The sequence below is a fragment of the Arcticibacter sp. genome, from assembly GCF_045629565.1.
Lineage (GTDB): Bacteria > Bacteroidota > Bacteroidia > Sphingobacteriales > Sphingobacteriaceae > Arcticibacter.
In genome coordinates this window covers 1-50453 of sequence record NZ_JAZQRL010000046.1, presented here as the reverse complement: position 1 = coordinate 50453, position 50453 = coordinate 1, and the positions used below count along the sequence as shown (strand labels likewise).

General features: G+C 44.4%; 47 protein-coding genes, 2 tRNA genes and 1 riboswitch. Of the genes, 15 read left to right on the top strand and 34 right to left on the bottom strand.

Going from position 1 to position 50453, the window contains the following annotated elements; translation table 11 throughout:
* On the bottom strand, positions 1 to 824 hold an 824-nt coding region (locus tag ACKI5J_RS06325; RefSeq protein WP_407427649.1), incomplete at its 3' end, for an LD-carboxypeptidase.
* Positions 825 to 933: 109 nt separating this feature from the next.
* Here ACKI5J_RS06325 and metG point away from each other — a divergent pair.
* The 4 genes from metG to ACKI5J_RS06305 all read left to right on the top strand — a co-directional run bounded on the left by metG (position 934) and on the right by ACKI5J_RS06305 (position 5758).
* Positions 934 to 3009 (top strand): methionine--tRNA ligase, encoded by a 2076-nt coding sequence (metG, locus tag ACKI5J_RS06320; RefSeq protein ID WP_407427647.1) that lies wholly within the window; start codon positions 934 to 936, stop codon positions 3007 to 3009.
* A gap of 61 nt (positions 3010 to 3070) precedes the next feature.
* Positions 3071 to 3142 (top strand) — tRNA-Arg (locus ACKI5J_RS06315).
* Between the two features lie 313 nt (positions 3143 to 3455).
* A complete protein-coding gene (locus ACKI5J_RS06310; protein ID WP_407427645.1) occupies positions 3456 to 4163 on the top strand; it encodes an SAM-dependent methyltransferase in 708 nt (235 codons plus the stop codon).
* The gene (locus tag ACKI5J_RS06305; RefSeq protein WP_407427643.1) at positions 4160 to 5758 is read left to right on the top strand and encodes an FAD-dependent monooxygenase; all 1599 of its coding nucleotides are present in this window, start codon (positions 4160 to 4162) and stop codon (positions 5756 to 5758) included. The genes ACKI5J_RS06310 and ACKI5J_RS06305 overlap by 4 nt, the downstream gene beginning before the upstream one ends.
* Here ACKI5J_RS06305 and nadD read toward each other — a convergent pair.
* The 3 genes from nadD to ACKI5J_RS06290 are packed head-to-tail and all read right to left on the bottom strand — an operon-like array spanning position 5755 to position 7789.
* Complete coding sequence (nadD, locus tag ACKI5J_RS06300; RefSeq protein ID WP_407427641.1) at positions 5755 to 6327, bottom strand: nicotinate (nicotinamide) nucleotide adenylyltransferase; 573 nt, start codon at positions 6325 to 6327, stop codon at positions 5755 to 5757. The genes ACKI5J_RS06305 and nadD overlap by 4 nt on opposite strands.
* Positions 6328 to 6330: 3 nt before the next feature.
* A complete protein-coding gene (gene gmk, locus ACKI5J_RS06295; RefSeq protein WP_407427639.1) occupies positions 6331 to 6900 on the bottom strand; it encodes a guanylate kinase in 570 nt (189 codons plus the stop codon).
* A gap of 25 nt (positions 6901 to 6925) precedes the next feature.
* A complete protein-coding gene (locus tag ACKI5J_RS06290; RefSeq protein ID WP_407427651.1) occupies positions 6926 to 7789 on the bottom strand; it encodes a YicC/YloC family endoribonuclease in 864 nt (287 codons plus the stop codon).
* A gap of 116 nt (positions 7790 to 7905) precedes the next feature.
* On the opposite strand from ACKI5J_RS06290, the gene ACKI5J_RS06285 reads away from it, so the two are divergent.
* On the top strand, positions 7906 to 8640 hold the full coding sequence (locus tag ACKI5J_RS06285) for a hypothetical protein (protein ID WP_407427637.1): 735 nt from the start codon (positions 7906 to 7908) through the stop codon (positions 8638 to 8640).
* Here the strand turns inward: ACKI5J_RS06285 and ACKI5J_RS06280 are convergent, their stop codons facing one another.
* Both ACKI5J_RS06280 and ACKI5J_RS06275 read right to left on the bottom strand, forming a co-directional pair.
* Positions 8641 to 8835 carry a DUF6358 family protein gene (locus tag ACKI5J_RS06280; protein WP_407427635.1) on the bottom strand — a complete coding sequence of 65 codons (195 nt, stop codon included), beginning with the start codon at positions 8833 to 8835 and terminating at the stop codon, positions 8641 to 8643.
* 59 nt (positions 8836 to 8894) lie between these two features.
* Positions 8895 to 9212, bottom strand: a complete 318-nt coding sequence (locus tag ACKI5J_RS06275) for a rhodanese-like domain-containing protein (protein WP_407427633.1) — start codon at positions 9210 to 9212, stop codon at positions 8895 to 8897.
* Positions 9213 to 9355: 143 nt separating this feature from the next.
* On the opposite strand from ACKI5J_RS06275, the gene ACKI5J_RS06270 reads away from it, so the two are divergent.
* Entirely contained in the window at positions 9356 to 10465 is a 1110-nt protein-coding gene (locus ACKI5J_RS06270) for a DUF4407 domain-containing protein (protein WP_407427631.1), read from the top strand.
* On the opposite strand, the gene ACKI5J_RS06265 is transcribed toward ACKI5J_RS06270, so the two are convergent.
* The 5 genes from ACKI5J_RS06265 to ACKI5J_RS06245 all read right to left on the bottom strand — a co-directional run bounded on the left by ACKI5J_RS06265 (position 10440) and on the right by ACKI5J_RS06245 (position 16369).
* Positions 10440 to 10934: a GNAT family N-acetyltransferase gene (locus tag ACKI5J_RS06265; protein ID WP_407427629.1), complete on the bottom strand. Its 495-nt coding sequence runs from the start codon at positions 10932 to 10934 to the stop codon at positions 10440 to 10442. The genes ACKI5J_RS06270 and ACKI5J_RS06265 overlap by 26 nt on opposite strands.
* A 5-nt stretch (positions 10935 to 10939) precedes the next feature.
* Positions 10940 to 11506 (bottom strand): thiamine pyrophosphokinase, encoded by a 567-nt coding sequence (locus ACKI5J_RS06260; protein ID WP_407427627.1) that lies wholly within the window; start codon positions 11504 to 11506, stop codon positions 10940 to 10942.
* Position 11507: 1 nt separating this feature from the next.
* A complete protein-coding gene (locus ACKI5J_RS06255; RefSeq protein WP_407427625.1) occupies positions 11508 to 12143 on the bottom strand; it encodes a thiamine phosphate synthase in 636 nt (211 codons plus the stop codon).
* A 5-nt stretch (positions 12144 to 12148) separates the two neighbouring features.
* Positions 12149 to 13804: an alkaline phosphatase PafA gene (gene pafA, locus ACKI5J_RS06250; RefSeq protein WP_407427623.1), complete on the bottom strand. Its 1656-nt coding sequence runs from the start codon at positions 13802 to 13804 to the stop codon at positions 12149 to 12151.
* Positions 13805 to 13918: 114 nt separating this feature from the next.
* Positions 13919 to 16369, bottom strand: a complete 2451-nt coding sequence (locus tag ACKI5J_RS06245) for a TonB-dependent receptor (RefSeq protein WP_407427621.1) — start codon at positions 16367 to 16369, stop codon at positions 13919 to 13921.
* A gap of 39 nt (positions 16370 to 16408) precedes the next feature.
* Positions 16409 to 16540: riboswitch (TPP riboswitch) on the bottom strand.
* Between the two features lie 90 nt (positions 16541 to 16630).
* On the opposite strand from ACKI5J_RS06245, the gene ACKI5J_RS06240 reads away from it, so the two are divergent.
* Positions 16631 to 19528 (top strand): DEAD/DEAH box helicase, encoded by a 2898-nt coding sequence (locus ACKI5J_RS06240; RefSeq protein WP_407427619.1) that lies wholly within the window; start codon positions 16631 to 16633, stop codon positions 19526 to 19528.
* Here the strand turns inward: ACKI5J_RS06240 and aat are convergent.
* The 9 genes from aat to ACKI5J_RS06195 all read right to left on the bottom strand — a co-directional run bounded on the left by aat (position 19525) and on the right by ACKI5J_RS06195 (position 26562).
* The gene (aat, locus tag ACKI5J_RS06235; protein WP_407427617.1) at positions 19525 to 20157 is read right to left on the bottom strand and encodes a leucyl/phenylalanyl-tRNA--protein transferase; all 633 of its coding nucleotides are present in this window, start codon (positions 20155 to 20157) and stop codon (positions 19525 to 19527) included. The two genes, ACKI5J_RS06240 and aat, sit on opposite strands and share 4 nt — an antisense overlap.
* A gap of 124 nt (positions 20158 to 20281) precedes the next feature.
* On the bottom strand, positions 20282 to 20959 hold the full coding sequence (locus tag ACKI5J_RS06230) for an energy transducer TonB (RefSeq protein ID WP_407427615.1): 678 nt from the start codon (positions 20957 to 20959) through the stop codon (positions 20282 to 20284).
* A 40-nt stretch (positions 20960 to 20999) separates the two neighbouring features.
* On the bottom strand, positions 21000 to 21374 hold the full coding sequence (rbfA, locus tag ACKI5J_RS06225; protein WP_407427613.1) for a 30S ribosome-binding factor RbfA: 375 nt from the start codon (positions 21372 to 21374) through the stop codon (positions 21000 to 21002).
* A 96-nt stretch (positions 21375 to 21470) separates the two neighbouring features.
* Positions 21471 to 22649: a GTPase HflX gene (gene hflX / locus ACKI5J_RS06220; RefSeq protein ID WP_407427611.1), complete on the bottom strand. Its 1179-nt coding sequence runs from the start codon at positions 22647 to 22649 to the stop codon at positions 21471 to 21473.
* 3 nt (positions 22650 to 22652) lie between these two features.
* A complete protein-coding gene (gene trpC, locus ACKI5J_RS06215) occupies positions 22653 to 23486 on the bottom strand; it encodes an indole-3-glycerol phosphate synthase TrpC (RefSeq protein ID WP_407427609.1) in 834 nt (277 codons plus the stop codon).
* Positions 23487 to 23495: 9 nt separating this feature from the next.
* Positions 23496 to 24059 carry an anthranilate synthase component II gene (locus ACKI5J_RS06210; protein ID WP_407427607.1) on the bottom strand — a complete coding sequence of 188 codons (564 nt, stop codon included), beginning with the start codon at positions 24057 to 24059 and terminating at the stop codon, positions 23496 to 23498.
* A gap of 104 nt (positions 24060 to 24163) precedes the next feature.
* Entirely contained in the window at positions 24164 to 25585 is a 1422-nt protein-coding gene (locus tag ACKI5J_RS06205; protein ID WP_407427605.1) for an anthranilate synthase component I family protein, read from the bottom strand.
* Between the two features lie 215 nt (positions 25586 to 25800).
* The gene (locus tag ACKI5J_RS06200; RefSeq protein ID WP_407427603.1) at positions 25801 to 26247 is read right to left on the bottom strand and encodes a cytochrome B; all 447 of its coding nucleotides are present in this window, start codon (positions 26245 to 26247) and stop codon (positions 25801 to 25803) included.
* A gap of 207 nt (positions 26248 to 26454) precedes the next feature.
* Positions 26455 to 26562 (bottom strand) — tRNA-Asp (locus ACKI5J_RS06195).
* Between the two features lie 138 nt (positions 26563 to 26700).
* Here ACKI5J_RS06195 and ACKI5J_RS06190 point away from each other — a divergent pair.
* Positions 26701 to 27177: an Lrp/AsnC ligand binding domain-containing protein gene (locus ACKI5J_RS06190; RefSeq protein ID WP_106292375.1), complete on the top strand. Its 477-nt coding sequence runs from the start codon at positions 26701 to 26703 to the stop codon at positions 27175 to 27177.
* A gap of 87 nt (positions 27178 to 27264) precedes the next feature.
* Here ACKI5J_RS06190 and ACKI5J_RS06185 read toward each other — a convergent pair whose 3' ends face one another.
* On the bottom strand, positions 27265 to 28251 hold the full coding sequence (locus ACKI5J_RS06185) for a pyruvate dehydrogenase complex E1 component subunit beta (RefSeq protein ID WP_407427601.1): 987 nt from the start codon (positions 28249 to 28251) through the stop codon (positions 27265 to 27267).
* A gap of 241 nt (positions 28252 to 28492) precedes the next feature.
* Positions 28493 to 28987 (bottom strand): hypothetical protein, encoded by a 495-nt coding sequence (locus tag ACKI5J_RS06180; protein ID WP_407427599.1) that lies wholly within the window; start codon positions 28985 to 28987, stop codon positions 28493 to 28495.
* Positions 28988 to 29112: 125 nt separating this feature from the next.
* Between ACKI5J_RS06180 and ACKI5J_RS06175 the strand changes: the two genes are divergently transcribed.
* Genes ACKI5J_RS06175 through ACKI5J_RS06165 form a run of 3 tightly spaced genes read left to right on the top strand, consistent with a single transcriptional unit; the run spans position 29113 to position 33166 of the window.
* Positions 29113 to 29604, top strand: a complete 492-nt coding sequence (locus ACKI5J_RS06175) for a thioredoxin family protein (protein WP_407427597.1) — start codon at positions 29113 to 29115, stop codon at positions 29602 to 29604.
* 41 nt (positions 29605 to 29645) lie between these two features.
* Positions 29646 to 32168, top strand: a complete 2523-nt coding sequence (locus tag ACKI5J_RS06170; protein WP_407427595.1) for a M1 family aminopeptidase — start codon at positions 29646 to 29648, stop codon at positions 32166 to 32168.
* 14 nt (positions 32169 to 32182) lie between these two features.
* The gene (locus ACKI5J_RS06165; protein WP_407427593.1) at positions 32183 to 33166 is read left to right on the top strand and encodes a hypothetical protein; all 984 of its coding nucleotides are present in this window, start codon (positions 32183 to 32185) and stop codon (positions 33164 to 33166) included.
* Here ACKI5J_RS06165 and ACKI5J_RS06160 read toward each other — a convergent pair.
* On the bottom strand, positions 33146 to 33766 hold the full coding sequence (locus tag ACKI5J_RS06160) for a rhomboid family intramembrane serine protease (protein ID WP_407427591.1): 621 nt from the start codon (positions 33764 to 33766) through the stop codon (positions 33146 to 33148). The two genes, ACKI5J_RS06165 and ACKI5J_RS06160, sit on opposite strands and share 21 nt — an antisense overlap.
* Positions 33767 to 33816: 50 nt before the next feature.
* Here ACKI5J_RS06160 and pepT point away from each other — a divergent pair, with 50 nt between their 5' ends.
* Both pepT and ACKI5J_RS06150 read left to right on the top strand, forming a co-directional pair.
* Complete coding sequence (pepT, locus tag ACKI5J_RS06155; RefSeq protein WP_407427589.1) at positions 33817 to 35070, top strand: peptidase T; 1254 nt, start codon at positions 33817 to 33819, stop codon at positions 35068 to 35070.
* 73 nt (positions 35071 to 35143) lie between these two features.
* Positions 35144 to 37951 carry an outer membrane beta-barrel protein gene (locus ACKI5J_RS06150; RefSeq protein WP_407427587.1) on the top strand — a complete coding sequence of 936 codons (2808 nt, stop codon included), beginning with the start codon at positions 35144 to 35146 and terminating at the stop codon, positions 37949 to 37951.
* 50 nt (positions 37952 to 38001) lie between these two features.
* Here ACKI5J_RS06150 and ACKI5J_RS06145 read toward each other — a convergent pair whose 3' ends face one another.
* A complete protein-coding gene (locus ACKI5J_RS06145; RefSeq protein ID WP_407427585.1) occupies positions 38002 to 39756 on the bottom strand; it encodes a glycoside hydrolase family 3 protein in 1755 nt (584 codons plus the stop codon).
* Between the two features lie 108 nt (positions 39757 to 39864).
* On the bottom strand, positions 39865 to 40110 hold the full coding sequence (locus ACKI5J_RS06140; protein ID WP_407427583.1) for a hypothetical protein: 246 nt from the start codon (positions 40108 to 40110) through the stop codon (positions 39865 to 39867).
* Between the two features lie 289 nt (positions 40111 to 40399).
* Between ACKI5J_RS06140 and ACKI5J_RS06135 the strand changes: the two genes are divergently transcribed.
* Both ACKI5J_RS06135 and murF read left to right on the top strand, forming a co-directional pair.
* Entirely contained in the window at positions 40400 to 40894 is a 495-nt protein-coding gene (locus ACKI5J_RS06135; protein ID WP_407427581.1) for a hypothetical protein, read from the top strand.
* 118 nt (positions 40895 to 41012) lie between these two features.
* Positions 41013 to 42311, top strand: coding sequence for a UDP-N-acetylmuramoyl-tripeptide--D-alanyl-D-alanine ligase (murF, locus tag ACKI5J_RS06130; RefSeq protein WP_407427579.1), 1299 nt, complete (start codon positions 41013 to 41015; stop codon positions 42309 to 42311).
* Positions 42312 to 42362: 51 nt separating this feature from the next.
* Here murF and ffh read toward each other — a convergent pair whose 3' ends face one another.
* The 9 genes from ffh to ACKI5J_RS06085 all read right to left on the bottom strand — a co-directional run.
* Positions 42363 to 43703, bottom strand: coding sequence for a signal recognition particle protein (gene ffh / locus ACKI5J_RS06125; RefSeq protein ID WP_407427577.1), 1341 nt, complete (start codon positions 43701 to 43703; stop codon positions 42363 to 42365).
* A gap of 66 nt (positions 43704 to 43769) precedes the next feature.
* Positions 43770 to 44771 (bottom strand): DUF3078 domain-containing protein, encoded by a 1002-nt coding sequence (locus ACKI5J_RS06120; protein WP_407427575.1) that lies wholly within the window; start codon positions 44769 to 44771, stop codon positions 43770 to 43772.
* A gap of 56 nt (positions 44772 to 44827) precedes the next feature.
* Positions 44828 to 45157, bottom strand: coding sequence for a hypothetical protein (locus ACKI5J_RS06115; protein ID WP_407427573.1), 330 nt, complete (start codon positions 45155 to 45157; stop codon positions 44828 to 44830).
* Positions 45154 to 45906 (bottom strand): hypothetical protein, encoded by a 753-nt coding sequence (locus ACKI5J_RS06110; protein WP_407427571.1) that lies wholly within the window; start codon positions 45904 to 45906, stop codon positions 45154 to 45156. Before ACKI5J_RS06110 ends, ACKI5J_RS06115 begins: the two co-directional genes overlap by 4 nt.
* Positions 45907 to 45962: 56 nt before the next feature.
* Positions 45963 to 46826: a glucosaminidase domain-containing protein gene (locus tag ACKI5J_RS06105; protein WP_407427569.1), complete on the bottom strand. Its 864-nt coding sequence runs from the start codon at positions 46824 to 46826 to the stop codon at positions 45963 to 45965.
* Between the two features lie 94 nt (positions 46827 to 46920).
* Positions 46921 to 47592, bottom strand: a complete 672-nt coding sequence (locus ACKI5J_RS06100) for a glucosaminidase domain-containing protein (protein WP_407427567.1) — start codon at positions 47590 to 47592, stop codon at positions 46921 to 46923.
* Positions 47593 to 47595: 3 nt separating this feature from the next.
* Positions 47596 to 48231: an O-methyltransferase gene (locus tag ACKI5J_RS06095; RefSeq protein WP_407427565.1), complete on the bottom strand. Its 636-nt coding sequence runs from the start codon at positions 48229 to 48231 to the stop codon at positions 47596 to 47598.
* Between the two features lie 93 nt (positions 48232 to 48324).
* The gene (gene recQ, locus ACKI5J_RS06090) at positions 48325 to 50139 is read right to left on the bottom strand and encodes a DNA helicase RecQ (protein ID WP_407427563.1); all 1815 of its coding nucleotides are present in this window, start codon (positions 50137 to 50139) and stop codon (positions 48325 to 48327) included.
* Positions 50140 to 50217: 78 nt separating this feature from the next.
* On the bottom strand, positions 50218 to 50453 hold a 236-nt coding region (locus tag ACKI5J_RS06085), incomplete at its 5' end, for a hypothetical protein (RefSeq protein ID WP_407427561.1).

Sequence of the window (50453 nt, the reverse complement as noted above, 5' to 3'; positions counted from 1 at the left end):
TTATCGGGAATGTGACCTGCCGGGAAATCAAATGCTACTGGGTAGTCGTATTCCTTTACATGGTTCATAACCATCTCTTGTACGCTTTCTCCAAAAGGAACGGCATTGTCTTTCATATCGGTAAAGCCACCGATGATAAGGCCTTTTAATTCAGACAGCTTGCCGGCTCGCTTCAGCTGCCACAGCATGCGGTCTATGGAATAGAGATATTCCCCTACATCTTCGATGAACAGAATTTTATCACGGAAGCTCATTTCTGATATAGAACCGCTCATCATCACCAGCAGCGTAAGATTACCACCAATGAGTTTGCCGGTTGCTGAGCCGTTGCGGCCTGGTGTTGATGGTTTGTATTGGTAATGGAGTGGTTCGCCAAACAAGGCTCGCCTTAGAGACTCTAAAGAAGGCTTAGTTCCATCCGGGACATTAAGAGGCATCTGGCCGTGGATGGTTTGTACATTGCACGTCGCGTGGATATGGCTGTGCAACACGGTAATGTCGCTAAAGCCGACAATCCATTTAGGTTCGTGTAGGAAGCTGGTGAAATCTAGCCTATCAATAATTCGTATCGTTCCATACCCCCCCCGTGCAGCTATGATGGCTTTCACTGACCGGTCGTCCAGGAAGCGCTGAAAGTCTTTAGTTCTAAGCTCGTCATTCCCGGCAAACTGATGGTGGCTTGCGGTGACGGTATCGCCAAGAATAACTTCCAGTCCCCAGGACTCCAGTAATCTGACAGCGCTTGTTATCTCGCCAGGCAAGCTTTTAGCCGGACAGGTGATTGCGATTTTATCGCCCTTTTTCAGGTATGGAGGAGTGATCATGTAAGTAGAAAAGCCTAATTTACGGGATATATCGGAAATGGTCCTGATATTCTGTAATCTTCAGAAATTTCAACATCTATGAGTATCTTTGCAAAATACACGATAATTAATGTCTGAATTAGATTCCTTTAAGCGATATACGATCACATCTGCTTTGCCCTATGCAAACGGACCTTTACATATAGGACACCTGGCGGGTGCATACATTCCCGCTGATATATTTGTGAGGCACCTACGTCTGAAGAAAAAGGATGTAGTTTATATATGCGGATCGGACGAGCATGGTGCTGCCATTACCATTCGTGCTAAGAAGGAAGGCATTTCTCCTCAGGAGATTATTGATAAATACCACGCTCAAATTAAGGGCAGCTTTGAAGAGTTCGGGATTTCGTTTGATATCTATCACCGTACCTCTTCGCCTGTTCATCATGACCTGTCTCAGGAGTTCTTTTTGAACCTTTACGAAAAGGGTGAATTCATTGAAAAGGAGTCGGAACAATATTATGACGCTGATTTTGATCAGTTTCTCGCAGATAGATACATCACCGGAACATGTCCGAACTGTGGTAGCGATGGTGCTTACGGCGACCAATGCGAGAAGTGCGGAACTTCGTTGAATCCTACTGATTTGGTTAATCCTAAGTCGACCCTTAGCGGTAAGGCTCCTGTTCTACGTACTACCAAGCATTGGTACCTTCCCCTGGATAAGTATCAGCCCTGGTTGGAAGAGTGGTTGCTGGAAGGCAAGAAGAATAAGTGGAAGACGAATGTTTACGGGCAGTGCAGCTCATGGTTGAAGGCTGGCTTGCAGCCGCGTTCCATGACGAGAGACCTGGACTGGGGAATTGATGTTCCTCTGGCGGAAGCGAAGGGTAAGAAGCTGTATGTATGGCTGGACGCCCCTATAGGTTATATCTCGGCTACGAAAGCCTGGGCTGAAAAGGCCGGGAAGGATTGGCAGAAATACTGGAAGAACCAGGAGAATAAGGAGGATAACTCCTGTTTGATCCACTTCATCGGTAAGGATAATATTGTATTCCACTGTATCACCTTCCCTTCTATCCTGCATGCGCATGGTGACTATATTTTGCCTCAGAATGTTCCTGCTAACGAATTCCTGAACCTGGAAGGCGATAAGCTTTCTACTTCAAGGAATCATGCTGTTTGGCTTCACGAGTACCTTGATGAGTTCCCTGGTAAGCAGGATGAGTTGAGATATGTGCTGACGTCTATCTTACCTGAGACGTCTGATAGTGAGTTTACCTGGAAGGATTACCAGGCTCGTATCAATAATGAGCTGGTGGCGATTGCGGGGAACTTTGTGAACAGGGTAATGATCCTGATGCATAAGTACTATGAGGGCAAGGTTAGCGGTATTTCGACTTTTAATGATCCTGAATTGCATGACCTGATCGGCAAGCAGTATGATGAGGTTGAAGAGCATATTGAGACATATAAATTCAGACAGGCGCTGGCTTCTTTGATGGAAGTGGCTCGTCTGGGGAACAGATACCTCACTGAAAAGGAGCCTTGGAAGACCTTTAAGACTGATCCGGAAGCTACAAGGGTTGTTCTCGAAGACTGTTTGTTGATCATTGCGCATTTCGGTGTATTGGCTCAGCCGTTCCTCCCTGCGGCATCTGGTAAGATCTTCACGATGCTAGGTCTTCGTCAGGATTTATTTTCTTATGATGAAAAGATCGGCTTCGAGGCCGGACATCAGTTGGGTAAGCCTGAATTGCTTTTTGAGAAAGTGGAGGATGATGTGATTGAAGCGCAGCTGCAGAAGCTGGCGGACAAGGCACAATCTGTGGCTGACGCGACGGCTGTTGAAGTGGCGACTGTTTCTCCTGCTAAGGAGAATGTTACTTATGAGCAGTTTTCTGCAATGGATATCCGGGTAGGAACGATTCTGACTGCGGAGAAAGTGGCTAAAACTAAGAAGTTGCTGAAACTGACTATAGATACAGGGATAGATACGCGCACGGTTGTTTCCGGAATTGCTGAGTATTTTCAGCCGGAAGCTATAATAGGTAAGCAGGTTAGTATTCTTGTGAACCTGGAGCCAAGGGAGATTAAGGGAATCATGTCTCAGGGAATGATTTTAATGTCTGAAAATTCAGATGGAAAGCTTAATTTTGTCGCTCCATTTGAAAGTACCGCTAATGGCAGTACGATCAGATAAATTTTGAGGTTCGGGTTAGGGATATTCAAATTGAAAACCCTATTTTCGGACTTCAATTTATGGCCCTGTAGTTCAACGGATAGAATAGGCGTTTCCTAAACTCTAGATGTGGGTTCGATTCCCGCCGGGGCTACTAAAATTGCAAAAGAGGCAAATCCAGTCAAAAGGTCTGGTATGCCTCTTTTTTTATTGGTTATAGAATAAACCATTTGCAACCTCATTGGAGTTGCCGAGAATAGAAAGACGATAAACAGCACAAGGTTCTCGTTAAGCAGATGTAGAGTTCATCAAAAGATATTCCTGAACGCGAAGAAGCGATACTCCAAATTGCAAAGGAGTTGAAAATCGTGTGTCATCGCCGCCCTGCTATGGTGGAGGAGATGACTATGTTGATGGAAAGCTTCGGATAGGTAGCTGGTTACAATTAATTTGCTCAAATTTGCAGCATGTCTAAAGGAACGCTCTATTTACTTCCGGTACCTCTGTCTGAAAATTCTGTTGCGCAGACGATTCCTGCCACGCAATCTACTTTAATTAACGCGCTGAAAACCTACATCGTGGAAAATGAGAAAACCGCCAGGCGGTGGTTGAAAGAAATGGGGCTTAAAACACCGCAGAGTGAGTTGAAGCTCTATCCTTATGGCAAACATGCAGAGAAGCACGACTTCAGCATATTTTTCAAAGAGCTTGAAAAGGGGGAAGATGTAGGTTTGATGAGTGAGGCAGGGTGCCCGGCTGTTGCTGATCCAGGCTCTGACATTGTTGCAGAAGCGCACAGGAGGGGTATTCGGGTTGTGCCTTTTGTGGGGCCTAGTTCGATTCTGCTGGCGTTGATGGCTTCCGGCTTTAGCGGTCAGAATTTTAGCTTTCATGGTTATCTACCGATAGATAAGTCTCAGCGGACTAAAAGAATTAAGGAGTTGGAGAATAATTCTGAGAAGTACCGTCAGACTCAGATTTTTATAGAAACGCCTTTTCGTAATAATCAGATCATTGAGGAGATTGTGAGAACGTGTTCTGATAAGACACGCTTATGTGTAGCGGTAAACCTTACGGGACAGGATGAGCGGATTATTTCACTTCCGATAGAACAATGGCGTAAGCAGAAGGTTGACTTCCATAAAATACCAGCCATATTCTTATTGATGAAATGATAAACTTACCGGATCATGCCAGTGTAGTAATTGTTGGGGCCGGACCTTCGGGGCTGATGATGGCTGCTCTATTGTTACGGCAGGGCATCCAACCGGTTATTATTGATTCGAAGAAGGAGCTGACGAAGCAATCCAGGGCTTTGGCGGTGCATGCCAGGTCGTTGGAGATATTGCGGCAGCTTGGTCTGTCTGATCAGTTTCTTAAAGAGGGTACGCGGGTTTCAGGATTTGATTTTTACTTTTTAAATGATGAGCAGCCTGCCAGACTGATCATTGATGGTTCTGATAAAACCCCGTTTCCATTTGTTCTGACGCTCGAGCAGAGTAAGACAGAAAAAAACTTACTGGAATACCTGACGGCACATGCTTGTCCGGTGTATTGGGACAGTAGCCTGGTTCGTGTGGAGCAGTCTGATGAGGGGGTAGTGCTGGAGGTGAGGCAAGGTAAGCTGAGTAAGAGGGTGGGTTGTGACTGGCTGATCGGCGCAGATGGAGCTTCCAGCGCAGTTAGAAAGGCACTTAAAATTAACTTTTCGGGTGGATCTTACATTCATCGGTTCTACCTGGCTGATCTGAACCTCACGATGCCTTATCCTGACACGCAGATCCGGATTATTTCGAAGAACGAAGGATTCAACGCGCTCTTTCCGATAAGCAATAACCTCGTACGCTGTATAGGAATCGTTCCGGCAGCCTTAAAATATCGAACTGATCTCCGCTTTGATGACCTGAAGCCTTACATCACTTTTACTTTAGGCGTTCCTCTGCAAGTGGAGTCATGCAACTGGTTTTCCGTTTACAGCTTGCACCACCGGATGGCGGATCGGTTTAGGTCGAGAAGAGTCTTTTTAATAGGCGATGCTGCCCATGTCCATTCTCCTGTGGGAGGGCAGGGTATGAATACTGGATTCCAAGACGCTTACAACCTTGCCTGGAAGCTTGCCGGTGTAGTTAATAACGAATATGACAAAGGGATCCTCGATTCGTATTCGCTGGAACGAATGCCTGTAGCCCGTGGTCTGCTAAAGACAACTGACCGGCTGTTTTCTGTGATTGTTACCGACAATTTTCTGATTAAGCGGATCAGAAAATGGGTGGTGCCAATTCTGCTGCAGCGTATGGCAGGCATGAGGGATTTCAAAGGCGAGCTGTTTAAACGAATTTCCCAAATAGGCATCAGTTACCGGAAAAGTTCATTATCTGTTCATCATTCTGCTTCCATCGCTATAAAAGCAGGCGATCGTTTACCTTTTATGCGAGTGTATGATGAAAAGCTGAAAGTAGACACTGATCTTCATCAATGGTGTTCAAAGGGAGGTTTTACCTTGCTTGTTCTTGGGGAGCTGAGCCCTATGACGGTTTCCGGGCTGGCTAAATGGATCAAATCTACTTATCCTTTTGCGCTGAACTTCTTCTATATGCCGCCCTCAGACAGGAACAAGGCCATCTTTGAAGCTTTTGAGCTCAACAGCGACAAAGCAAAGAGAGCGGTTGTGATTAGGCCGGATCTTCATATTGGATACATTAACGACATTGTGGACGCGGAGTTGATCGATGGGTATCTGAAGCAGGTAATTGGATGGCGTAAAGCTTAGCCGTAGAGGTTCTTTGATTCTATAAAACGTATTACAGGCTCGGGTACCATGTATCTGACGCTCTTGCCGGCCTTTATTGCACGTCTGATAAAGGTTGAAGAGAGTTCCATCATGGGGGTGTTGGTGATCGTCACCGAGGGATGATGCATCAGTTCCGCGTCATTGTGACCGGAGCGAGGGTAGACTACGATTTTATAGTCTCTTAACAGGATTTCGTAATTCTTCCATTTCTTCAGCGAGGTAAGATTGTCTGCGCCCATGATCAGGGAGAAGTTATGTTCGGGGTACCTCTCCTTTAGATGTGTTAGCGTGTCTATTGTGTATGATGGCTGAGGTAGCTTGAACTCAGCATCGCTGACGGTGATGTTTAATGAATCTTCGACTGCCAGACGGGTCATTTCCAGTCGGTCATACATGTTGATGAGCGTATTTTTATCCTTTAATGGATTGTGCGGAGAAACCATTAGCCATACCTTATCCAGATCGGTGTAGTTGGCCATGTGGTTAGCAATAATGAGATGACCGACGTGTACAGGGTTGAAGGAACCGAAGAACAGACCGATGTTCATAGTTTACTTTGCTAAGAAGTCACTGATTAATTTTTCTGCGTCTGCACAGGCTGTCTCAAGATCGTAATTGGGAAGGATTACGTCAAAGCGTGATGCGTAGGTTAACTCCTTACCTGCCTTGGCAAAACGCTCTTTAAGCTTGTCGTCGCTGTCTGTGCCTCTGCCGGTAAGTCGTTCAATAAGTACTTCCAATGATGGCGGCTGCACAAATATGGCTAGTGCTTTATCGCCGAATTTCTTTTTAAGCCTGAGGCCACCTTCAACATCAATGTCAAACACCACACACTTCCCCTGGTTCCAGATGCGTTCAATCTCTGAATTAAGCGTTCCGTAGAAAGTTCCTGAATATACTTCTTCAAATTCGGCAAATTCATGTTTTGCGACCCTGTGCAGGAATTCTTCCTTACTGATGAAGTAGTAATCTTTTTCGTGCGTTTCTTTTCCTCTGGATTCGCGTGTAGTTGCGGAGATGGAGAACTCCAGCTGCGGAAAGCGCTTTAGGAGATGGTGTACTATAGTTGTTTTTCCAGCACCTGAGGGAGCTGAGAAGATGACAAGTTTGCCTTCGGACATTGTTTATTGATGTTATATATTAAAATTAAAGAACATTCAAGAGTTGTTCTTTAGCCTTTTCGAGCTCTTCTTTCATTCCAACGACGATCTGCTGGATTTGTGCATCATTTGCTTTAGATCCCATTGTGTTGATTTCACGCCCTATCTCCTGCGAAATAAATCCAAGCTTCTTACCGTTGGCATCGTTTGATTTCAATGCTTCAATAAAGTAGTCGCAATGGCTTCTTAGACGTATCTTTTCTTCGGTGATGTCCAGTTTATCTATGTAAAAGATCAGCTCCTGTTCAAACCTGTTGGAATCGGTATTTTCCTTTCCTACAAATTCTTCCAGCAGTTGTGAGATCCTTTCTCTGATGGCCGGGATGCGCTTAGGGTCTTGCTCTTCTACCAGCTTCAGGGCATTGAGAATGTTTTTTATCCTTAGCTCCAGGTCCTGCAGCAGCACGCGACCTTCGTCTTTTCTGAATGTCTGGAAGTTGTTCATGGCCTCGGCAAATGTTTGCTGAAGTTGTATCCATTCTTGCTCCGAAATCAGATCTTCTTCATACTTAATTACCTCGGGAAAGGTAAGGGCAAGTTGCAGAAGGTTGTTTGCGTTATCATTCAGCGTATTCGCGGCCTGCTTAAGCTGGTTATAATAAAGAGTGAGTAGTTCCTGATCGATAGTAGCCGCCTTCTTCTCGTTGGAAGCGTATTCTACAGTCACCGTAATGTTTACTTTTCCGCGTTCGATCTGCTTGGAGCAGTCATTACGAAGGATGAGTTCCTTATCTGAAAATGCTTTGGGAAGCTTCAGTGCTAACTCAAGAAATTTACTGTTAAGTGATTTGATCTCGACAGTATATTTGGTATTAGCAAAATCATTAGAGGCTATACCATAGCCGGTCATTGACTTAATCATCAACAAAGATACTAATCTCATAGAACTATTCTAAGTATCGCGCCGTTATATGAGGGGATTTAAGGACGTGGGACCGGAATATTAACCTATTTTTGTAATACTTTATGGGAAACTATCGCATTTTAGCTGTTGTTATGGCATTGGCCACACTATTTTTGGGTGGACAGGCTTTTACGCAGACTATCAAGACCCAGCAGGGTGCTGTGCTGAAGCGTGGTACTAATCTCCGCATCAGCGGCGCATATATTAAAAATAAAAGGAGTCAGTTTTCTGTAGCTACAAATGAAATGGGGATTTTCAGCATCCTTGCTTCACGGGGAGATACATTGGAAGTGTCTGCCATGGGCTATATGTCATATCCGCTAATTGTATCAGACTTTAAGGATGAGATTGTGTACTTGCAGGAGATAACCAGATTGGAAGAGGTGGTGGTGACAGGCAAGTCTTTGGAATCTGATTTGAATGAAATCAGGGACGCCTACAAAAGTAAGGGATCTTACTTCGGAGGAAAACCGCCGGTACTTGCTTATATATTCAGTCCGCTTTCGGCACTTGGAGATCGGTTTGGTAAAACCGGCAAAAGGGCCAGGAGATTCAATGAGTTTGCGAATCAGGAGTTGGAGTATCAGGAGGTAGCCAGGAGATTTAACGATTTGTCGATAAAGAATGCAGTTCCTGAAATAAAGCAGGAGGAGCTTCAGGACTTCAAAGCAGCGTATCTCCCTGGCGTAGAACAGCTACGCTCGTGGAATGAATACGATCTTGTGGTTTATATAAGGAAATCGTACAAGGAGTTTAAGGCAAAAGAAAGGGTGCCAGCGCAAAAGCTGAAACCCTAGTTATTTCTTTTTCTCTTTAAAGAGCGCTTTAACTTCTTTCCTTAGCTGAATTTTTAAGAAAATGACAAAAGCGATTATGACTGTAGACCCAAGAGTTACAGCGTATTGCTCATGCTTTATGCTCCAGAATAGACAGAGGACCATAACCATAAGCGCAATATTATAAAGGATATTCAGGAGGATTTTTTTTCCCATGAGGACTTGAAGCGATTAACGCACAGGTGCATCTGTGGCACATGTGTGATGTATGGTGATTAATAAACTTGAATTGACGGATCTATCTTCTCTTTCCAGGCAAGGATGCCACCTTCCAGATTGTAGAGGTTCTCATAGCCAAGCTGTTGCTCAAGCTGCATGATGGCAGCGGCACTACGCTTTCCGCTTCTGCACTGTACGATGACAGGCTTGTCTGTAGCAATCTTATCTGATTCAATGATGATACCTGACAAAGGGATGTTTTCGCCATTTAAATGAGATACTTCGTATTCAAAAGGTTCGCGAACGTCGATCAGCTGAAAGTCTTCAGCGTTATCTATCATTTTTTTTAGTTCTTCAACTGTTATTTCTTTCATGACAAAACGTTTATTGAATCAAAGATAGGAATTAAGATTGAAGCTTCCGGGTAATGCGGGTATCAAAGCTTTTGGAAGGATTTTTTTACATTTTTCTGTAACAACTACGGGGTGCCGATGTTCTAAAAGGGTAAAAATAAGGGATGGATAGTGTCAGTAGATTTTTTTGGTTCTGCTCTGGGGTTCATGCAGATACGCTGAAGAACTTTCCTACGGAGCACAACAAATACGTTGGTATTGGTGCAACGATTTTTTTTACCGCTCTTTTCGCTACTCTCTCCGGTGGGTATGCGATGTATTTTGTCTTTTCCGGTGATGATTTTGCTATTTTCTTTGCTATTCTGTTTGGGCTGATCTGGGGTCTCGCAATCTTTAATATGGATAGGTATATCGTTTCGAGCATCAGTAAGAATGCATCTGTCAATAAACAGATTCTTCAGGCGACTCCGCGGATTCTGCTTGCCATAATGATCGGTATTGTGATTTCCAGGCCTCTGGAACTCAAGATATTTAATAAGGAGATTCGTGAGAAGCTTAAACTCTCCTATCTGAACGGCCAACGTTCAAAGATTGACACGTTGAACAGCACCTTTCAAAATAAATACGGGACGGAGCTGGGTAAATTGAAGGACCTTACTGCTGAACGGGATTCTCTTCAGGCGGATATCACCCGATCACGTTATCAATTGAATCAGGAGATATTTGGTGATAAAACGAATCAGACATCGGGAAAAGTTGGATACGGTACTTATGCCAAGCAAAAAGAGGAGGTTCTGAACCAAAAGGTTGCTCGCTTAGACGCAGTCAGAGGTGAGATTTCTGCGATGGAGGGGTTCGTGCGCGAGAGAAGGGATCAGGACGGGCTAACGAGTCAACGGCTTTTTAGCAACAAACAGCTTGATAGTCTTGCTAATGTTGCGGGTTTTGCGGACAGGAACTGGGCTTTGGGTCAGTTAAGCTTTAAAGCCGATGGAAGCAGAGACCTGGGGACCTATCTGGCAGTTGCATTCATCGGCTTATTATTCATATTATTTGAGTGTCTTCCGGTTTTTGTGAAGCTAATGAGCGATAAAGGCCCCTACGATATTGCTCTTCAAAACACGGAAGAAGCGGCTATTCATGGGTCTTTTAAAAACAGAGATTTCGAAATGACCGTTACGGATGCTGTTCAGGATACACGGATTGATGCGGAGACGGAAAAGCGGAAGCGAATGATACTGCGTGAGGCTAACTCAGATGTTTTTGAAGAATAAAATCATTCATCCAGTATTGATAATAAGGTATATCTTCTTTTTTGAAAATATCGAATCCTACTTTCTTATAGAAGTGTAACGCTTTGTTGTATCGGTTAACATTCAACTCTAAGACACGTGTTCCAAGATTCCTCGCTATTTGTTCGATGTGATGAATAATAAATTTGCCTGTGCCCTTGCCTTGTTCTGAAGGATGTACATACAATTTGTGAATACTTAGCTTATCAGTTTCTTCTTTGCAGGAGTAGCCCGCAAAGGCAACTTTTTTAGTATCCCTTTCAACGAGGAGAAATTCGGTGCCGATAGCCTGCTGCTCTTTTAGTGCCTCTATTGAGTACATGTTGTCGAGCATGAATCTTATCTGTTCGCTTTTAAGTATACCGCTGTAGGTAGGCCACCAAATTTCTTCGGCCAATTGATGTACTGCCGGTAGGTCTTCTGGTAATGCCGGCCTTATTGTCAAGCTCATAATCGTCAGAGATTTTCGGCTACAAAGATAAAAGGCTCTTGAAAACGAAGCGAATAAAAGCCATCTGATTGCGTGGTAAATGCATGCGATGAGCTTTGATTCAAACCTGTATGAATGAGGTTTGTTGCATCAGAAAGGATCTCGATATCTTCGGCTGCAGCTTTCCACTTACTGAATCCGGAGCGAACCATGAAGATTCTCTGTTTGACGGTGAGGATAACGATATTGACATGCTCGCAATAGGGAAGATAGTCGCTGATAACGGGCTTACTGGTTATTATGTTGACAGCCGGGTATTTTTCCTGGATCAGATAATCAAGGGCATTCTTGATTGCATGTTCTTCTGACGGGATAACACGGGTTCTCGGCTGGAGTGAATGGTCGTTGGGTGTACCAACGATGAAATCCACCTTTATTCCAAGCGAGTCAGCAATGTCGTAAGCGTTTTCCTCAACAATAACGGTAGGACTCCATTCCAACAGCTGTCCGAGGTTTTCAGGATGGAAGCCTTCTAAGTCAACAATCAATAATGCCGGCTCCTGCTTTTCTCTTACAATATGATGAGACGACATATCAATAGAGTTTTCTGTATATCTCCTTGAATGCGGATGTCGGGGCTTCTGACTTATTGATAGCGGCAGAAACGGCCACTCCGTAAACGCCGGTATCGATCAGTGCTTCGATATCGGCTGCCGTAATGCCACCTACTGCAAGAACTGGTATTTTGATTTGCAGGTTGTCCATTTCTGCCTTTATCGTTTTATATCCTTCCACCCCGAGGGTTGGGTAGTCGTTTGGCTTCGTGAGTGTGACAGCAAAGGGTCCGCAGCCGATGTAATCCACCACTCCGCTTGCTGCTATGCGTTTAATATCATCAAGGGTGTTTGCTGAAGCTCCTAATGTCTTATCAGGACCGATTTCGTTCCTAATGGAGGTATAATCTGCAGACATGTCTTCGATATGTACTCCCTGGATATCGGCTTTGGAAAGTAACGAGGTGTGATCTGTGATGATCAGGGTAGTGCCCCAATCATCACATACTTCAGCGATGCGATTTATTTCATCCAGGTGCTGCTCCTCAGTCTTTGAAAAACAACGATACTGGATCCAATTGGCACCCGACTCACAGGCCGTGATTGCCTGTTCCAGATGGGACCTATGTGGAAGATCTTGAGTAAGGTAGTGAAACCTGGAAATATACTTTTGCATAGATTCTAGTGTACTTCGTTGAGCAGCGCTTCTGTGACAGGCTTTCCTATGTTCCCATTGGGTGCCTGAATTCGTAAAAGTGCTGATATAGTTGGTGCAATGTCGGTCATCCCGGTTGGTCTGCTTGTGCTGCCATGTTTAACTCCCCAGCCCATCAATACGAATGGGATATGCGTATCGTAAGGGTTCCATGTTCCATGTGTCGTTCCTGTGCTGCTGCCACTGTAGTATCCGGGCTTTAATATGATCTGGACGGCTCCACTTCTTTCTCTATTGTATCCGTTTATGATTTTTTCTTTCAACCCCTGAGGAATGCTCGCCTGGCTGGCAGCTTCCATGTCGACGACATAGGCAATATCCGCCCTCTTTTGAAGGTGCTTGATGCAGGCTTTTCTGATCGCTTCTTCATCAAGTTTATTCTTTTCAATGAGGGAATTATTAAGGCTTACCTGATAATTCATAAGGCTTAAAACCAATTTCTCCTGTTTAAATTCCTGAGCCAGGTAAGCGTTTAATTCCTTCGTAACTGTGCTCGTAGGAAAGAGGCCCGAGGGAATGTTATGCGATGTCAGGAAATTAGGGTTATGCGCTGCTCCGTGATCCGCAGAGATGAAAACGGTATATGCTCCTTTGCCTACCTTGCTGTCCAGATAGCTGAAAAAAGCAGATAGATCACGGTCCAGGCGGAGGTATGTATCTTCTGCCTCTATAGAATTCGGTCCGAACCTATGCCCGATGTAGTCTGTTGATGAAAGGCTCACCGCAAGGAAGTCGGTTATATCTCTTTGACCCATTTTTTCATTCTCGATTGCTGCCCTGGCCATATCCAGAGTGATGGTATTGCCTTGAGGTGTTGTTCTCAGGATGCTAAAGTCTTTGCCATACATACCGGATGTTTCATGTGGAAAGACAGGTGCTGTTGTTCCACTGAACTTAGCTTCGAAACGGCTGTCGTCTTTTTCACTCTGCAAGTAAGTGTCGAGCGGGAACAAGGTTTTCCAGTTTTGGTCTAGATATTTCTTTGGCAACTTCAGGTTATTGAAGGTATTGACCCACTGAGGTAACTCATTCATGTAGTAGGTACTGGTAATCCAGTTTCCGGTTTCATCGTCAAACCAATAGGCTGCATCCGCACTATGTCCGGCTGGCAAAATTCCCCCACGGTCCTTGATTGCAATCCCTATTACTTTGGAACGGAAGTTAGTAGCCAGTTTCAGTTCATCAGTGATGGTGCTGCTCAGCAGGTTCCTTGGCGACATCTCCCCGGCAGTAGAAGGGCTCCCAACGGTCTTTGAAGCGGTATCTTCTGTGCAGTACATTGACTTTCCGGTCGACTGGATGATGAAGTCATTTCCGGCGATACCATGGATAGATGGGACAGATCCGGTATAAATTGTTGAATGCCCTATGGCGGTTACAGTAGGTACATAATCGATATTGGTGTTTTCAGCAGTAAAGCCCTCGTTCAGCAGGCGCTTAAAACCACCCTCTGTATAGCGGTCCTGATAGCGGTAGAGATAGTCCCATCGCATTTGATCTATCACTATGCCCACCACAAGTTTCGGTCTGGGTGTTGATTGTGAAGATGTGGATTTTTTTTGTGCGGATGCATTAAGGGCAAGCAGTAGAAGTGCTGCCTGTAGTACGTATCGTAGATTCATTTTTTTAAAATGTATGTACTCAAATATCGCAATTGAAAATCAAAATGCGATTGATTATAATAAAACAAGCTCCGGCACCAGATGACACCAGAGCTTGCCAAAAAGAATACGCCCTTAGAATTTCAAACTAGCCGATAGCAGGAAGTTTCTCGTTGCTTGTGGGAAATAGGCATTGCTGGTGGAAAGTTCATTTCCAACGATGTAGCTGTACGTAAATCCGTTGGATTCATAGAGTTCACTGAATACGTTGTTTACCAGAAGTGAAATTCCCAGGTTTTTGATTCTTCCTGCGGATGTATTATAGCGTAATCGAATGTCGTTAACAAAAAACGCGTCTAATGAACGGTTGTCGTTAGATGTGTTATCCATATACTGTTTGCTTACATACTTACTAAGTAAGGCGACCTCTGCGTTTTTAAGCGGACGATAAGCTAATTCACTGGAGCCAACGAATGAGGGTGAAAAGGAGATGTCCGTATTGTTGTGTGTAAAGCTTGTCTGATCCCCGGAATCCCAATTATCGACGAACTCTGTGAAGCTGTCAATTTTGTTACGGCTGAGGTTAGCTGTCAGTCCCCAGGTCAGATTTCTGCTGATCAGCCATTGTGCGTCCGCTTCTAAACCAAGTCTGTAACTATCAGGCACATTTTGACGAAGTGCTTCTCCATCATCATTTACTTTGCCTGTTAGCACAAGCTGGTCTTTATAGATCATCCAGTATCCATTTATTCCCGTCCGGAAAGATGAGCTGTTAAACCTGTACCCTGCCTCAATGTCTTTAAGATTTTCTCTTAAGGGACGTCCGCCCGGCATATTGATATAGTCGTCGCGGTTCGGTTCTTTATTAGCAACCGCAAAAGATGCGTAGACATTACTGGCGTTGTTGAGCTTATAGGTAATTCCTGCCTTAGGATTGAAAAAGTTTAGCTGGTCATTTATGTCCAGGTTATTTAAGTTCTTGTCGGTTCCGTCTATCTTATAGCCCGTGCGACGATACTGTAGATCACCGTATAAGAGGAAATCGTCAATCTGGTATTCGGCCTTTCCATAGATGTTAAAGTCTGTTTTGAAGCCGTTACCCTGGTAGTAACGATCACCAGGCTCTGCGGTAGAGCTGTTTCTGGCCCAGATGATCTCACCGAAATGATCACCGTCATACTCATTATAAGCACCTCCGAGTGTAAGATTCAGGTCGCTCGAAGGAGTATAATTTAAAGAGTAAGTCAAACCATAAAAATGGTTATCCAGCCAGCGGCGTCTTACCAGGTCGGTTCTTTTTAGGGTATCGGTACCTGTAATGATGTTCGGAAGTCCATAGCTTCCAAATTTCGCGGCATTCTTGTACTCTTCAAAATAGCCGCTTCCATAGGTGTAGTGCAGGCCAGTATTAAGGGATAGTTTGCTGCTGAAGGTATGAGTATAGAAAGCCTGGTAATGATCTTGCTTGTAATTATCGGTTTGATCTTTGTATAGGAAGGAGTTGTAGGTTCGCTTGTTTGATCCGAAGAGATTAGATGAATCTGCAGGTGTGAAAAAATACACCCCCTTGTTGTTCTGGTAGTAGTTGTTAAGATCTTCAGCGGAACCTCTGAGTTTTGCCTCAGGTACACCGTTCCACGCCTGGTAGGTCTCCTCCTGTCCTGAAAATACATTTACTCTCAGTATATCCTTCTTGCCATAGTAAGCACCAGACAGGAAATAGGATTTAAGATCGGAGGCCCCCCTGTCAATGTAGCCGTCAGACTTGATTCTGGACAGCCGTCCGTCAAAGGTGAACTTGCCGTTCAGTAAGCCAGTCCCAATGTTTACAGTGTTCTTCCAGGTATTATATGATCCGAAGGTGTTATTGAGCTCGGCGTAGGCAGAATCGCGGCGTGTTGTAGTTTGGATATTCAAACTTCCGCCAAACGCTCCAGCTCCGTTGGTGGAGGTCCCTACCCCCCTTTGTATCTGGATATTATCAACGGATGAAGCAAAGTCGGGTATATTGACGAAGAAGGATCCCTGACTTTCCGGGTTGTTTAAGGGAATTCCGTTTAATGTAACATTTATCCGGGTTGCGTCGCTACCCCGGATTCGTAGCCCTGTGTATCCAACACCGGTTCCGGCATCTGAGGAAACAACAACAGAAGGCGTCTGATTTAGAAGATAAGGGAGATCCTGTCCCTGGTTGTATTTACCGAGTTCTTCTTTATTGAGATTCCGATAGGTTGTAGCCGAGCTCTCTGTAGCTCTTGTAGAGCGCACGATGACCTCGTCGGTGAGGATATTCATGGGAGATAATGCAGCATTGTAAACCCTGTCTCCGGAGATATTAATAGTGGTTGACATCTCCTCGAAGCCAATGAACCGAAATGATATACGATAAGTTCCGGCCGGGAGGTCTTGAACTGCGAACTCTCCTGAGGTGTTGCTTCTGCCAATGCGGTCACCGACAGTAATACTTGCACCTGCGAGGGCGCGTTGTGTCGCCTTGTCGGTTACTTTTCCCCTGATCGAAAATTGAGCCCATGCCAAAGAAGGCAGGATGAGTGCCATAAGGGCAACTAAGTAAATTTTTTTCAAAATGTGTTTAATTAAATGAATGCGTAACGGGGCTATACGCACAATCTTATTTATTATTCCTACGCCGGCATTATCCGGATCAAGTTCACGAAGAGGGAAAGTATGCTTTTATACTATTCTCTTCGATGGGTGTAATCTCAGCCTGTTTAACAAGCACCCCTTAAGATGCCACGAAGTTAAGCATCAAATTTTGATTTAGCTATTTTTCTGCATAAGTTTAAAGTTTTTTAAGTTCGGCTTATTTTCATTAGTCTGCCTTTCATGTTGCGTGTTGATAGTTCGAAGCCATTTAAAGTTGTATATTCCCTATGTAAGCATGAGTTTCTTGGGTGGCTGATTGAGCCCCATGCAGTTCAGCTGAATTCTGACGGTGGGTTCTCCCTCACGCATCAGCGCTTGTTCAGTAATACGGTTGAAGAGTTTTCGATGGGTCTTGATGAGCTGGATTTTAAGCTCATTAAGCTGCTTGATGAGATGGAGCAGGGCTATGTGATTAAGCGCTATTATAAGAAGGTGATCCGCCCGGTGGAGTTTTTTGCACGGGTATTCGACGAAAAGATCTTTAACCTGCTGCGTCCCAAAATTGAGAAGCGTTTAGTGGAGGCATTTGCGTTGTTACGCAGCAGAGAGGTTTATCTTATGAGCAGGGAAGGTTGGCCTGTAGATAAGGCCCTCGCTATTGCTGAAGAGCCTGCATCTGTTTTATTCCATTTCAGACGTTCGGAAACTGAAACGCGCTATTTTCCTACTATAAAGTTTCAGGGAGTGAGAATTGAATTCATGTTCAAAGACGCGCAGATTGTTTGCAATGACCCTGCATGGCTGTTGCTGGAAGGTGTTCTTTACCATTTCCAGGATCATATGGAAGGAAAGAAGCTCCAACCGTTTTTAAACAAAAGATATATCTCTATCCCGAAAACATCAGAAAGAACATATTTTGAAAAGTTCGTTACCCCGCTTATCGAAAGGCATAACGTGTTTGCTGATGGTTTCCTGATAAATACAGAAAGGTATGATGCTGTCCCAGTACTTAGAGTGGATTACGTTCCGGAAGGTACTTCGCGTCTGCAATTGATGTTCCGGTATGGTAATTACATTTTTCCTGCAGGAGGATCCAGAAAGGTTTCAGTTAAAATGGAAGCCGATGGCGATAACTACACCTTCCATCGCATAAGAAGGTCACAAACCTGGGAAAAAAATAAGCAGGACGAGCTTATTCAACTCGGCTTGAAAAAGACTGCCGACATTTTTACGCAGTTTGAAGTCGCTTCCACTTCAGAGGCTTCTGACACTGCACTGGGAGTGCTGGAGTGGCTTAACGTTCATCATGATGAGCTCATAGCGATGGGTATAGTCATTGAACAGCACGAAGGGACTAAACGTTTCCTGTTCGGCTCGAGCAAGGTTGAACTTGGCTTTAAAGAGAATAATGATTGGTTTGATTTACAGGCCGTAGTGCATTTTGGCCCCTATCAGATACCGTTTATTGATTTACGACATCATATTCTAAACAAGATACGCGAATACACGCTGCCTTCGGGGGAGATTGCTATCATCCCGGAGGAGTGGTTTACGCAATATGGAGACCTGATGATGTTTTCTGACAAGTCGGGCAGCCATTTACGATTAAGAAAGCACCATATTGGATTGATAGCCGATTTTGCTAACAGCGAACTTGCGACACTGTCAATGGGCCGGAAGCTTCAGTTGTTAAGCTCTTTTGAGGAGATAGAAGAGACTGACGTCCCTTTAAACTTTAAGGGTGTGTTACGGCCCTATCAAAAGGCTGGCTATAACTGGTTTCATTTCCTTAGGAAATATAATTTCGGAGGTTGTCTGGCAGACGACATGGGACTTGGAAAGACAGTGCAGACACTCGCCTTGCTGCAAAAGATCAAAGAAGAAAATCTCTCGAAAGGAGCAATGTCAACTTCTTTAATCATCATGCCCACCTCCCTCATTTATAACTGGCAAAATGAGGCTGGTAAGTTTGCACCTGATCTCAGGATACTCGTTCATACCGGAACGGCAAGAAGCAAGGAGGTTGAAAAGTTCCTGGAATATGATGTCGTGCTGACTACGTATGGTGTTACACGTGTAGATATTGATCTGCTTGTCCAGCTTTATTTTGATTATATCATATTGGACGAGAGTCAGAATATAAAAAACCCGTCGTCAAAGGCATATAAGTCGGTCAGGCAGCTAAAAGCGAAGAACAAACTGATATTAAGCGGAACTCCTGTAGAAAATACGGTAAACGACCTTTGGACGCAGATGTCATTCATCAATCCGGGTTTGCTGGGTAATCAAACATTCTTTCTGAACGATTACGTTAATCCCATAGAGAAAAAAAAGGATGAGGAGAAATCAAGAAAGCTTCAGGCATTGATTAAACCTTTCGTGTTAAGGCGGACAAAGAATCAGGTTGCCGGGGAGCTTCCTGAGAAGACGGAACAGCTGTTTTATTGCCGGATGAGTGAGGAGCAGGCTGAATATTATGAGAATGTAAAGTCTGAATATAGAAATGCGCTGTTAGAGGCTCTGGAGGAGGGAACCTTGGCAAAGACGCAGATTCAGGTATTACAGGGCCTTACCAAGCTTCGCCAGATTGCCAACCATCCGCTATTGGTCGACGAGGGATTTGAAGGCGAATCCGGGAAATTCGAAAATGTCATTCATACGCTACAAAATGTGCTGGCTGAAGGTCACAAAGTTCTGGTGTTTTCTCAATTTGTTAAACAGCTCGAAATCTATCGGCGGTATCTCGACAAAGAAGGTATCAGTTATTCATATTTGGACGGTGCGACAAAGAACCGGGGCGAAGTGGTGGAAGAGTTTCAGCGCAATGATCAGATCAAGCTTTTCCTGATTTCGCTCAAAGCCGGCGGAGTGGGTTTAAATCTTACTGAAGCAGATTATGTGTTCATGCTTGATCCATGGTGGAACCCTGCTGTTGAGCAACAGGCTGTGGATCGTACACACCGTATAGGGCAGAAAAAAAATGTTTTTATCTACAAGTTCATAACGAAGGACAGCATAGAAGAGAAAATACTAGCTCTGCAGAGCAGAAAGCGGATTGTTGCAGAGTCCCTTATCACCACAGAAGAAAGCTTTGTTAAGTCTTTGAGTTCTGACGACATCAGGGATATACTCCATTAAGTAGCCAGGAACTTCAAGTACTCTTCCCTGCTTATCACTTCCGCCCCTAACCGTGTTAAATGTTCGCTTTCGATCTGACAATCGATAAGCTGGTATTCATGGGTTTGACATAGCCAGATCAAAGCGAGCTTAGACGCATTGCTGACGTGGCTAAACATGCTTTCACCACAAAATACCCGCCCCACTGATACGCCATACAGTCCACCTGCCAGTTTTCCCTCGCTCCACACTTCGACAGAGTGAGCTATCCCCAGGTTATGCAAACGAATATATGCATCCTGCATGTCCTGGGTAATCCAGGTTCCGTCCTGCTCTTTGCGGGTTTTGTCAGAACACTCCCTGATTACATCCTCGAATGCTTTATTCTTTGTGATGCTGAATTTTCCCGAGCGTATGACTTGCCTCATGCTTTTCGAGATCTTAATCTTGTGAGGAAAAAGAACGAAACGCTCATGAGGCGAGAACCACATTATCGGTGTTTCGTCTGAATACCATGGGAAGATGCCCTGGCTATATGCATTAATTAACCGCCCGGGACTGAGGTCTCCACCCACTGCCAGAAGGCCGTCATCGTCGGCCAGCGTCGGCGTCGGGAAAGAGGTGTCTTTTTCATCAAGCTTAAAAATCATCGCGGCAAAATTATTATAAATAGCGAGGACTGGATGAGTGGTAGTACAACTAATAGGTTTAAAAGCTAATAATCGCTCCTAAAATGAAACTTAGCGTGCTGGAGAGAAGGTAAGGGGTCCGGCTCTAATTAACGCCCTGACAGTTTTCGTTGATTAGCTTGTTTGCGCGGTCGCTCCCTATCTTTTTTACAAATTGGAGATCCAGACAGGCGCCTTCTTTGTCGCCCTTTTCTATCTTTTCCTTCGCCTGATCTATAATCCGCCCGATATATTCATCGTTGTAGCCAAGCTGTTCTTTAAGCTGCGCAATCTTCTGCTCAGCAGCTTCATCGTAGCCACCTTTATCTTTATTTTCATAATAGGTAACTACTGCATCCGAGAGAAACTGTTGAGCCTTATAGGCATCTATCGCCGCTTTAACTTCAGCTTCTGATTTCCAGCAGTTAAGGTTCCTCAGGGAGAAGTTAATAGGGATGGTAATAGTGCTTGTTGTGTCGTATTCTACAGGAATACGCCAGTTACGGGAAGTCAGTTTTATCAGTCTTAGTGCTTCATCATCAAGGTCAATTCCAAAGCCTCTTGAAACTCTCGCCTCTTTTACAACGCCTGCCGAGCCAAGACGGAAGCTTACTTCTATGGTTCCCTGGATACAATTTTGTCTTGAATAATGCGGGTATATCAGATTCTCATTTATGAAGTTTCGCAATCCCTGGCTGCCCCCCTTAAAAGAAGGATCTTCTCCTGGCATAAACGATGTCAGAAAAAGAAGAAGGAAAAATCCCAGGACAATACTCACTTTCATTATGTTATAACGAAATGCAAGTCAATTTATTGAGTGTGAGTTACTCTTCTGAATCAGGTTGACGCGGTTCTTTACTGATCTTGTCAAAGATCTCGTCCATGCGCTCAACGTACTCGCTCGTATCGTCCACAAAGAATTCTAGATGAGGGATGATCCGGGCCTGGTTCTTTATCCTTGCTCCCAGTTTGTACCGGATTTCACTCGCGTGCGCTTTGATAGTATTTAACGCCAGGCTTGAATCCTGACTGTTAAAAAAGCTCAGAAAGACACGGGCGATCGCCAGGTCAGGGGTCATACGAACCTTAGTAATCGTAACCAGCATATTAGGCAGAAAGTTCATGCCTTCCCTCTGAAATATCTCCGCTAAATCTTTCTGAATAACTCCTGCGAATTTTTGCTGCCGTTTGCTTTCCATCTTGTTTTGTTAGTAAGAGGCCTTAAGGAATTCCCTTTCAGGCCGGTTCAAAGATAATGATAAGAGTTAAGACTATAGAGCCCCCTTAAAGAGGCTCTAGTATAGTAAATTGTCGTAAGGATATCGTGCGGTATGAATAGCTTTTGCTTTATCATATACCAGTTGCTTAAACTCTTCCACGTTCTCCTTGTTTAATGCAGAAATAAAAACTGCTGGGCTATTGTGTTTCCCCATCCAACTGTTTTTGAATTCCTCTATCGTTAATATGGGTGCCTCCTCTCCGGAGTCAGGCTTCCATGCATCAATTTTATTAAATACCGTAATGGTTTCCTTGTCAGCAGCTCCAAGATCTTTCAGCGTTTCATTCACTGTGTTTATCTGGTCTTCAAAATTAGGATGGGAAACATCAACTACATGTATCAGAATGTCTGCCTCTCTTACCTCATCTAAAGTCGATTTAAAACACTCTACCAGATGATGGGGGAGTTTGCGAATAAAACCAACTGTATCTGACATCAGGAACGGAAGATTATCTATTACCACTTTTCGAACCGTGGTATCAAGCGTTGCGAAAAGCTTGTTTTCTGCAAACACATCAGATTTAGATATCATGTTCATGATGGTCGACTTACCAACGTTCGTGTAGCCTACTAATGCAACACGAATGAGCTGTCCCCGATTCTTCCGTTGCGTTTCATTCTGCTTGTCGATCTGCTTAAGCTTCTCTTTCAAAAGGGAAATCTTGGTCTGGATCATCCGGCGGTCACTCTCAATCTGGCTTTCTCCCGGACCACGCATCCCGATTCCTCCCTTTTGTCTTTCCAAGTGCGTCCACATACGTGTCAGTCTGGGCAGCAGATACTGAAGCTGTGCCAGTTCAACCTGGGTTTTTGCCTGAGCGGTTTGTGCCCTGCTTGCAAAAATGTCTAGTATCAGATTGCTTCTGTCCAGGATTTTCACCTGTAGCTCATTTTCGATGTTTCTGATTTGTGACGGGGAAAGTTCATCATCAAACACCACGATATCAATCTCTTCGGATTTCACATACGCCTGAATTTCTTCCAGTTTGCCCTTTCCAACAAATGTGGATCGGTCTGTATGGGTCATCTTTTGCGTAAATATTTTTTCCGTTATCCCGCCTGCTGTATCCACGAGGAACTCCAGTTCCTCCAAATATTCGCGTACCTGCGCTTCCTTTTCGTCGGGAGTTATCACTCCTACTAAAACGGCGCGTTCAGGTTTTATCGCTGTATCAAAATATTCTTGTCTGGGCATTTTTTAATTTCTTAGTTCTTGTACAAAATTTTGTATTGCCGAACCGGGATCACTATTTTTCATAAAATTCTCGCCGATCAGGAAACCGTTGAAGCCGGCAGCTCTCAACTCCTTAATCGTCTTCGGATCACTGATCCCGCTTTCAGAGATCTTTAGAAAGTTATCAGGAATCAGATTCACCAAATCATGAGAATGCTGAACTGAAACTTCGAAAGTATCCAGGTTTCGGTTATTTACGCCAATAGCGTCTATGTCATCAAATATGTTTTTCTCTAGCTCCTCGCGGTTATGTACCTCTAACAAAACATTTAAGCCTAGGGTTTTGGCAAACTTGGCAAAGCCCGCAACTTCCTGCGGAGTGAGGATCGAAGCAATTAACAGGATGATGTCTGCACCTATAGCTTTTGCTTCTACAATCTGATACTCATCAATAATGAAATCTTTTCTCAGTATAGGTATCTGATTTGTTTCTCTTGCTTCAACCAAATCCCGGATTTTTCCTCCAAAGAACTGCTGATCAGTAAGTACTGACAGGGCCGAAGCACCTGCATCAGCATATTGCCTGGTTACTACAGATACTTCTGCCTGATCGTTTATAACACCTTTGGAGGGCGAAGCACGCTTGAACTCAGCAATTATCCCGGTGCGGTCTTCAGCAAGCATAAAATCGCGAAGTGAGTAGCATGTCCTGCCGAAATATTCGCTTCTTTCGAGGCCGGAAACAGGTATATTTTGTTTTGCCTGTATTACTTCCAGACGTTTATGTTCTACTATTTTAGCCAGAATGCCAGCCTGACCAGCCGCAGAAGCGGAAATGTTTAAGTTTTTATCTTCCATTATTGGGACTTATAAGAGCCAGTTAGAGATCATAATTTTTCCGTGTTCAGTTAATACCGACTCTGGGTGAAACTGGACACCCTTTACATCGTATTGTTTATGTTTAAGAGCCATGATCACACCTTCCGCATCCTTGGCGGTGATATGCAGAGTGTCAGGAAGCCCATCCCTGCTTACCGCCCATGAATGGTAACGCCCGATGTTGAAGGTTTCCGGCAGTCCGGCAAACAATGTTTCTTCTTTATCCAGAACCGACATCTCAGTAGCTCTACCATGTACAGGGTAAGAAAGATTATACAAATTGCCACCAAACACTTCAGCGATGGCCTGAACTCCCAAACAAACACCCAGGATACTTTTAGTAGGTGCGTAGGCTTCAATTACATCAAGTAAAAGTCCTGCTTCGGACGGAATTCCCGGTCCGGGTGAAAGTAATATTTTGTCGAATTCATCCACTTCTTCCAGCCTGAACTTATCGTTTCTCCAGACAACAGGATCCTGCCCGCACTCATTCAGCAGATGGACAAGATTAAACGTGAATGAATCATAATTATCAATAACTAGTATTTTCATCAGAGTATTGTTTGTTTTTCAATGGTGGGGAAACTATCAAGCATATTTATTGCCGCTGCTAACGGTAGTAAGCACATGATGATTTCATCCAGACATGTATGTTTTTAAACTTTTTCAAGCGTAGGTACTATCGTCCCGGCCAGGTCAATCGCCTTGCGCAACGCCATTATTTTGTTGTTCACTTCGTTGAGTTCACTTTGCGGATCCGAGTCGGCTACAATGCCTGCTCCAGCCTGATAGTGAAGAACGTTATTTCTGCTCATAAAAGAGCGGATCATAATAGCGTGATTAAAGTCTCCATTGAATCTCATGAAACCTATTGCGCCGCTATAAAAACCTCTGCCGGTGTTCTCATATTTATCTATTAACTGCAGGGCCTTGTACTTCGGCGCACCGCTAAGTGTTCCCGCAGGATAGGTATCTCCAACAACCTTGAAGGGATCTACATCTGGCTGCAACGTACCCGTAACTTTTGAAACGAGATGAATGATATGTGAATAGTACTGTACTTCCTTAAAAGCCTTTACCTGCACATTGCTACAATGCCTGCTTAGGTCGTTTCGAGCCAGGTCAACCAGCATGACATGTTCCGCGCTTTCCTTGGGATCGTTCTCCAGTTTCTCCGCCAGTTGCGCATCCATCGCGTCGTTGCCTGTTCTTAAAAATGTTCCCGCAATCGGAAAGATCGTTGCCTCCCCCTTTTTTACCGTCAGCTGCGCTTCTGGTGAAGAACCAAACAGTTTGAAGTCCCCGTAATCATAATAGAAGAGATACGGAGAAGGATTGATTGATCGCAGCGCACGATAGACGTTAAATTCATCGCCACTGAAAGCCTTTGAGAATGCTCTCGACGGTACAATCTGAAATACATCTCCACGGAAAATATGCTTCTTCATGTTTTCAACTACTTCGATAAATCCTTCATCGGAGAAATTAGAATTTTCGGGCGCTTCAGAAATGAAAGGGTATTCGGGGAAATCTTTGTTTTGGGTCAGATACTGAAGTTTCTCCAGTCCGGATTCTTCCTCCTCTTTACTCCTATGTTCGAACAGATACAGTTCGTTCTTAAAGTGATCAATTGCAATGACGTATTTATATACATGATACTGTAGTAGTGGAATCTCCCTGGCTTCAGTTAATGAAGACGTAAGCTTTATATCTTCAAATTTCTCAATCGTTTCAAAAGTGAAGTATCCAAATAGCCCGTTAGATATAAACTTAAAATCACCGTCTTCAAAGACAAACTTTTTTCTGAAGGCGGTCACTTCTTCCTGCAGGTTAATATCCCTTGCCGGTACCTCCATTCTGCTTCCGTCAGGAAAGTAAGTCATGAGCGTATTTTTATCCAACACTATTCCCGCAATTGGGTCGCAGCAAATAAAGCTCATGCTGTTCTCCCGGCTGTGATAGTCGGAACTCTCCAATAAAATACTGTTCGGAAACACATCTCTGATTCTCAGGTAGATACTTACCGGCGTGGTGGTGTCAGCAAGCAGCTTCTTGGATGATGTAAATAACTTGTGCATGTTTATATTATTATCTTAATGCGAAAACTAAAAAACAAAAAACCCGGTGTTGATGCACCGGGTTCTATATTTACCTTGAAAAATTAGATCAATGGATTATAAACATACAACGCTCCGGTGCACAAATTTGTGCCACCACCAGTTTTGAGTATATTTATTATTTAACATATTACAAATGAAGCTAAAGCAAGTTAGATTACCAAATATTTTTTTAATTAATGGCTAATGCCTAACAGCGGTCTTCCGCTTTGTAAAATAGCGACAATGATTAGTAATAAAGCGAGTCCGAAAAAGATGGCAACAGGGCGGTGTTTAGCGGTCAGTTCGGCAATCTTTTTCGACTTTGCATTCCCAATGGTAATCAAAACCGCAGCTGCCAGCATCATTGCCACGTGTTCCACCTTCCAGTATCGCAACGTGCTGTCCTTCATCGCCTCGCCCATTGTGCTGCTGGTAACAATCGGACTTACGAAATACAAAAACAGTCCTACAAGTACTTGTACATGTGTTGATATCAGGGTAACCAGATTCAGCGTCTTGTTAGCTTTGCTAAAAGGTTTTTTGCCAAACCAGCCCATGAACGCCAGTAAAGTTGCCACCACCAGGGCAAAGAATACTACAAATCGCAGCAGAGAGTGCGCATGAAATAAGAAATCGTACATAATTTTCTAATAGTTAATCAAAGAAACGAAAATTGTCTTGATTAAAGAACTAGGCTGTCAAGAAATGAACAAGTTAAATGTAACAAAATGTTTGTCAGACTACGCCACTGTATGAATCATTTTTTTTACTTTTAACGCAAAAAAAATAAGCTCTCGATGGGCGAGAGCTCAAACTAACCAATTATAAACCTAAATTATTGAAAGGAGCTGTAAGGGAAGGAATCGAACCTTCAAGGAGTGGTTAGCCATTGCTGGTTTCCCATATTCTCCGCCACCGAGACAAGGAGGTGTGTCTGCCAGTTTCACCACCTTACAGTATTAAGCAGTTTTCTCTCTGCTTGATACAAATATAGTATCGCGCGCGTTATTGTTGCAAATATTTTAATAAAATATTTTAATTTTTGTGAACTTATTATTTACTTCGTATATATATTAATATCTTTCAAAAAATTTATGGAAAAGAAGAGCCTTAATTTAGAAATTGATAATCTGGATATGCAGATTCTGTCTATCCTGATGGAAGATGCTACAATACCCTACACTGAGATCGCTAAGAAGCTGATTGTATCAGGAGGAACGATTCATGTCAGGATGAAAAAGATGCAGGATCTAGGTATAATAAAAGGTTCTAACCTGCTGGTTGATGCCCAAAAGATCGGTTATGACGTATGTGCCTATCTTGGGATTTACCTTGAAAAAGGCTCGACATATAAGGACGCAGTCGAGAAACTCAGAGGAATAAAAGAGATCGTAGAATTGCATTATACAACGGGTGCCTGGAGTATGTTCGCGAAAATCATTTGCCGCGACACTAATCACCTTCGGCTGGTTCTGAATGATCATATTCAATCAGTAGCCGGTATTCAACGTACAGAAACATTTATTTCCCTGGAAGAAAGCATCAAAAGGCAAATCAGCCTGGACTTGTAGTTCTCCAGATTTAAATTAGGGCTTCACAATAAAAAAAGCCAATCCCGTTATCCAGGATTGGCTTTCGTATTTTAATAGAGAATTATTTTACTTGTTTACGTACAAAACGTTTTTAACTGCTTTTACCACACGCTCTGCGTTAGGTAGCGCTTCTTTAATCAACGTTGGAGCGTAAGGAAGCGGAACATCTGCCGAAACCACACGTACAACCGGAGCGTCAAGATAATCAAAAGCTTCGTTCTGTACCTTGAATGCTATCTCAGTTGCTATAGATCCAAGAGGCCATGCTTCTTCCACGATCACCAAACGGTTAGTTTTCTTAACAGAATTGATAATGGTATCATAATCAATCGGTCGTACGGTGCGAAGATTAATCACCTCAGCGCTGATTCCCTCTTTTTTAAGTTCTTCAATTGCCGGATGGACTACCCGCGGAAGCATTTTTCCAAAAGATACGATGGTTACATCGGTTCCCTCGGTTTCCACATGTGCCTTGCCGATTTCTATATAATATTCTTCCTCAGGAACCTGTCCTTTGTCGCCATACATGACTTCCGATTCCATAAAAATCACCGGATCCGGATCTATAATGGATTGTTTTAATAAGCCTTTTGCATCATAAGGGTTTGAAGGAACAACAACTTTCAAACCTGGAACATTCGCAAACCAGTTCTCGAAGTTCTGAGAATGCTGGGCACCTAATTGTCCTGCATTACCTGTCGGGCCACGAAATACAATAGGAACCGGGAACTGGCCTCCGCTCATTGAAAGGATCTTGGCAGCTCCGTTAATGATCTGATCAATAGCAACCAGGGAGAAGTTGAACGTCATAAATTCAACGATCGGTTTTAAGCCATTCATTGCAGCACCGGTAGCAATACCGGCAAACCCTAATTCCGCGATTGGGGTATCGATTATTCGCTTTGCACCGAATTCTGCGAGCATACCCTGGCTCACTTTGTAAGCACCGTTATACTCCGCAACTTCTTCGCCCATTAAGAATATCTTTTCATCTTTGCGCATTTCTTCGTTCATTGCTTCACGAAGCGCTTCTCTGAACTGTATTTCTCTCATTATTTGCTAAATCAATATTTGGAACGCAAATATAATGCAGGAATGTTTGGGAAACAAGTAGCAGAGGATACGATATGCCGGATAATAACCCCGGTTGCAAATAAACGACGCTATTTCGGCATCAAGCTTAGTCATGATGGTTTATCAGTAGCCATGTACGCATTAAATGTTACATTGGAAATGTAGCATGCACAATGAAACGGCTCTCGCTGAGCCGCTTCATTGTTGTTATACGGCAAAACTATTTTCCTGGCCTTACTGCCACTCTTCCCCTGTTGCCCGAGTCTCTCCTGGCTACATTTCTGTGCTTTCTGTCAGAACGCCCATTTCTGTCTTTGAACTTATCTGCTCTTGATTTCTTTAAAGAGGCATATTTCGCCTGCTGCTCGCTGTTTAAAATGCGATTTAATTTCTTTTCATTTGCTGCTCGCTCAGACTCGATCTTTTTTAATTGCTGAAGCCGTTGTTTCTGTGCTTTCTCACGGGCAACCGCCATATTTTTTGCCCTGTCAAGATTTATTTTATAAACTTCAGATTTTTGCTTATCAGTCAATGAAAGCTGCTTGTCCAGTCTGTCGGTTGCCTGACGTGCTTGTTGTTCTGGGCTCGCCATTTTAGTACGGCTTTTTTCAAATTGCCCGCCATGTCTGCCCTGAGCGCGATTTGACTTTTCCTGGGCCATGCCTGATGTTGCTAATCCTGCTAACAATACGGCTGCTATAAGTGTCTTTTTCATGTTTCAGTGTGTTTATAAGAATAGATGACAAAAGGAAGAGATAGTTTAATGGCATAATGTTAAAAGATGTTAAGAAAGGCTTTTATCTTTGTGGCATCTGCTTTCAGAGCAACGGTATTTATAAGATGAAAAGAACCTTCCTATTATTTCTTGTCCTCTCAGTCCTTAGTAGCCTTGTATCGGCACAGGATGTTAAAGTATATAATCCCAGCGTCGATGCTGTAGCCGAGATTAGGCAAGCGGTATCAAAAGCAGGGCAGGAAGGCAAGCATGTCTTCCTTCAGATCGGGGGTAACTGGTGCGTATGGTGCCTTCGATTTAATGAGCTTGTCACCCAAAACGACACGTTGAGCACCAAATTGAAATCCAACTATGTGGTACTTCACATTAATCATAGTAAAGAAAATAAAAATGAAGAAGTGCTTGCATCTCTTGGATATCCTCAGCGCTTTGGATTTCCTGTTTTTGTCATCCTTGATGGAAAAGGAAACCGGATCCATACTCAGAATAGTGCGTATCTCGAGAGCGGAAAGGGACACAGTTCAAAGAAAGTACTGGAGTTTCTAACCAACTGGTCCCCGGCTGCGATCGATTCCAGGTCTTACAGCAGCAAATAGATATTTTTCAAACAAAAAGTACGATAGAACTTTCTATTCATATGATTAACAAATCGTTCAGGCAACTTGCACTGGCTGCTGCAATTGCCTTTTTTATACCTGTAGCCGGTATGTCGCAGGTAGATGTATCTGCACCTTCGGAGCTAAGTATATATAGGGAGAGTGCTGCGAAGATTAACGCATTGGTCCATACCAAACTTGATGTCCGTTTCGACTATGAAAAGTGCTATCTGTACGGAAAGGCCTGGTTAACCATCAAGCCTCACTTTTATCCTACCGATTCTTTACAGCTTGATGCGAAAGGTATGGAGATCAAGAATGTCTCCCTCATTTCGGGAAAATCGTTACTTCCACTCAAGTATTCATACAACGGGCGGTCCCTGCAGATTAAACTCGGACGCGAATACAATCGTGACGAAAAATATATCATCTTCATCGATTATGTTTCTAAACCTAATGAGCTGAAGGCAGAGGGAAGTCAGGCCATAAAGGAAGCTAAGGGACTATACTTCATCAACCCTGATGGTTCGGATAAGGACAAGCCTGTGCAAATCTGGACGCAGGGAGAAACGGAAGCATCTTCTGTCTGGTTTCCGACCATCGACAAGCCTAACCAGAAAACCACTTCTGAAATCAGCATGACGGTGCCTGCAAAGTACGAGACTCTATCAAACGGTAAGCAGGTGTCCAGGAAGCTGAACAATAATGCTACCCGCACAGACACCTGGAAGATGGATCTTCCCCATGCACCTTACCTGTTTATGATGGCGGTTGGCGATTTCCGCATATATAAAGATAAATGGAGAGATCTCGATGTCAATTACTATTTGGAACCTGCCTACGCACCATACGCTAAACAGATCTTCGGGCATACTCCTGAAATGATGGAATTTTTCTCTAAAAAACTTGGGGTAGATTTCCCATGGAACAAGTACGCGCAGATCGTCGTCCGCGATTTCGTCAGCGGTGCTATGGAGAACACAACCGCAACTATTCATGGAGAGTTCGTTCAAGCCACAGACAGAGAACTGCTCGATGAGAACGAAGGAGAGGATGTGATCGTGCATGAACTGTTTCATCAGTGGTTCGGCGATTACGTCACCACAGAAAGCTGGAGCAATCTTACAGTCAACGAATCGTTTGCCAACTTCAGTGAAGTGCTGTGGCGTGAATACAAATATGGAAAAGATGAGGGGGATGCTGTAAACTACAAAGATATGCAGCGTTACCTCAGTTCTCCGGAAGATGCTGCAAAAGACCTGGTACGCTTCCATTACAAGAACAAGGAAGACATGTTCGACCTTGTCAGCTACCAGAAAGGAGGAAGGATCGTCAATATGCTTCGCCATTATCTCGGTGAAGATGCTTTCTTCAAAGGCCTGAACTTGTATCTGAAGCAAAACGCGTTCAAAGCTACAGAGGCCCACCAGTTGCGTCTCGCATTTGAACAGGTGAGCGGAAAAGATCTCAACTGGTTCTTTAATCAATGGTATTTTAACAGCGGGCATCCGATTCTGGATATCAGCTACCACTGGGATGAAAGTTCCAAAGTCCAGAAGATATTTTTGAGTCAGAATCAGGAAGGTAAGGCATTTATGATTCCTCTGGCGGTCGACGTGTACACACATGGGAAAAGCGAACGGCATAGCTTCTTTGTCAGAAGTAAAAAAGATACGCTTGTTATCAAGCTCAATTCAAAGCCCGACCTGGTTAACGTAGACGCTGAAAAAATGCTCCTCGCCAAAAAGAAGGATAATAAGACCCTGCAAGAGTACACCTTCCAATATTTCCATGCACCCTTGTACGTCGACCGGCTCGAAGCCCTAGATTCATGCAGCGCTGCACAAGGAAGCCATGAGGGGGCGCGAAGTGTTATGCTTGCCGGCCTGAAGGATAAATATCATGGACTGCGCATCTTCGCACTTAACCATATCGATTTGGGGGATTCCATTACAAAAGCTACCGCATTACCCCTGATACGTGAGATGGCGGCCTCTGATCCTAAAACGCTCGTACGGGCGGCAGCTCTTCAAAACCTTGCCTCCATGCGCGATCCATCGAACAGGCAGCTTTTTGATGCAGCGCTGAAGAGCCGGTCTTACTCCGTACAAGCTGCAGCGCTGGCCGGCGTTATCATGCTGAACCCAGAAGATGCGTTCCCGATCGCTAAGAGTCTGGAAAAAGGGAGTAAGGGGGAGTTGACAAAGGCAGTGCTGGCTGCATATACCTATGGCGGGGGCGATGCGGAACTACCCTTCTTTAGTGATTCTTTTGATAAGGCGGGCCTTCAGGACAAAGTTGAAATGGTAACCCCCTATCTGAGTATCCTGGCCAGAATAGACGACACTCCGCTTGTCAATAAACGCATCACCGACTTTAAAAATATCGCAGTGGAAAACCGTAAATACGGCATCGATGTCTACATGCTCGATCTTTTCGAGTCGTTCATGCAGGCGAAGCAGGATATGGCCAGAAGAGCCAGTGCACCACAAAAGAAAGAGCTGGAAAAGCAGATCTCACATATCTCTGCGGCAATCGCCGAATTGAAAAAAAAGGATTCTTAAGATACATTCACACTATGAGTACTACATTATTTCGTCCTTTTGAAAGATTTAACTTTGGTGACAAGGTTTGCTTTTTGACAGGCCTTGAGGCCAGCCGTCAGGTTCAGGTCTTCCCTGAGTGGATGGTGGCCCGGTTTAATCTGGAAGACAAAGCACTGAAGATGCTTGATGAGCATATTCTCACCTATCCGGATATTAAAATACCTGTCTCTGAAAAGGCATTCATTGAATTGGATAAGCTGGAAACGGAAGTAAGTACTGCCTTTAACCTCGGCTACCAGGTCGTTAAAGAGCTGGACGATCTTCGTCTTTTTCAATGGATCGCCAAGCAAGTGTATGGAATGATCCATCACGAAGTCAGAGCGGGGATGCGCCAGCAGAGGGCTGCGGGAGAAGCGCTGAATTTCTCTCAGGGGCTAATGCAAAAATTTGGAAATCTTCATCTCATGCTGCAATCTTTGGTCAGCCCGATGGAATTTGAAGGGGTACTGCCCTGGAAGATCCTGGTGTTTCCGGTTGATAATCCACCCGCTGCTTTTATATACCGTGATGAAATTAATACGTTGGTATTTTCTCTCACCATGGCAGATTTTGGTATAATAGCCTGCCTGCAGGATAACGGCGAGAATGCGAACTATCATCAGGAAGTTCTGAATAAAGTAGGGGCTAAGACTCTCCAGCCTATTCAGTTTGAAGAGCTTTGCGCACGCTTCTTTTACTCGGCATATATTTTCAACCGTCTTCCGGAATATTCACTATTATCAACCGGGGAAATGAATTATGTCGACGGCATGCCACTTCGTATTAGCAGCAGGCCGGTTTTCGACGCCTGGCAAACGAAAACCTATGGTCAGGTCCTCGAAACGTTCTGGAAGCCCTGGGGATATGTCCTTTTTGAGATCATAAAAGATCCGGATCATCCTATGAGCTTTCTGTTAGACCAGAACGGTGAGTTTATCATCAATCCCCGGCCATCATCAGCCTCCCAGCATTCTTGAAAGTTCCGCGAAAAAATGCTTGACAACTCCCGGGAAGAAGATGATTGTGATGATCATGCCCGAAAGTGCACCATAGAAATGGGCGTCATGGTTGATCCCGCTTGCCTGCTTGGCCGCGTAGGCACTGTATATCAGGTATAATACACCAAAAATCACCGCGGGTATACCGATGGGGATGAACATGATGTAAAACTTGGTGCTTGGGTCAAACAGGATATAACTGAATACGACCGCAGCTATCGCACCCGATGCACCAAGGCTATTGTACCAGAAATCGTTCTTATGGCGGCTAATGGTGCTTAGGTCACTCAAGGCAAGGCTGGCTATATAGAGGATAGCAAATTGCCAGCTTCCAATCATTCTTTCCAGGGTGAAGGCAAAGAAATAATACGAAAACATATTAAAGAAAAGGTGTCCCCAGTCTTTATGGATCAGGCCACTGGTCAGAATAGAATAAACCCGCTGTCCGCGTGAAACGCTGTATGGGTGAAGCATAAACTTTCCATATACCTGCTCATTTGAGAAGGCGTATAGGCTTGTTATTATCGTGAGGATAAAGATGAAGGCAGCTACAGGAGTCTGGCTAAATAGGTCTTGCATAATGCCCGTAATGTACAAATTATTTTACTTTTGTTTGAAAACCCGATACCATGGACCGTTTTAAATCATATCCATTTACAGCGCTCGAACGCTTTCTAAAATACGTGACGATCGATACCCAGTCAGATCCTGCTTCTCCTTCTCAGCCTTCAACCGAAAAACAAAAAAACCTGGGACGCTTGCTGGTCAAAGAGCTTCAGGAGATGGGCATCGCGGATGCGGAACTGGATGAATATGGTTATGTATACGCTACAATACCTTCAACCACAGATAAAGATGTGCCTGTTATATGCTTTTGTTCTCATATGGACACCTCGTCCGATTGCAGCGGCTATAATGTGGTTCCTCTCGTGCACCGGAACTACCAGGGGCAGGATATCGTGTTACCTTTGGACGGCAGGCAGGTGATTAAAGCCACTGAGCATCCCGACCTTAAGGATCAGATCGGTAATGATATTGTTACCGCCAGCGGAGACACCTTACTCGGTGCCGATAATAAAGCTGGTCTCGCGGAGATAATGGATGCTGCAGCTTTCCTTATGTCTAACCCGGACCTAAAACATGGTAAGATCCGCATACTGTTCACCCCTGATGAAGAAATTGGCAGGGGTGTCGACAAGGTAGACCTGCAAAAGCTTGGGGCGCAATACGCCTATACCGTCGACGGAGAAACCCGGGGGTCAATAGAAAATGAAACCTTTTCCGCAGACTTCGCCCGCATCACCATACAAGGAGTAAGTTCTCATCCCGGCTTTGCAAAGGGTCATATGGAAAGTGCCTTAAAGATCGCTTCTCAAATAATAGCTTTGATGCCAAAAGACCGACTTTCACCCGAAAGTACCTCAGGAAAAGAGGGGTTTATTCATCCCGTATCCATGCAAGGCTCGGTGGAAATGGCCACGATTGACTTCATCCTCCGTGATTTCTCTGACAATGAGCTGCAAAATCATGAGAGAATTCTGAAGGCAATAGCGGATGAAGTAATGGAACACTACCCATCGTCTTCCTATCAAATGGAAATAAAAGAGCAATACCGCAATATGAAGAATGTTCTTGACGCACATCCTCAGCTTATAGACTACGCCATTCTGGCCATTCAAAAAGCCGGTATGGAGCCTAAGCTGCAAAGCATCAGAGGCGGGACGGACGGATCAAGACTGTCTTTTATGGGACTTCCCTGCCCCAATATTTTTGCCGGTGAGCATGCATTTCATGGCAAGCACGAATGGGTCTCCGTGCAGGATATGCAGAAGGCCGTTGAGACCATCGTCAACATCGCGCTTATCTGGGAAGAAAAAAGTTAATTTGGTGTTTAAACCTACAGGGTTTCATTGAGTCTTAAGAGGGTTGCAATAATACACTCCTCATTTAAGCTCAATGAAACCTGTTTTACTTTTATTCTTAACCACTCTCTTTAGTTCTTTCCTGTATGCACAGGCTACACGCGATGTTACCGGGGTCGTACTCGACTCTACCGGCACCAGTGTTATAGCTGCCACAGTCAAACTGACATCACCGAATGACACGTTATTCACCCGGACAGACATAGATGGGAAATACAGCTTCAGAAACGTTCGGTCCTCTCAGTTTCTTATCAGTATCAGTAGTCTTGGCTATAAGGCCTTCAATCAGCGCTTTCTCTTTCCAGATGGCAATACACCGCTTAAGCTGAATGTCATCAGGCTCAAAACCCAGAGCAATCTGCTCAATGAGGTAGTAGTATCCGGCGCTTTGCCAATTACCGTGAAAGAAGATACCGTAGAATACAGGGCCAGCGATTTCCCTGTTAGAGAGAACTCTGTTGTAGAGGACGTTTTGAAAAAACTTCCTGGCATTGAGGTCGATAAGGATGGCAACGTTACCACCCAGGGAAAGAGTGTAACACGTGTGCGGGTAAACGGAAAAGACTTCTTCGATGGCGATTTGAAAACTGCAACACAGAATTTGCCTGCTGAGATTATCGAAAATATACAAATTATAGACGATTATGGTGATCAGGCAAATGCAAGTGGCATCCGTACGGGAGATCCCGATAAGATTCTGAATATCACCATCAGTCCCAGCAAAAACAAGGGGATGATTGCCAATGCCGTCGCTGGCGGTGGGAATGAGGGTCGTTATATTGCGTCCGGCATGGGAAGAATAATGAATAATGACGAACAGCTCTCGTTTATGTTTAACCTCAATAATACCAATGCCAATCTGTTCGACTTTGCCGGAGGAGGGAATCAGCGGGGAGGCCGCTTCAGAGGCTCTGGCGGTGGTCGCGGCGGAAATAGCGGTGGTATCACCAATACACAGGCCGGGGGCTTTGATTATAGAAAAGAGCTATCCAAAAAAATTACCCTTTTTGGTAGTTACCGTGTATCGGCTTCCAACAACAACGCTATTACTGACCGGATATCCGAGACAATTACCGGTGGGCAACAAATCGTTACCATTCAAAACAGCCGTTCTGAACGCGACAACCTGAATCAGGGACTTAATCTGAACATGGAGTACAAGATTGACTCACTTAATTATCTTAAGATCGCTCCATCTCTTAACCTGAGTTCCAATAAATCAGACAACCTCAGCGCAAGACAGATAACAGAGCTGGTAAGACAAGATCAGAACACCGTTTCAAACAGTGATGCGAGCTCTCCCGCATTTGGTGCCGATATACTTTATAATAAAAGGTTCTTAAAGCCCGGACGAAATTTCTCTTTAAACTATTCCTTCAACAAGTCCTATAATCGTAATGACCAGAATGTTGCTGACGCTTTTGAATTTTATGATACGGGCGGTATTCTTGTAGCCGACTCCGCCTCCAACAGGCTGATATATACGGATAACGAGCGGTTTAATAATGAACTGAACATGACATACAGTGAACCATTGGGTGTGTATTCACGATTAGATTTCTCTTACGCGTTCAGCCGGAGCGAATACGATAACAGCAGGATCACCAATCTGGAAGGTGCAAGCGGCTATGTGAGATCCGATTCACTGAGCAATATTTTCGACTATGCTTTTACCACTAACCGCTTTGGCTTAAGCTACCGATATGACAGAGATAAGCTGTATAACTTCTCCATCGGGCTCGCTGCCCAGCCGACTTCATTGAAAGGCCATTCCGTGACGAATAATGTTCGAGCAGGAAAGGACGGTTTCAATTTCTTTCCTACCGTACGTTTCTCTTATAACTTCGCCAAAACGGTATCACTCCGAATCAACTATTCAGGGGCAAGCAGTGAGCCTAGCTTTGAGCAGATCCAACCGGTTGTTGATCTAAGTAACCCGCAGAGCCCTGTCATCGGTAATCCCAACCTGAAATCATCCTTGAACCAAAGTCTTAATATTGAATATAACAATACTAGTGCTGAGACTGGTTCATATTTTAGTGCCGGACTGAGAGGTAACCTTGTCAGTGATCGGATTATCAGCAATACCATCCGTGTGCGTCAACCTGTTATCAGCGGAACAGACACCACCTACAATCTGATCCAGGAAAGACGTTTCCTTAACGAAGATGGATATTACACGTCTAACGGTTATTACCGCTGGTCTAAACCTTTCAAAGACCGCCAATACCGTTTGCAGCTGGGTGGTTCGGTAAACTATACGAACGATATATCGTACGTGGACAATGAGAAAAACATTGGAAAAAACTGGACATTCTCTCAGATGGCCAGGCTCCAGATTAATCCTAATGAAAATATTGACATTACGCCGGGAGTTTCCTACCGATATGGTTTTGTCAATTATTCACTGCCTAATAGTATTGATGCGAAAAACTCAACTGTTTCGCTTGATCTGAATGCTAAGATTTATGTCTTCAATACCTGGATACTGGGTTTGGATGGCAGTAAAAATATTAATAGCGGTTTTGGTCGTGTGAATACCAATCCGCTGGTTATTAATAGCTACCTGGAAAAGCAGTTCTTCAACAGAAAAGCGAGGTTAAGATTGCAGGGTTATGATCTTCTGAATCAGGCTGCCGGAGTGAACTTTACTCAGGGAGATAATGGATATTCATCAAGTAACACTAACCTCTTAACACGCTATTTCATGCTCACGTTTGCTTACCGCTTTAATAAGTTTGCAGGCCGCACACAGAATAATGATAGCAGAGGGGGCGGAGAAAGACGCGAAGGTGGTTTCAGACCCGGCGGTGGCGGCCCTCCCGGGGGAAGAGGCTTCTAACGTCAAATAAAAAATGCTGCGGACAATCTCCGCAGCATTTTTTATTTATGCTAATTTACATGTCCGAGCAAACGCTTCGGCTCTGGAAAGTAGTTGATCCCATCTCCGTTTTTAAAAAACGTGTTAATGCTTACCGGAAGCCTTCCCATCGCAGGCATCTGCCCTGTAATTACTTTTGCAGCAGAACGCTGAGCCTGTACGCTGTTCTCATAATTAACGATGATGCTCTTGCTTGCCTCAATGCCTGGCAAGCCGGCAATGGTGTAAGGATTAGCAAATACGCAGGTAATGGTATTTAACTTGGAAAGCTCAGCAATAAAGATTTTTAGCTGGGTGTTGTAATCGAGCGAGCTCTGCGGGCGTTTGCGGTAGTCATGTATAGCCATAATCACCTGGTCAAATTTCTCTACCTCACGGAGCATCGCTCTGATATCAGATGCAGAACCGATCTTTGACATGAGGAAGTTTGTCGAGTTCGGAATCCTTGATTTTATTTCTTTCTGGAAAGTTGATATCTCGCTGGTTCCCAAACTGATGATCGCCGTGCGTTTTGAAAAGTCGAGGGCCTTTATCAAGCTGTCGCTTTTTAATACCGTTGTTGACGCATCAGTGAGCCGCTGCACAAGGCTAAGAGATTCGGGTCGCATCAATCTGGCAGAAAGCTGATCTGTATCGAGAGGCCGGGTCGCACCAAGGCCCGCCCAGTATTTCGCCTCAAGGATTTTGCGTACACTCGTATTGATTTGCCCTGGCTCTATTCTTCCTTGTCTCACTGCTTTTTTAACCAGCTTAATTGCTCTTCTTGTATTCTCTGATAGCTCAATGACGTCATTTCCAGCGATAACGGCTCTTACATCTGCTTCCCCTTCAGGAAAAAATTTCACTACACCTTTCATCTCCATCGCATCGGTGATTGCAAGTCCACGGAAACCGAGTTCCTTTTTCAGTAGTCCCGTTACTATCGGCTCAGAAAGAGTGGAAGGAAGGTTCTTTGTGGCATCTAATGAGGGAATATTCATGTGGGCGATCATGACTCCTGAAGCTCCCTTTTCAATAAGCTGTTTAAAGGGGTATAATTCAAGAGAGTCGAGCCGCTCGCGCGTGAACTTGAGCTGAGGGAGATCGTGATGGGAGTCTACATTGGTATCGCCATGACCGGGGAAGTGCTTTATGCTTACTAATATGCCCTCGTCCTGAAGTCCCTGCATGTAAGCAAGGCTCTTCGCCGCTACATTATACTTGTTGTCTCCAAATGACCGGTAACCTATTACCGGATTCGCGGGATTATTGTTGATGTCAACTACGGGTGCAAAGTTCAGGTGCATGCCGAGTGTCCTGAAATCTTTTCCAATTTCACGTCCCATCTGATAGACCAGGCTGGTGTCTTGTATGGCACCGAGGGTCATCTGATAAGGATAAGCAAGGGTGCTGTCAAGGCGCATTGCCAATCCCCATTCCGCATCCATAGCTATGAGCAAAGGAACCATTGACACTGACTGGTATCGATTGGTGAGAACAGCCTGTCTGCCTGGTCCGCCCTGGAAGAACACGAGTCCGCCGACTTTCCCTTTCCTGATCATCTTTTCAACCGAATCTTCATAAGCCTGTCCTTTATCCGTATGCGCCCTGACAAAGAACATCTGGGCTATCTTTTCCCTTTTACTCAGCTTGTTAAATACAGAGTCTACCCATCTGTCTTTATCGGGATCAGCTTCATAAAAAGGCTTCTTGTGTTGAGCAGAGAGACCGTAGCCGGTCAGAAGGAGAGTAAAGAATATAAAAAGGCGGGGCCGTATGGCTCTCATAATATTAATATTTGATGTGTAACTGAACTACAAATATTAATAATTATTAATTGTTTTATAAGATTATGCGAAATGCAAGGGCGGTCTGTGTTTTCAGACCGCCTTAGCTTACATCGGAGATGTCGTTGTAGTCGTATCAGGAGTTGTTCCGGGGGTAGTCGTGCCTGGTGTTCCCGCATCAGGAGTGGTGGTTCCTGGGCTGGTGGTAGTATCGGTCATTCCCGGATCAGTTGTTTCGGTGCCGGCGGAATCTACCATCGCACTATCAGAATTGGATTGTGATTCCCGGCTGGCAGAGCAAGCTGTCAGACCCAGTCCGGCGGCGAGCATTAACATTAAGATTTGTGTTTTCATGGCTATAATTCAGATGTTTATGAGATGTTTTAACAAATCAAACGATTATAGGTTTACGAATTAAAAATTATTTAACCGCGGGTAGAGATTTTAAACTGAAGGGCCGTTATTTTGAACTGAAGCGTGCGGATCTTTTAAAGAAATGCCAAATGCCTCACGTTTGCGGGGCTGGTTTTTTAAAATTTCAATAAATAATTCCTTTTATTGTGATAATTTCATAAAAAAGGCCGTTTGTTTGGAAGGTGTATAAATTCATACTACTTTTGTTATGAAAATAAAAACAACTGTTATGAAAACGATTTTGTTCCTCGCCTGCTTAATCACTGTTATATCTGCTAAAGGTTATGCGGCTGATAAGAATGACAGAAAGGACGCTGAAGTGTCTTATTTCGCTGAAAATAATTTTTTAGATAAATATTACGCTGCTGAAGATGTTAAGTGGACGGTAACAAGCAACTTTCAAAAAGCAGTATTTACTCTCGACGGAAAATCAATGGCTGCCTTCTTTGACAGAAACGGTGAGTACATCGCGACAACCCAGTATGTTACAGCTAACAAAATCCCTGCTGTGGGTAAAAAGAGATTGATTAAGTTATACGGCGATTATCAAGTAAATGAAGTGGTTCGTTATGACTTCGATGGTGAGCCTGATGCTCATCTGCAAATATTGACCGGAAAAAGATTCTTCAACACCATTTATTTTGTGAATCTGAAGAAAGACAAGGAAAACGTATTGGTGAAGGTAACTCCAGAAGGAGATGTGTCTTACGTAAGGAGCTTATAAGAGAAGCTACCATATTAATGGATAGAAAACCGGCTGGTCCGGTTTTTTTATGCCCGAAATTTTCAATCATATCAGCTGCTCTCCCATTTTCATGTTATAATTGTATCAAAGTTTGAAGATGAATATTGACGAATTATACAGGCTGTACACGCGGAGCAGAAAAGTGACAACGGATACACGGAATATCGTGCCCGGGAGCATCTTTTTCGCCCTTAAGGGAAATAGTTTTAACGGAAATGAATTTGCCCTCAGCGCACTGGAGAAGGAGGCTGCGTTCGCTGTGATAGATGATGCGAAATACGGAGATGATGATCGTTGTATTCTGGTTCCTGACGTGCTGCAGACGCTACAGCTTCTGGCAGCTTATCATCGTGATCAATTGAAGATTCCGGTGATCGGTATCACCGGCACCAATGGCAAGACGACGACGAAGGAGCTCCTAAACGCAGTGCTCGCCGAAAAATATGTTACCTATTGCACTCAGGGCAACCTCAACAATCATATCGGTGTACCCCTTACCCTGCTCGCTATCCAACCCGACGTAGAAGTTGCTATTGTCGAAATGGGTGCTAATCATCAGCGGGAGATCGCCGGTCTTTGTGCCATTGCTAAACCGAACTTTGGGTTGATAACCAATATCGGAAAGGCCCATCTGGAGGGTTTTGGCGGGTTTGAAGGGGTAAAAATCGCGAAGGCCGAACTCTATGATTTTATTAAAGAGACCGGCGGTACCATCTTCGTAAACGGCGACAATGCCATTCTCCATGAAATGCTCACCTCCCGGGGAATAACGAAGACTGTTACTTATGGAGAACACCCTGGTAACCTTGTTTCTGGTTCTATTGTTTTCAACGACCCCCTGCTAACGGTATCATGGCAGTCTGCCGGATCCTCCGGACGAACAGGCACCAATCTCACTGGCAGCTATAATCTGGAGAATATTCTGGCAGCAGTAGCGGTAGGTTTGCATTTTGGTCTTAGCGAAGAACAGGTCCATAAAGGCATATCTTCCTATGTTCCGGGGAATAACCGTTCCCAGGTTATTCAAACATCTTCTAATACACTCATCTGCGATTATTACAACGCCAACCCCAGCAGTATGCAGGTGGCTATTGATAATCTGGCTGCTATTTCAGGCGGGCACAAGACGCTTATTTTGGGGGATATGTTTGAACTTGGAAACGAATCTGAACAGGAGCACCAGCGCATCGTAGATTACGCACTTAAGATTAGCGCAGACCGGACTATATTTATCGGTCAAGCTTTTTACGCTTCCAAACATAACCAGAAAGGTATATTTTTTCCGGATATACAAAGCGCTATGGAGGGAATAAAAAGCAGTCCTCTGAGTGGATCTACTATTTTGTTAAAGGGTTCGAGGGGAATGAAGCTGGAAATGTTGCTTCCGCTTTTATAAAAGCAACAGTGGAGGTCTAATGACCTAAGCAAAGACCTCCGCTGTTATATATTATTTTCCGAAGGGCATTTTAGGCATGCCCTTCATCATTTTTGACATAGCTGCCGGGTTGCTGAATTGCTTCATCACCTTACGCATGTCGTCAAATTGCTTAATAAGTTTGTTTACTTCCTGCAGGGAGGTGCCTGATCCACTAGCAATACGGGCTCTGCGGCTCTGATTGATCGAGTCTGGGTTCTCTCGCTCAAACGGCGTCATGGACTGTATGATCGCTTCGATAGGCTTGAATGCATTGTCGTCGATGTCAATGTCTTTAACCGCCTTGCCAACCCCAGGAATCATTCCCATCAAATCCTTCATGTTACCCATTTTCTTGATCTGCTGGATTTGTCCGATAAAGTCATTGAAGTCAAATTTGTTCTTACGGATCTTCTTCTGAAGTTCGGCAGATTGCTTCTCGTCAAATTGCTGTTGCGCACGTTCAACAAGAGACACCACGTCGCCCATGCCCAGTATTCTGGAGGCCATCCTATCCGGATAGAAGACATCCAGAGCCTCCATTTTTTCACCTGTACCAATGAATTTGATCGGTTTGTTAACAACAGATTTAATAGAAAGGGCAGCACCACCACGAGTATCACCATCCAGCTTGGTCAGCACAACGCCCGTAAAGTCAAGACGGTCATTGAACGCCTTTGCTGTGTTTACAGCATCCTGACCGGTCATTGCATCCACAACAAAGAGAATTTCATGAGGCTTTGCGTTGGCCTTCACCGCTGCAATCTCATTCATCATTTCTTCGTCAATAGCCAAACGGCCCGCCGTATCCAGAATAACCACGTTATTGCCATTCCGCTTAGCTTCGGCTATACCTTCCATAGCGATGGCAATCGGATCTTTCGACTCCAGGTTCGCATATACCGGTATGCCTGTTTGTTCACCAAGTACCTGGAGCTGAGTAATCGCAGCCGGACGATAAACGTCACCGGCAACCAATAAAGGCTTCCGGCCCTTTTGTGTTTTCAGATAATTAGCAAGCTTACCGGAGAAAGTAGTTTTACCAGCACCGTTAAGGCCGGCAATTAATATGACAGTTGGATTTGTTGTTAAGTTAAGCTCTGTAGCGGTTCCTCCCATCAGCTCAGCAAGCTCATCATTCATGATCTTGGTCAGCAACTGGCCTGGAGAAACAGAAGTAAGTACATTTTGACCCAAAGCTTTAACCTTTACATCGTCCGTAAAAGTCTTAGCGGTTTTATAGTTTACGTCGGCGTCAAGAAGGGCTTTTCGAATCTCCTTCATGGTTTCCGCCACGTTAATTTCCGTAATTGACCCCTGACCTTTAAGTACCTTAAAGGCTCTGTCTAGTTTATCCTGTAAATTTTCAAACATCGTGTTAATCCGCTTTTAAACAGCTTGCAAAGGTAAGTATTATTTTTAGTAAGATCACAAGCTCCGTCAATGAGGGAACTTATAAAGTAAGCCTAGTGCCAGTGTCTGGCTCGCCTGGATCTTGCCACTAGCGTCGTCATCATAGAGTATGACTCCATTAACCGTTACATTGATTAGCCTGTTTACCTTGGCCAGAAGGCTCACATCCAAACGCTGGTCAATGCTTCGCAGATTTTCGTAGTTGGCAAACATGGCGTATCTGCTCTTAAGCGAGAGATTTTGCATGATGTCTTTCTCGAAGTTACTTACCAACTGGAAAGCCAGCTCGTTCCTGAAGACCTTGCCTGTGTCAACTCCATAGTTTTTCGGGATGTTCTTGTATATATCCTTATCCAGGACGAAAGTTTGCCGTGCAGTACCGGTACCTATACGCAGCCAGTAATATTTACTTGGCTTATACTCAAAACCGAGAGACTCCGTCAGATATCCTGGAGACATAAAGCGAGAAATAGTACGCTGCTTTTCCACTTCGTTCCCGTCTTCGTCCTTTTCCTTGTAATAGGAAAAGCCCCTGTCGAATTGCGACTCAAAGTTCAATGACCCGAAGAAGCTCCAGTTTTTAGATAGCTTCATCGAGATCTTATTATCCCAATAAAGACGATCATTCGTTTTCCGCTGCAATTGCCCTTTATTCTTGATCTTTCCGTACTGGAATATCACCTCCGAAACGTAGTTCTTGTCTCCCTTGGTGTAGTCCGTTTTATAATTGAAGGAGGTACCAATAGCCATGGAGTTCACCCCACCTCCGCTCCAGTTATCGCTAAATGCTGCCTGGTTGAGATTAACGCCAAACGAAACCCAGTTCCGCCAATAGTTCACTTTCAAATCAAGCGGAGAATCTGCGATTTCAACAGGCTGTAGCTGAAGAATGGGTCGTCTAACGGGAAGCGGTTTCTTTGATGGGTATAGCCTCAAATCACTTAAGTCTGTCGTGTCCGTTTGACTATCCTGAGAAAATGCACTTAATGAGCAGGTTAAGCACAGTAGAAAGATTAGCCTTTTCACCATAACCGGCAAATTAATGAAAAATTGAGTAGTATAAAAAATCTAATGTGTTTGTAATATTATCGAAAGAAAAAACGCCAGGCAAACAACTTCCGGCGCTTCAGGTATAAAAGATCCGAATCCATGTTAAACGCTTCTCTTTCAAATACGATGTTCCTATATGCCGTCTGGTGGTTCCTGTACCTGGCCAGATTGATGGCGTAGTGGACGAGATAAATGATGTAAAAAAATATAACCAGGAGCTCAAGTTGCTGAACCAGATGGATCTTTTCATGGTTGATAAGTACCTTATCTTCTTTGTAAGCCCTGCGTTTAACGAGTATAAAGGGGAAGAGGGCCATACCGGCAGCTGGCAAGCGAGCAATATGAACGATCAAGAACCTCATCATTTGTATTCCGGTACCAGAGGTGGTAACCTGTTCAGTGAAGGGTTCATCTGGTACTGGCGGTACGATTCTTTTATATACTTAATCAGTGCGTAATCTCCCGCTTCCAGAATAAAATAATAAGAAGGGCGGTATTGCTGCATGAAGTCTTTGAGCTTTTCTTCCGTCAACCCTGTTACACTCTTCACGAGCGCCGGTGTGTACCGGTAGTCGATAATGTTGTCTTTATAATCACGCTCGATGATCTCCTGCAGGTAGCGGGCATTCTTTCCTTCCCGGCTGAGCAGGCTGTATAAAGCGTCAATTCCGAGGCCAGCTCCCCCCGGCCTGTTCGCAGTTCCCAGCTGAAGCAGATCCTGAGGATCGCCCTTTCTGTAAATGCCGCCATATTCCTTACGCGTCCTGTTGAGGCGTTCCTGTGGGCTCAGCAAAGTGTCGCTCACTGTTACCTCCTGGAGAAGTATACTGTTGCGTTTCAAATAGAATAAGACAGTGCTGGTGGGAGGAACAATCAGCGTATCAACATGATATCCTTGCAAGGCTGCTACGAGCGTATCGCCAACAACCGCTTTGGTAGTAAACTCTCCCTTGGTATTATTGTAGAATCCGGAGTGGGTGCGCATGTTGTACAAATAAACACGCGTAAGCCGAATTTTTGAGTCTTTATCAAAGATAATGCCCTGTACAGTTTTCTCCTGGGCGAAAGCTGTACAGGTAATAAATAAGAAGAACAGGACAATGTTGCTTTTCAAGTGGCGTAAATCTACCTAAATTGATCCCCAAAAAGAGTTATTTAACAACTCTTAACTTATTTGGAAACAACTAAAAGCTGTCCTGGTTTAAGATCATTTCCGCCTAAAGAGTTCATGACTTTCAATTCATCAACACTTATGCCCACTTTCCTGCTAATAGCATAAAGGGTATCTCCTGCAGCTACCTCATAAACTTTCATCGCTACAGCAGGCGTAGCAGCTTCAGCTTTGGTTTCAACCGGCTTTTCAGCAATCTGTGCTAGCACCCGTTCTTCGCGGTGGGCTTTAGCGAGCACGGTCTCTTCCTTGTCATAGCGGTCAAGGCCATAACGCTCAATAAGGCTGATCAGGAGCTCCGGATAACGGGGGTTAGTTGCGTAGCCTGCTTTTTTCAGCCCTTTTGCCCAACCTTTATAATCATTTCTGTCCAGATCGAACAGGAATGCATAATGACTACGCTTTAAGAATTCGCTATGGTCCCGATAGGATTCTTCAGCTGAATTGTAATAACGGAAGCATTCACCTACTGCGTCATCATCTTTAAGGATAGTTTTGCCAGTCCATCCGCCGTGACATTTAATGCCGAAATGATTATTCGCCTCCCTGGCCAGTGTGCTGTTTCCGCTTGCCGATTCAAGCATTCCCTGTGCAAGCGTGATGCTTGCTGGAATACCAGTCTTCAACATCTCTTCTACAGCGATGTCTTTAAACCGTTCGACATAACCGCTCGACGAGTATACTCTCACGATTTTGTCTTCAATTACGGCTCCCTGGTGTTTAGGAAACTTGACCTTTTCGGGTTTATTTGTGATAATCTTATCCGGTTTTTTGGTTGGATAGCGCGCCGCTGTATACTGTTTTTTGCTACTACAAGATGCTAAGAAGAAAGCCACGAAGGCAATCAATAGAAAATTTTTCATCAGATATAATCTGTTTTTTAACGGTGATGAAGCTATTACGAGCCTGTTCATTTTGTTCTTCGGAGAAACGTACTCATAATAGCTTCATGCAATATCACAAGTGTAATCGCTGACCTATGTCGAGCAAACTACTCGACAAGCCATTTTTATGTTTAATTTCTTTAACTGTAGTCCTGAAGCGTTGTGCTATTTTCGACAACGTGTCGCCCCGGCGAACGTGATAGACAACCGCCTCCGACTTGTCGCTCTCCACTTTATCGGCCGCAAGTATAGTACTTTTGGTGACGTTTCCTGCAATCTGGTCAAATTGGTCCAGGTTATATTTCTTAATGATGGCCATTACCTGGCTGGCCCATGTGCGACTGTGAGCATAGCCGCCGCGTTGAATTCCCATCGCCCAACCGCGATAGTCGTCTGATGAATAACGGGTGAAGAGCCCGGAAAACCGGGTTTTTAGATAATTAACAAAGTCGTCGTAACAATCATCAACCTCTTCGTAGCCCTTGTAGGCTGATTTAATGGGCTTAGGCCCTGTCTTTCCTTTTAGCCCGAAATGGTTGTTCAGGTACTTGGCAATTCTGCTCGTGCCGCTGGCTGACTCATGTATGGCAATTCCAAGTACGATGCTGGCAGGAATACCATGTTGGTTCATGGTACTCACCGCCACTTCCTTATAATTTTCGATGTAGTTCTCTGCGGGGCTTTGTGCCGCCGCAGTACCTGATATGAAAACTATAAGGCTGGCATAAATGAATTTTTTTAGCATAGATTACAGTTTACGGATTATCAATAGGCCATCGCGTACAGGAAGTATCAGTTTCTCCACGCGTTGGTCGTTAATTACTCTTTCATTGAAATTGCTAATGTTCTGCGTATCCCTATCCTGTGCACCCGAAGTAATTTTCCCATGCCATAACACATTATCCACGATGATAAGGCCTCCGGGTCTGACCTTATCAAATATCATATCATAATAAGTACCGTTATTCTTCTTGTCCGCATCAATAAATACCATATCAAACGTATCAGTTAGCGTCGGCACAATATCCACGGCATTGCCGATCTCGTACTTTATCTTCGATCCCAAAGGGGATTTACTGAAATAGTCCCGAACCCGCTCTTCGAGTTCTTCGTTTATGTCTATAGTATGAAGAATACCATCAGGAGTCAGCCCTTCGGCCAGACATAAAGAGGCGTATCCGGTAAATGTTCCTATTTCAAGTATGCGTTTAGGCGATTGGATTTTACTGAGAAAGCTCAGGACACGACCCTGATAATGCCCCGAAAGCATTCGGGCCATGGGCACTTTCAAATGCGTTTCCCGACTTATATATCTGAGCAATTCAGGCTCTGGTTCGCAGTGTTGCTCAAGATAGATCTGCAGTCCCTCAGTTAGCATTTCCATAGATACAAATATATATAAATATATATTTAACAAAACTTTATTTGGATAAAGTGAAGATTATCAGTCAGGTAGTGAAATTGTGCTGATTTTTAACTATCGTTTCACGCGCGTTTTCCTTGCCGTATAACTGTTAATCATATCCAGGAAATCATCTCCGTATCTGTCAAATTTGCGTTCTCCAACCCCCGAAATAAGTAGCATTTCCTGCTCGGTAAGCGGCTTTTCTTTTGCCATCTCCAGGAGGGTGGCGTCACTGAAAATGTTGTAAGGAGATACGTCTTCTTCCACAGAGAACTTACGCCTGACTTTCTTAAGTTGTTCAAAAAGTTCATCCTCCTCGTTCCCCTGTGACGATTGTGTTCCGTAGATGCTGCTGCCCTTTCTGATAAGCAGGGGAAGAACCGTTAGTCGGGCTTTCGCTTTCCCGAAAAGAATATCGCGCCCATAAGCCGTGATCTTTAGCGCAAAGTTTTCATCGTATGCTATTTCCAGGATTCCCAGGTTCAGCATCTGCATCAGGTAGCGTTGCCAATCGAAGCTGCTGATATCGGCTCCGGCCCCATGAGTTTTTAGCAGATGATAACCTGCTTCCTTGAGATCTGTACGCATCGAGCCGCGCAACACATCGATTACCATGTGGGCTCCCTCTTTTTCTCTCATACGTGTTATTGCAGAGAGAGCCTTCTGAACCAGTTGTGTCCCGTCAAAGTGCTTTCTTGGATTACGGCATACATCGCAATTGCCGCAATCTTCATTCAAATTCTCCGAAAAGTAGTTCAACAGTATCCTTCTTCGGCAGATGTCTGCTTCGGCATAATGCTGGATACGTTTGAGTTTTTCGAGGTTGAGATCAGCCTGGCCGCTTTCTGCAGCAAATCTGTTTAGGGTGGTCAGGTCAGCATAATTATAGTATAAGATGGTGTCTGCAGGCAGCCCGTCTCTGCCGGCACGCCCGATTTCCTGATAGTAGCCTTCCATATTCTTGGGCAGGTTGTAGTGAATGACCCAGCGGACATTGGATTTATCGATCCCCATGCCAAACGCTACAGTGGCACATATAACCTGGAGGTCATCATTCAGAAATCCCTCCTGCACTTTGCTCCTGTTGGCTGCGCTCATTCCCGCATGATAAAAAGCAACCGTTATTCCCAGCATCCGCAGCTCTGAAGTCAGTTCTTCGCAGTTGTACCGGCTGAGGCAATAGATGATACCGGATTGGCCTCTCTTCTGCCTGATAAGGGCGGCGATCTCCGCAAGTCGCTGTTTGGGCTTTACTCCTGCCCTTACTTCGAGACTAAGATTGCCGCGGTTGAACGAAGAGATGAATATTTCCGGATCTTTGAGCCTGAGCTGCCGGATAATGTCTTTGCGGGTAACCTTGTCAGCGGTAGCCGTCAGTGCCACAAAGGGAATGTGGCTGAAACGCTCGCGCAATACGCCGAGATGCATGTATTCCGGACGAAAATCATGTCCCCATTCCGAGATGCAATGCGCTTCATCTACAGCAAACATAGAAGGTCTGGCCATCTTGGTGATCAGCGATATGTCGGCGATTAGTTTTTCAGGAGAGACGTATAGTAGGGCGATCTCGCCGCGGTAGCAGGAATCCAGAATCGCCTGTTGCTGAGGAAAACTTTGTGAACTATTCAGATACGCTGCTGAGATGCCGTTAGCTTTCAGTGCGTCTACCTGATCTTTCATCAAAGAGATCAGCGGAGAGATAACAATGCAGACCCCGTCTAACATCAGTGCGGGAATCTGAAAGCAAACCGATTTACCACCTCCGGTGGGGATCAGCACAAGTGTGTCTTTGCCCGATACGATGGATTGGATAATCTGTTCCTGAAGCGGCCTGAACCGGTCGTATCCAAAATATTTCCTGAGAATTTCGCCAGCAGGTAAATCCATCGCATAAAAATAGGAAAGTTTAAACGGATACCAGCAAAGAGCTGACCAGATCACGCCTAATTTCTGAAAGAGAATATGCTATGCCTTAAAAGAGAACGATACCCGCTTCTCTACCGGGAAATCTGCTCGATCCCTGTCGTCTGCCGTTCGTTGCTTCGTCGCTTTTACCGGCGTTTTTGTTGTTGCCGCCATTTTCGTGGTGAGCTTCTCTTTCCGTTGTTTCCAGTCCCTTAGCAGCCTGTTGCCTTCATAACACATTATACTAAAGGACGCTGCCCGTGTTTGCTGTTCTTCGTTAAGTTCCATATTCACCG

What these genes read in the sequence shown, in the direction of transcription:
- metG (WP_407427647.1), top strand. Translation starts at nt 934, where the DNA reads ATGTCTGAATTAGATTCCTTTAAGCGATATACGATCACATCTGCTTTG.
- ACKI5J_RS06310 (WP_407427645.1), top strand. Translation starts at nt 3,456, where the DNA reads ATGTCTAAAGGAACGCTCTATTTACTTCCGGTACCTCTGTCTGAAAAT.
- ACKI5J_RS06305 (WP_407427643.1), top strand. Translation starts at nt 4,160, where the DNA reads ATGATAAACTTACCGGATCATGCCAGTGTAGTAATTGTTGGGGCCGGA.
- nadD (WP_407427641.1), bottom strand. Translation starts at nt 6,327, where the DNA reads ATGAACATCGGTCTGTTCTTCGGTTCCTTCAACCCTGTACACGTCGGT.
- gmk (WP_407427639.1), bottom strand. Translation starts at nt 6,900, where the DNA reads ATGTCCGAAGGCAAACTTGTCATCTTCTCAGCTCCCTCAGGTGCTGGA.
- ACKI5J_RS06290 (WP_407427651.1), bottom strand. Translation starts at nt 7,789, where the DNA reads ATGACCGGCTATGGTATAGCCTCTAATGATTTTGCTAATACCAAATAT.
- ACKI5J_RS06285 (WP_407427637.1), top strand. Translation starts at nt 7,906, where the DNA reads ATGGGAAACTATCGCATTTTAGCTGTTGTTATGGCATTGGCCACACTA.
- ACKI5J_RS06280 (WP_407427635.1), bottom strand. Translation starts at nt 8,835, where the DNA reads ATGGGAAAAAAAATCCTCCTGAATATCCTTTATAATATTGCGCTTATG.
- ACKI5J_RS06275 (WP_407427633.1), bottom strand. Translation starts at nt 9,212, where the DNA reads ATGAAAGAAATAACAGTTGAAGAACTAAAAAAAATGATAGATAACGCT.
- ACKI5J_RS06270 (WP_407427631.1), top strand. Translation starts at nt 9,356, where the DNA reads ATGGATAGTGTCAGTAGATTTTTTTGGTTCTGCTCTGGGGTTCATGCA.
- ACKI5J_RS06265 (WP_407427629.1), bottom strand. Translation starts at nt 10,934, where the DNA reads ATGAGCTTGACAATAAGGCCGGCATTACCAGAAGACCTACCGGCAGTA.
- ACKI5J_RS06260 (WP_407427627.1), bottom strand. Translation starts at nt 11,506, where the DNA reads ATGTCGTCTCATCATATTGTAAGAGAAAAGCAGGAGCCGGCATTATTG.
- ACKI5J_RS06255 (WP_407427625.1), bottom strand. Translation starts at nt 12,143, where the DNA reads ATGCAAAAGTATATTTCCAGGTTTCACTACCTTACTCAAGATCTTCCA.
- pafA (WP_407427623.1), bottom strand. Translation starts at nt 13,804, where the DNA reads ATGAATCTACGATACGTACTACAGGCAGCACTTCTACTGCTTGCCCTT.
- ACKI5J_RS06240 (WP_407427619.1), top strand. Translation starts at nt 16,631, where the DNA reads ATGTTGCGTGTTGATAGTTCGAAGCCATTTAAAGTTGTATATTCCCTA.
- aat (WP_407427617.1), bottom strand. Translation starts at nt 20,157, where the DNA reads ATGATTTTTAAGCTTGATGAAAAAGACACCTCTTTCCCGACGCCGACG.
- ACKI5J_RS06230 (WP_407427615.1), bottom strand. Translation starts at nt 20,959, where the DNA reads ATGAAAGTGAGTATTGTCCTGGGATTTTTCCTTCTTCTTTTTCTGACA.
- rbfA (WP_407427613.1), bottom strand. Translation starts at nt 21,374, where the DNA reads ATGGAAAGCAAACGGCAGCAAAAATTCGCAGGAGTTATTCAGAAAGAT.
- hflX (WP_407427611.1), bottom strand. Translation starts at nt 22,649, where the DNA reads ATGCCCAGACAAGAATATTTTGATACAGCGATAAAACCTGAACGCGCC.
- trpC (WP_407427609.1), bottom strand. Translation starts at nt 23,486, where the DNA reads ATGGAAGATAAAAACTTAAACATTTCCGCTTCTGCGGCTGGTCAGGCT.
- ACKI5J_RS06210 (WP_407427607.1), bottom strand. Translation starts at nt 24,059, where the DNA reads ATGAAAATACTAGTTATTGATAATTATGATTCATTCACGTTTAATCTT.
- ACKI5J_RS06205 (WP_407427605.1), bottom strand. Translation starts at nt 25,585, where the DNA reads ATGCACAAGTTATTTACATCATCCAAGAAGCTGCTTGCTGACACCACC.
- ACKI5J_RS06200 (WP_407427603.1), bottom strand. Translation starts at nt 26,247, where the DNA reads ATGTACGATTTCTTATTTCATGCGCACTCTCTGCTGCGATTTGTAGTA.
- ACKI5J_RS06190 (WP_106292375.1), top strand. Translation starts at nt 26,701, where the DNA reads ATGGAAAAGAAGAGCCTTAATTTAGAAATTGATAATCTGGATATGCAG.
- ACKI5J_RS06185 (WP_407427601.1), bottom strand. Translation starts at nt 28,251, where the DNA reads ATGAGAGAAATACAGTTCAGAGAAGCGCTTCGTGAAGCAATGAACGAA.
- ACKI5J_RS06180 (WP_407427599.1), bottom strand. Translation starts at nt 28,987, where the DNA reads ATGAAAAAGACACTTATAGCAGCCGTATTGTTAGCAGGATTAGCAACA.
- ACKI5J_RS06175 (WP_407427597.1), top strand. Translation starts at nt 29,113, where the DNA reads ATGAAAAGAACCTTCCTATTATTTCTTGTCCTCTCAGTCCTTAGTAGC.
- ACKI5J_RS06170 (WP_407427595.1), top strand. Translation starts at nt 29,646, where the DNA reads ATGATTAACAAATCGTTCAGGCAACTTGCACTGGCTGCTGCAATTGCC.
- ACKI5J_RS06165 (WP_407427593.1), top strand. Translation starts at nt 32,183, where the DNA reads ATGAGTACTACATTATTTCGTCCTTTTGAAAGATTTAACTTTGGTGAC.
- ACKI5J_RS06160 (WP_407427591.1), bottom strand. Translation starts at nt 33,766, where the DNA reads ATGCAAGACCTATTTAGCCAGACTCCTGTAGCTGCCTTCATCTTTATC.
- pepT (WP_407427589.1), top strand. Translation starts at nt 33,817, where the DNA reads ATGGACCGTTTTAAATCATATCCATTTACAGCGCTCGAACGCTTTCTA.
- ACKI5J_RS06150 (WP_407427587.1), top strand. Translation starts at nt 35,144, where the DNA reads ATGAAACCTGTTTTACTTTTATTCTTAACCACTCTCTTTAGTTCTTTC.
- ACKI5J_RS06145 (WP_407427585.1), bottom strand. Translation starts at nt 39,756, where the DNA reads ATGAGAGCCATACGGCCCCGCCTTTTTATATTCTTTACTCTCCTTCTG.
- ACKI5J_RS06140 (WP_407427583.1), bottom strand. Translation starts at nt 40,110, where the DNA reads ATGAAAACACAAATCTTAATGTTAATGCTCGCCGCCGGACTGGGTCTG.
- ACKI5J_RS06135 (WP_407427581.1), top strand. Translation starts at nt 40,400, where the DNA reads ATGAAAACGATTTTGTTCCTCGCCTGCTTAATCACTGTTATATCTGCT.
- murF (WP_407427579.1), top strand. Translation starts at nt 41,013, where the DNA reads ATGAATATTGACGAATTATACAGGCTGTACACGCGGAGCAGAAAAGTG.
- ffh (WP_407427577.1), bottom strand. Translation starts at nt 43,703, where the DNA reads ATGTTTGAAAATTTACAGGATAAACTAGACAGAGCCTTTAAGGTACTT.
- ACKI5J_RS06120 (WP_407427575.1), bottom strand. Translation starts at nt 44,771, where the DNA reads ATGGTGAAAAGGCTAATCTTTCTACTGTGCTTAACCTGCTCATTAAGT.
- ACKI5J_RS06115 (WP_407427573.1), bottom strand. Translation starts at nt 45,157, where the DNA reads ATGATGAGGTTCTTGATCGTTCATATTGCTCGCTTGCCAGCTGCCGGT.
- ACKI5J_RS06105 (WP_407427569.1), bottom strand. Translation starts at nt 46,826, where the DNA reads ATGAAAAATTTTCTATTGATTGCCTTCGTGGCTTTCTTCTTAGCATCT.
- ACKI5J_RS06100 (WP_407427567.1), bottom strand. Translation starts at nt 47,592, where the DNA reads ATGCTAAAAAAATTCATTTATGCCAGCCTTATAGTTTTCATATCAGGT.
- ACKI5J_RS06095 (WP_407427565.1), bottom strand. Translation starts at nt 48,231, where the DNA reads ATGGAAATGCTAACTGAGGGACTGCAGATCTATCTTGAGCAACACTGC.
- recQ (WP_407427563.1), bottom strand. Translation starts at nt 50,139, where the DNA reads ATGGATTTACCTGCTGGCGAAATTCTCAGGAAATATTTTGGATACGAC.